Annotated in this window: 53 protein-coding genes, 1 tRNA gene and 1 riboswitch (2 of these 55 cut by a window edge); of the genes, 27 read left to right on the forward strand and 27 right to left on the reverse strand. The window is 72.0% G+C overall.

The genetic code is table 11. The features are described from left to right. From ACIQU4_RS15960 to ACIQU4_RS15990, 7 genes are all read left to right on the forward strand, one after another. Positions 1-959, forward strand: partial view of an MBL fold metallo-hydrolase gene (locus tag ACIQU4_RS15960; protein ID WP_403730253.1) — the 3' portion only. 181 nt of this gene lie to the left of the window's left edge; 959 of the gene's 1,140 nt are visible here — the last part of the coding sequence; the start codon falls outside the window, past its left edge; the stop codon is at positions 957-959. A gap of 102 nt (positions 960-1,061) precedes the next feature. Continuing rightward, positions 1,062-1,134, forward strand: a riboswitch (cobalamin riboswitch). Positions 1,135-1,270: 136 nt separating this feature from the next. Then, positions 1,271-2,512 (forward strand): prenyltransferase/squalene oxidase repeat-containing protein, encoded by a 1,242-nt coding sequence (locus ACIQU4_RS15965; protein ID WP_403730255.1) that lies wholly within the window; start codon positions 1,271-1,273, stop codon positions 2,510-2,512. Further along, on the forward strand, positions 2,512-3,198 hold the full coding sequence (locus ACIQU4_RS15970) for an SCO2322 family protein (RefSeq protein ID WP_403730257.1): 687 nt from the start codon (positions 2,512-2,514) through the stop codon (positions 3,196-3,198). Before ACIQU4_RS15965 ends, ACIQU4_RS15970 begins: the two co-directional genes overlap by 1 nt. A gap of 197 nt (positions 3,199-3,395) precedes the next feature. Next, positions 3,396-4,586 carry an energy-coupling factor transporter transmembrane protein EcfT gene (locus ACIQU4_RS15975; RefSeq protein ID WP_403730942.1) on the forward strand — a complete coding sequence of 397 codons (1,191 nt, stop codon included), beginning with the start codon at positions 3,396-3,398 and terminating at the stop codon, positions 4,584-4,586. Continuing rightward, complete coding sequence (locus ACIQU4_RS15980) at positions 4,583-6,505, forward strand: ABC transporter ATP-binding protein (protein ID WP_403730260.1); 1,923 nt, start codon at positions 4,583-4,585, stop codon at positions 6,503-6,505. The genes ACIQU4_RS15975 and ACIQU4_RS15980 overlap by 4 nt, the downstream gene beginning before the upstream one ends. Then, on the forward strand, positions 6,502-7,356 hold the full coding sequence (locus ACIQU4_RS15985) for an ECF transporter S component (protein ID WP_403730263.1): 855 nt from the start codon (positions 6,502-6,504) through the stop codon (positions 7,354-7,356). Before ACIQU4_RS15980 ends, ACIQU4_RS15985 begins: the two co-directional genes overlap by 4 nt. A gap of 344 nt (positions 7,357-7,700) precedes the next feature. Beyond that, entirely contained in the window at positions 7,701-8,141 is a 441-nt protein-coding gene (locus tag ACIQU4_RS15990) for a transglycosylase SLT domain-containing protein (RefSeq protein WP_403730266.1), read from the forward strand. 157 nt (positions 8,142-8,298) lie between these two features. On the opposite strand, the gene ACIQU4_RS15995 is transcribed toward ACIQU4_RS15990, so the two are convergent. Continuing rightward, a complete protein-coding gene (locus ACIQU4_RS15995; protein ID WP_403730269.1) occupies positions 8,299-9,468 on the reverse strand; it encodes a steroid 3-ketoacyl-CoA thiolase in 1,170 nt (389 codons plus the stop codon). Between the two features lie 241 nt (positions 9,469-9,709). Between ACIQU4_RS15995 and ACIQU4_RS16000 the strand changes: the two genes are divergently transcribed. After that, the gene (locus ACIQU4_RS16000) at positions 9,710-10,954 is read left to right on the forward strand and encodes a cytochrome P450 (RefSeq protein ID WP_403730272.1); all 1,245 of its coding nucleotides are present in this window, start codon (positions 9,710-9,712) and stop codon (positions 10,952-10,954) included. Between the two features lie 143 nt (positions 10,955-11,097). Further along, on the forward strand, positions 11,098-11,475 hold the full coding sequence (locus ACIQU4_RS16005; protein WP_387284831.1) for a DUF6193 family natural product biosynthesis protein: 378 nt from the start codon (positions 11,098-11,100) through the stop codon (positions 11,473-11,475). Positions 11,476-11,706: 231 nt separating this feature from the next. On the opposite strand, the gene ACIQU4_RS16010 is transcribed toward ACIQU4_RS16005, so the two are convergent. Then, complete coding sequence (locus ACIQU4_RS16010) at positions 11,707-13,725, reverse strand: bifunctional glycosyltransferase 87/phosphatase PAP2 family protein (protein ID WP_403730275.1); 2,019 nt, start codon at positions 13,723-13,725, stop codon at positions 11,707-11,709. 120 nt (positions 13,726-13,845) lie between these two features. On the opposite strand from ACIQU4_RS16010, the gene ACIQU4_RS16015 reads away from it, so the two are divergent. Continuing rightward, complete coding sequence (locus tag ACIQU4_RS16015; protein ID WP_403730278.1) at positions 13,846-14,172, forward strand: antibiotic biosynthesis monooxygenase family protein; 327 nt, start codon at positions 13,846-13,848, stop codon at positions 14,170-14,172. A gap of 102 nt (positions 14,173-14,274) precedes the next feature. On the opposite strand, the gene ACIQU4_RS16020 is transcribed toward ACIQU4_RS16015, so the two are convergent. Continuing rightward, positions 14,275-14,670, reverse strand: coding sequence for a nuclear transport factor 2 family protein (locus ACIQU4_RS16020; protein ID WP_387284835.1), 396 nt, complete (start codon positions 14,668-14,670; stop codon positions 14,275-14,277). Between the two features lie 106 nt (positions 14,671-14,776). On the opposite strand from ACIQU4_RS16020, the gene ACIQU4_RS16025 reads away from it, so the two are divergent. Continuing rightward, positions 14,777-15,301: a GNAT family N-acetyltransferase gene (locus ACIQU4_RS16025; RefSeq protein WP_403730281.1), complete on the forward strand. Its 525-nt coding sequence runs from the start codon at positions 14,777-14,779 to the stop codon at positions 15,299-15,301. 35 nt (positions 15,302-15,336) lie between these two features. Here the strand turns inward: ACIQU4_RS16025 and ACIQU4_RS16030 are convergent, their stop codons facing one another. The 5 genes from ACIQU4_RS16030 to ACIQU4_RS16050 form a co-directional block, all read right to left on the reverse strand. Continuing rightward, positions 15,337-16,710: a VanZ family protein gene (locus ACIQU4_RS16030; protein WP_403730284.1), complete on the reverse strand. Its 1,374-nt coding sequence runs from the start codon at positions 16,708-16,710 to the stop codon at positions 15,337-15,339. 107 nt (positions 16,711-16,817) lie between these two features. After that, entirely contained in the window at positions 16,818-17,129 is a 312-nt protein-coding gene (locus tag ACIQU4_RS16035) for a hypothetical protein (protein ID WP_403730287.1), read from the reverse strand. Beyond that, the gene (locus ACIQU4_RS16040; protein WP_403730290.1) at positions 17,126-17,545 is read right to left on the reverse strand and encodes a hypothetical protein; all 420 of its coding nucleotides are present in this window, start codon (positions 17,543-17,545) and stop codon (positions 17,126-17,128) included. Before ACIQU4_RS16040 ends, ACIQU4_RS16035 begins: the two co-directional genes overlap by 4 nt. A 44-nt stretch (positions 17,546-17,589) precedes the next feature. Beyond that, positions 17,590-18,585 (reverse strand): helix-turn-helix domain-containing protein, encoded by a 996-nt coding sequence (locus ACIQU4_RS16045; RefSeq protein ID WP_403730293.1) that lies wholly within the window; start codon positions 18,583-18,585, stop codon positions 17,590-17,592. Between the two features lie 86 nt (positions 18,586-18,671). Further along, entirely contained in the window at positions 18,672-20,738 is a 2,067-nt protein-coding gene (locus ACIQU4_RS16050; protein WP_403730296.1) for a DHA2 family efflux MFS transporter permease subunit, read from the reverse strand. A gap of 223 nt (positions 20,739-20,961) precedes the next feature. Here ACIQU4_RS16050 and ACIQU4_RS16055 point away from each other — a divergent pair, with 223 nt between their 5' ends. Next, positions 20,962-21,816, forward strand: a complete 855-nt coding sequence (locus ACIQU4_RS16055) for a peptidoglycan-binding protein (RefSeq protein ID WP_403730298.1) — start codon at positions 20,962-20,964, stop codon at positions 21,814-21,816. 142 nt (positions 21,817-21,958) lie between these two features. Continuing rightward, positions 21,959-22,654: an HAD-IA family hydrolase gene (locus ACIQU4_RS16060; RefSeq protein WP_403730301.1), complete on the forward strand. Its 696-nt coding sequence runs from the start codon at positions 21,959-21,961 to the stop codon at positions 22,652-22,654. A gap of 1,236 nt (positions 22,655-23,890) precedes the next feature. Here ACIQU4_RS16060 and ACIQU4_RS16065 read toward each other — a convergent pair. Both ACIQU4_RS16065 and ACIQU4_RS16070 read right to left on the reverse strand, forming a co-directional pair. Then, positions 23,891-24,412, reverse strand: coding sequence for a DinB family protein (locus tag ACIQU4_RS16065; RefSeq protein WP_403730945.1), 522 nt, complete (start codon positions 24,410-24,412; stop codon positions 23,891-23,893). A 149-nt stretch (positions 24,413-24,561) separates the two neighbouring features. Further along, positions 24,562-25,155: a TMEM165/GDT1 family protein gene (locus tag ACIQU4_RS16070; protein WP_133898149.1), complete on the reverse strand. Its 594-nt coding sequence runs from the start codon at positions 25,153-25,155 to the stop codon at positions 24,562-24,564. Positions 25,156-25,706: 551 nt separating this feature from the next. Between ACIQU4_RS16070 and ACIQU4_RS16075 the strand changes: the two genes are divergently transcribed. The 4 genes from ACIQU4_RS16075 to ACIQU4_RS16090 all read left to right on the forward strand — a co-directional run bounded on the left by ACIQU4_RS16075 (position 25,707) and on the right by ACIQU4_RS16090 (position 29,749). Then, the gene (locus ACIQU4_RS16075) at positions 25,707-26,369 is read left to right on the forward strand and encodes an HNH endonuclease family protein (protein WP_403730304.1); all 663 of its coding nucleotides are present in this window, start codon (positions 25,707-25,709) and stop codon (positions 26,367-26,369) included. Between the two features lie 103 nt (positions 26,370-26,472). Further along, complete coding sequence (locus ACIQU4_RS16080) at positions 26,473-28,176, forward strand: alkaline phosphatase D family protein (RefSeq protein ID WP_403730307.1); 1,704 nt, start codon at positions 26,473-26,475, stop codon at positions 28,174-28,176. Positions 28,177-28,438: 262 nt separating this feature from the next. Further along, entirely contained in the window at positions 28,439-29,074 is a 636-nt protein-coding gene (locus ACIQU4_RS16085) for a DedA family protein (RefSeq protein WP_403730310.1), read from the forward strand. A gap of 165 nt (positions 29,075-29,239) precedes the next feature. Beyond that, entirely contained in the window at positions 29,240-29,749 is a 510-nt protein-coding gene (locus ACIQU4_RS16090) for a hypothetical protein (protein WP_403730313.1), read from the forward strand. Positions 29,750-29,761: 12 nt separating this feature from the next. On the opposite strand, the gene ACIQU4_RS16095 is transcribed toward ACIQU4_RS16090, so the two are convergent. The 3 genes from ACIQU4_RS16095 to ACIQU4_RS16105 all read right to left on the reverse strand — a co-directional run bounded on the left by ACIQU4_RS16095 (position 29,762) and on the right by ACIQU4_RS16105 (position 30,880). Continuing rightward, on the reverse strand, positions 29,762-29,989 hold the full coding sequence (locus ACIQU4_RS16095) for a DUF2277 domain-containing protein (RefSeq protein WP_403730315.1): 228 nt from the start codon (positions 29,987-29,989) through the stop codon (positions 29,762-29,764). 15 nt (positions 29,990-30,004) lie between these two features. Beyond that, positions 30,005-30,637, reverse strand: a complete 633-nt coding sequence (locus tag ACIQU4_RS16100; RefSeq protein WP_403730318.1) for a hypothetical protein — start codon at positions 30,635-30,637, stop codon at positions 30,005-30,007. A gap of 168 nt (positions 30,638-30,805) precedes the next feature. Further along, positions 30,806-30,880 (reverse strand) — tRNA-Val (locus ACIQU4_RS16105). 105 nt (positions 30,881-30,985) lie between these two features. Here ACIQU4_RS16105 and ACIQU4_RS16110 point away from each other — a divergent pair. From ACIQU4_RS16110 to ACIQU4_RS16120, 3 genes are all read left to right on the forward strand, one after another. Continuing rightward, positions 30,986-32,230 carry a hypothetical protein gene (locus ACIQU4_RS16110; protein ID WP_403730320.1) on the forward strand — a complete coding sequence of 415 codons (1,245 nt, stop codon included), beginning with the start codon at positions 30,986-30,988 and terminating at the stop codon, positions 32,228-32,230. Positions 32,231-32,336: 106 nt separating this feature from the next. Further along, on the forward strand, positions 32,337-33,068 hold the full coding sequence (locus ACIQU4_RS16115; protein WP_403730322.1) for a DUF4383 domain-containing protein: 732 nt from the start codon (positions 32,337-32,339) through the stop codon (positions 33,066-33,068). 32 nt (positions 33,069-33,100) lie between these two features. Continuing rightward, positions 33,101-33,304, forward strand: coding sequence for a zinc ribbon domain-containing protein (locus ACIQU4_RS16120; protein ID WP_030160452.1), 204 nt, complete (start codon positions 33,101-33,103; stop codon positions 33,302-33,304). A gap of 16 nt (positions 33,305-33,320) precedes the next feature. On the opposite strand, the gene ACIQU4_RS16125 is transcribed toward ACIQU4_RS16120, so the two are convergent. From ACIQU4_RS16125 to ACIQU4_RS16140, 4 genes are read right to left on the reverse strand one after another with little or no spacing between them, the layout of a single operon-like run. After that, complete coding sequence (locus ACIQU4_RS16125; protein WP_403730325.1) at positions 33,321-33,980, reverse strand: O-methyltransferase; 660 nt, start codon at positions 33,978-33,980, stop codon at positions 33,321-33,323. After that, the gene (locus ACIQU4_RS16130; RefSeq protein WP_403730328.1) at positions 33,977-34,831 is read right to left on the reverse strand and encodes an HAD family hydrolase; all 855 of its coding nucleotides are present in this window, start codon (positions 34,829-34,831) and stop codon (positions 33,977-33,979) included. The genes ACIQU4_RS16125 and ACIQU4_RS16130 overlap by 4 nt, the downstream gene beginning before the upstream one ends. Further along, a complete protein-coding gene (locus ACIQU4_RS16135) occupies positions 34,828-37,377 on the reverse strand; it encodes a phosphoribosyltransferase (protein ID WP_403730947.1) in 2,550 nt (849 codons plus the stop codon). Before ACIQU4_RS16135 ends, ACIQU4_RS16130 begins: the two co-directional genes overlap by 4 nt. 41 nt (positions 37,378-37,418) lie before the next feature. Beyond that, a complete protein-coding gene (locus ACIQU4_RS16140; RefSeq protein WP_403730331.1) occupies positions 37,419-38,585 on the reverse strand; it encodes an HpcH/HpaI aldolase/citrate lyase family protein in 1,167 nt (388 codons plus the stop codon). A gap of 194 nt (positions 38,586-38,779) precedes the next feature. Here ACIQU4_RS16140 and ACIQU4_RS16145 point away from each other — a divergent pair, with 194 nt between their 5' ends. After that, positions 38,780-39,580: a TerD family protein gene (locus ACIQU4_RS16145; RefSeq protein WP_403730334.1), complete on the forward strand. Its 801-nt coding sequence runs from the start codon at positions 38,780-38,782 to the stop codon at positions 39,578-39,580. Between the two features lie 44 nt (positions 39,581-39,624). Here the strand turns inward: ACIQU4_RS16145 and ACIQU4_RS16150 are convergent, their stop codons facing one another. From ACIQU4_RS16150 to ACIQU4_RS16175, 6 genes are all read right to left on the reverse strand, one after another. Beyond that, positions 39,625-40,365 carry a Tellurium resistance gene (locus ACIQU4_RS16150; RefSeq protein WP_403730337.1) on the reverse strand — a complete coding sequence of 247 codons (741 nt, stop codon included), beginning with the start codon at positions 40,363-40,365 and terminating at the stop codon, positions 39,625-39,627. Between the two features lie 118 nt (positions 40,366-40,483). After that, on the reverse strand, positions 40,484-41,599 hold the full coding sequence (locus tag ACIQU4_RS16155) for a DUF475 domain-containing protein (RefSeq protein WP_403730340.1): 1,116 nt from the start codon (positions 41,597-41,599) through the stop codon (positions 40,484-40,486). 25 nt (positions 41,600-41,624) lie between these two features. Next, positions 41,625-42,200, reverse strand: coding sequence for a TerD family protein (locus ACIQU4_RS16160; RefSeq protein WP_053688414.1), 576 nt, complete (start codon positions 42,198-42,200; stop codon positions 41,625-41,627). Positions 42,201-42,358: 158 nt separating this feature from the next. Then, the gene (locus ACIQU4_RS16165; protein WP_403730343.1) at positions 42,359-42,934 is read right to left on the reverse strand and encodes a TerD family protein; all 576 of its coding nucleotides are present in this window, start codon (positions 42,932-42,934) and stop codon (positions 42,359-42,361) included. A gap of 197 nt (positions 42,935-43,131) precedes the next feature. Beyond that, a complete protein-coding gene (locus tag ACIQU4_RS16170) occupies positions 43,132-43,590 on the reverse strand; it encodes a peroxiredoxin (protein ID WP_385591766.1) in 459 nt (152 codons plus the stop codon). 151 nt (positions 43,591-43,741) lie between these two features. Beyond that, positions 43,742-44,167 (reverse strand): DUF3052 domain-containing protein, encoded by a 426-nt coding sequence (locus ACIQU4_RS16175; RefSeq protein ID WP_383342461.1) that lies wholly within the window; start codon positions 44,165-44,167, stop codon positions 43,742-43,744. Positions 44,168-44,614: 447 nt separating this feature from the next. Between ACIQU4_RS16175 and aceE the strand changes: the two genes are divergently transcribed. After that, positions 44,615-47,347 (forward strand): pyruvate dehydrogenase (acetyl-transferring), homodimeric type, encoded by a 2,733-nt coding sequence (aceE, locus tag ACIQU4_RS16180; protein ID WP_403730346.1) that lies wholly within the window; start codon positions 44,615-44,617, stop codon positions 47,345-47,347. An 81-nt stretch (positions 47,348-47,428) separates the two neighbouring features. Further along, positions 47,429-48,256, forward strand: coding sequence for a potassium channel family protein (locus tag ACIQU4_RS16185; RefSeq protein ID WP_403730349.1), 828 nt, complete (start codon positions 47,429-47,431; stop codon positions 48,254-48,256). Here the strand turns inward: ACIQU4_RS16185 and ACIQU4_RS16190 are convergent. Both ACIQU4_RS16190 and ACIQU4_RS16195 read right to left on the reverse strand, forming a co-directional pair. After that, complete coding sequence (locus tag ACIQU4_RS16190; protein WP_385591765.1) at positions 48,237-48,638, reverse strand: peptidase inhibitor family I36 protein; 402 nt, start codon at positions 48,636-48,638, stop codon at positions 48,237-48,239. The genes ACIQU4_RS16185 and ACIQU4_RS16190 overlap by 20 nt on opposite strands. Before the next feature lie 211 nt (positions 48,639-48,849). Then, positions 48,850-50,442, reverse strand: coding sequence for an MFS transporter (locus tag ACIQU4_RS16195; protein ID WP_403730352.1), 1,593 nt, complete (start codon positions 50,440-50,442; stop codon positions 48,850-48,852). Positions 50,443-50,583: 141 nt separating this feature from the next. Between ACIQU4_RS16195 and ACIQU4_RS16200 the strand changes: the two genes are divergently transcribed. From ACIQU4_RS16200 to ACIQU4_RS16210, 3 genes are all read left to right on the forward strand, one after another. Further along, positions 50,584-51,234 carry a TetR/AcrR family transcriptional regulator gene (locus ACIQU4_RS16200; protein WP_403730354.1) on the forward strand — a complete coding sequence of 217 codons (651 nt, stop codon included), beginning with the start codon at positions 50,584-50,586 and terminating at the stop codon, positions 51,232-51,234. A gap of 84 nt (positions 51,235-51,318) precedes the next feature. Next, positions 51,319-52,554: an alpha/beta hydrolase gene (locus ACIQU4_RS16205; protein WP_403730357.1), complete on the forward strand. Its 1,236-nt coding sequence runs from the start codon at positions 51,319-51,321 to the stop codon at positions 52,552-52,554. A gap of 75 nt (positions 52,555-52,629) precedes the next feature. Beyond that, positions 52,630-53,481, forward strand: a complete 852-nt coding sequence (locus ACIQU4_RS16210) for a DUF4429 domain-containing protein (RefSeq protein ID WP_403730361.1) — start codon at positions 52,630-52,632, stop codon at positions 53,479-53,481. Between the two features lie 111 nt (positions 53,482-53,592). Here ACIQU4_RS16210 and ACIQU4_RS16215 read toward each other — a convergent pair whose 3' ends face one another. Next, positions 53,593-54,612 (reverse strand): aldo/keto reductase, encoded by a 1,020-nt coding sequence (locus ACIQU4_RS16215; RefSeq protein WP_403730364.1) that lies wholly within the window; start codon positions 54,610-54,612, stop codon positions 53,593-53,595. Further along, a complete protein-coding gene (locus ACIQU4_RS16220; protein ID WP_037837048.1) occupies positions 54,609-55,004 on the reverse strand; it encodes a MerR family transcriptional regulator in 396 nt (131 codons plus the stop codon). Before ACIQU4_RS16220 ends, ACIQU4_RS16215 begins: the two co-directional genes overlap by 4 nt. A gap of 70 nt (positions 55,005-55,074) precedes the next feature. Between ACIQU4_RS16220 and ACIQU4_RS16225 the strand changes: the two genes are divergently transcribed. Beyond that, positions 55,075-55,404: the 5' portion of a serine hydrolase domain-containing protein gene (locus ACIQU4_RS16225; RefSeq protein WP_403730950.1), read on the forward strand. Its footprint extends 489 nt past the window's final position; the window shows 330 of its 819 coding nt (coding positions 1-330); the start codon lies at positions 55,075-55,077; the stop codon falls past the right edge of the window.

The raw sequence follows: 55,404 nt of genomic DNA on the forward strand, positions 1-55,404 counted from the left end.
TCGTCCACGTGCTCGACACCGACCGCGGCCCCGTCCTCGTCGACACCGGCTGGGACGACCCGGAGTCCTGGGACACCCTCGTCTCCGGGCTCGGCGCCCTCGGCATCGCCGTCGCCGACGTCCACGGCGTGGTCATCACCCACCACCACCCCGACCACCACGGCCTGTCCGGCCGGGTCCGCGAGGCCTCCGGGGCCTGGATCGCCATGCACGCCGCCGACACCGAGGTCGTCGTACGGACCCGCTCCGCCGAGCCCGGCGTGTGGTTCGACTACATGAGCGAGAAGCTGGCCGCCGCCGGAGCCCCCGAGGAGCACCTCGCCCCCCTGCGGGCCGCCCGCACGAGCGGCCGCCTGCGCACCCTGCCCGGGCTGCGGGCCGCCGTCCCCGACCGGGAGATCGTCCCCGGCGAGCTGCTCCCCCTCGCCGGGCGCCGCCTGCGCGCCATCTGGACCCCCGGACACACCCCCGGCCACGTCTGCCTGCACCTGGAGGAGCAGCACCCGGCGAACCTCCCCGGCAACGGCCGCCTCTTCTCCGGGGACCACCTGCTGCCCGGGATCTCCCCGCACATCGGCCTCTACGAGGCCCCGGAGGACACCCGGGTCACCGACCCCCTCGGCGACTACCTCGACTCCCTCGAACGCATCGGCCGCCTCGACCCGGCCGAGGTGCTCCCGGCGCACCAGCACGCCTTCACCGACGCCCCGGCCCGCGTACGCGAACTGCTGCGCCACCACGAGGAGCGGCTGACCGGCCTGTGGGAGCTGCTGGCCGAGCCGCTGACCCCGTGGGGGCTGGCGGAGCGCATGGAGTGGAACCGGCCCTGGGAGCAGATCCCGTACGGCTCCCGCAACATCGCCGTCTCGGAAGCCGAAGCCCATCTGCGGCGGCTGGTGAAGCAGGACCGGGCGGAGGCGGTCCCCGGCACCGACCCGGTCACGTACCGCGCGCTGTGACGGCGGCGGGCCCTCCGGTAAGGGGCGCCGCCCGCCGACGCCACCCTTCCGGGCTACTACGGGCCGGTACAGTGAACCCGTCGTCCACCCTTCCGTACGGGGGGAAGCCGGTGCGATTCCGGCGCTGACCCGCAACCGTGACCCGCCCCGGCCCCTGCCGGGCGGGGAGCCGGACTGCCCCGTACGCGAGGTGCGCGGCTCGCGCCGCCGGAGCCCCCGGCGGCCGGCACCGTCGAGGTATACGGAGCCGGAGCCCGGTGCCCCGTGCGGGCCTGCTCTCCTGCTCCCCAGCACGAGAGGCACCCGCCCCCATGAACGTCCGACGCAGCGCCGCCGCGCTCGCCGCCTCCGCCGTGCTCTGCGCGGGCGCCGCCCCCGCAGCCCTCGCCGCGCCCTCCCCCTCCACCCCGCCGGCCCCGGTGATCCCGTCCGGGCTGTTCGGCAAGAAGGACCCGACGTACGACGGCGTATGGCGGCAGTCCTTCGCGCTGCTGGCCCAGCAGACGGTGGGCGTGAAGCCCGCCGTGGAAGCCGTCGACTGGCTCGCCGGCCAGCAGTGCGCGAACGGCGGCTTCGCCTCCTTCCGCGCGGACGCGGCCGCGGCCTGCGACGACAAGACGATGTTCGACACGAACGCCACCGCGGTGGCCGTGCAGGCGCTGAAGGCGCTGGGCGGCCGGGACGCGGCGGTGAAGAAGGGCGTGGACTGGCTGAAGTCCGTCCAGAACGAGGACGGCGGCTGGGCCTTCGTCCCCGGCACCCCGAGCGAGGGCAACTCCACGTCCATCGTCATCAGCGCGCTGGCGGTGGCGGGCGAGAAGCCGGCCGAGGTGAAGTCGAAGGCGGGCAAGTCCGCGTACGAGGGCCTGCTCGCCTTCCAGCTGGGCTGCGCCGCGGAGCCGGCCGCCGACCGGGGCGCCTTCGGGTACCAGCCGGCGCCGGACGGCAAGCTCCCGGCCAACGCCGACGCCACGGCCGCCGCCGTCCTGGCCGGCCTGGGCCAGGGCTCGGTCGTGTCCCCCTCCGCCACGGACACCCCCGCGACCGCGCCGGCCTGCCCCGCGGGCGCCGCCGACCCGGCGGCCGCGGCGCAGGGCGCGGCCGGCTACCTGGCCGAGACCCTGAAGAAGGACGGCCACCTCACGGCCGTCACCCCGGGCGCGGACCAGCCGACCCCGGACACCGGCAACACCGCCGACGCGGTGATCGCCCTGGCCGCGGCCGGGCACAAGCAGTCGGCGGCGGCCGCGCTGGAGTGGCTGAAGACGAACTCGGCGGAGTGGGCCAAGGACAGCCCGGCGGCCCTCGGCACCCTGGTCCTGGCCGCGCACGCGACCGGCACGGACCCGAAGTCGTTCGGCGGCACGGACCTGGTGACGGCCCTGAACGCGACGGGTCCGGTCTCGCAGACGTCCGAGGCGGCGGAGTCCAAGACGAAGAAGTCCGACTCGAAGGACGACTCGAACATCTGGTGGATCGTCGGCGCGGGTCTGGCGGCCGGCATGGGCATCGGCGTCCTGCTGAGCGGCCGCCGGAAGAAGAACCAGCTCTGATGCGTCGCCGTCTGCGCCACCGCAGCCCGACCCCGCTGGTCCTCGCGTTCGGCATCCTCCTCACCCTCCTGGCGTCCTCCCCTGCCCTGGCGGCGGGCTACCGCTACTGGTCGTTCTGGGAGGGCGCGGGGGGCCAGTGGCAGTACGCCACGCAGGGCCCCTCGACGGCCCGCCCGGCGGACGGCTCGGCCCTGGGCTTCCGCTTCGCGGTGAGCCGGGACGCGGCGGCCGAGGCGGCGAAGCCGCGCGCGGCGGCCGATTTCGCGGCGGTCTGCGCGTCCACTCCGGCCGTGGAGGGCCGCAAGCGGATCGCGGTGGTCGTCGACTTCGGCGTCCAGGCGGACGCCCCGGCGGGCGACGCCCCGCCGCAGGACACCCCGCGCACGGCCTGCGCACAGGTCGCCCCGGACGCCACGGCGGCCGAGGCCCTGGCGGAGGCCGCCAAGCCCCTCCGCTACAACAGCGCGGCGCTGCTGTGCGCGGTGTCGGGCTACCCGAAGCAGGGCTGCGGCGAACCGATCGCGGACGCGGAAGAAAAGCCGGGTCCGAAGCCGAGTGCGAAGCCGGAGCCGTCGGCGCAGTCGGAGTCCGAGGGCGGCGGCCCGTCCACGGGCCTGCTGGCCGGCCTGGCGGCGGTGGCCGCCCTGGCGGCAGCCGCGGTCTGGCAATCCCGCCGCCGCCGATGACACCCCCCACCGCCCCCGACGACCCTGCCCGCCCCGACCCGGCCGGCTCCCCCCGCCCGGCGGAGCCGGCTGACGCGGCGGTGGCCGGTGTGGGCCGGGTCGTGGGCGTCACCGCGGCAGGCGGGGAGAGTGGCGGTCCGCGGACGACCGGGGGTGGCGCGGGTACGGCCAGGACCCGCCGGCCCGCGGACGAAGGCGTGACGCCGGGCGGGCCCGGGCGGGCCGGGGCGGGTGGTCCCGGGTCGGGGCCGACGTACAAGACGAGCAGGGTGCGCCGGCTGGCGGCTCCGCAGGCCCGTCGGGGCAACGCCCTGCACGCGGGGGCGTGGTGGCTCTGGGCGCTCGGGCTCGCCACCGCGGCCTCGCGCACCACCAATCCGCTGCTCCTCGGCCTGATCGTCGGCGTGGCCGGCTACGTCGTGGCCGCCCGCCGGACCTCCGCCCCCTGGGCCCGTTCGTACAGCGCGTTCCTCAAGCTCGGCCTCTTCGTCATCGGGCTGCGGCTCGTGTTCTCGGTGCTGCTCGGCTCCCCGATCCCCGGCGCGCACGTCCTGTTCACGCTCCCCGAGGTGCCGCTGCCCGCCTGGGCGGCCCAGGGGATCCGCCTCGGCGGCCGCGTCACCGCCGAGCAGCTCGTCTTCGCCTTCTACGACGGCGCCAAGCTGGCCGCCCTCCTCGTCTGCGTCGGCGCCGCCAACGCCCTCGCCAACCCGGCCCGGTTGCTGAAGTCCCTCCCGGCCGCCCTCTACGAGGCCGGCGTCGCCGTCGTCGTCGCCATGACCTTCGCGCCGAACATGGTCGCCGACGTAGCCCGCCTGCGGACCGCCCGCCGCCTGCGCGGCCGCCCCACCGGCGGCGTCAAGGCCATCCTCCAGATCGGCCTGCCCGTCCTGGAGGGCGCGCTGGAGCGCTCGGTCGCCGTCGCCGCCTCGATGGACGCGCGCGGCTACGGCCGTACCGCGCAGGTCCCGCCCGCCGTCCGGCACACCACCAACGTCCTCACCCTCGGCGGCCTGCTCGGCATGTGCGCCGGCACGTACGGACTGCTCGCCGCCGAGGGCGCCGCGTACGGGCTGCCGGTCCTCGTGATCGGCCTCGGCCTGGCGCTCGCGGGCCTGCGTCTGGGCGGGCGGCGCAGCATCCGCACCCGCTACCGGCCCGACCGCTGGGGGTGGCGCGCGTGGCTGGTCGCCGGGTCGGGCGCGGCCGTCGCCGCCGTCCTGATCCGGGCCGGGTCCGTCGACCCGGGCGCCCTGCAGCCCGGCGTCGTCCCCCTGGTCGCCCCGACGCTCCCGCTGTGGCCGGCTGCCGGGATCCTGATCGGCCTGCTCCCGGCGTTCGTGGCGCCCGTACCGTCCACCGCACTTCCGAGGGAGACACCCCAGTGATCCGCTTCGAGCAGGTGTCGGTCACGTACGACGGCGCCGCGCAGCCCACCCTCCGCGATGCCGATCTGGTGATCCCGGAGGGCGAGCTCACGCTCCTGGTCGGCCCGTCGGGCGTCGGCAAGTCCACCCTCCTCGGTGCCGTCTGCGGCCTGGTCCCGCATTTCACCGGGGGCACGCTGCGGGGCCGCGTCACCGTCGCCGGGCGCGACACCCGCACCCACAAGCCGCGCGAGCTCGCCGATGTCGTGGGCACGGTCGGCCAGGACCCGCTCGCCCATTTCGTGACGGACGTGGTCGAGGACGAGCTGGCGTACGGCATGGAGTCCCTGGGGCTGGCGCCGGCCGTCATGCGCCGCCGGGTCGAGGAGACCCTGGACCTGCTCGGCCTGAACGAACTGCGCGACCGCCCCATCTCCACCCTCTCCGGCGGCCAGCAGCAGCGGGTCGCGATCGGCTCGGTCCTGACCCCGCATCCGAAGGTCCTGGTCCTGGACGAGCCCACCTCGGCTCTGGACCCGGCCGCCGCCGAGGAGGTGCTCGCGGTCCTCCAGCGCCTGGTGCACGACCTGGGCACGACGGTCCTGCTGGCGGAACACCGTCTGGAGCGGGTGGTCCAGTACGCGGACCAGGTCCTCCTCCTCCCGTCCCCGGGCGCGGCCCCGGTTCTCGGCAGCCCGTCCTCGATCATGGCCGTCTCCCCGGTCCACCCGCCGGTGGTGGCCCTGGGCCGCCTGGCGGGCTGGTCCCCCCTCCCCCTCTCGGTCCGCGACGCCCGCCGCCGATCGGCTCCGCTCCTGTCCCGCCTGCCCCTCGCACCGTCCGGCGCCGCGTCCCAGCCGGCGTTCCAGGCGCGGGGGGCCGGCGGCAGCACCCCCGCCGCCCCCTCCCCCCGGCCCGCCCCGGCCCCGCCACACCATCCGGCCCCGCCGGCGCTTGAGGCGCGGGGTGGGGAAGAAGTCCCGCGCAGCGGCCGCCGCCCCGGCCCCGGCCGCCTGGCCCGTCTGCTCCGCCGGAGCGAGCCGACCCCCGGCACCGGCAGCAGCGGCAGCAGCGGCGGCGCCCCTGAGCCCGTGGCCCAGGTCACCGCCCTCTCGCTGCGCCGCGGCCGCGCCGAAGTCCTCCACGGCATCGACCTCTCCGTCGCGCCCGGCGAGACCATCGCCCTCATGGGCCGCAACGGCGCCGGCAAGTCCACCCTCCTCGCCACCCTCATCGGCACGCTCGCCCCCACCACCGGCACCGTGACCGTCCGCGGCCGCACCCCCCACCGCACCGCCCCGCAGGAGATGGTCCGCCGCGCCGGCCTCGTCCCGCAGGAGCCCCGTGACCTCCTCTACGCCGACACCGTGGCCGCCGAGTGCTCCGCCGCCGACTCCGACGCCGGCGCGGCCCCCGGCACCTGCCGGGATCTCGTCTCCGCCCTGCTCCCCGACGTCCCCGACGACACCCACCCCCGGGACCTCTCGGAGGGCCAGCGCCTGGCCCTGGCCCTGGCGCTCGTACTCACCGGCCGGCCCGCCCTGCTCCTGCTCGACGAGCCGACCCGCGGTCTGGACTACGCGGCCAAGGCCCGTCTGATCGAGATCCTGCGGGCGCTGGCCGCCGACGGGCACGCCATCGTCCTCGCCACCCACGACGTGGAACTCGCCGCCGAGCTGGCCCACCGGGTCGTGATCCTGGCCGGCGGCGAGATCGTCGCGGACGGCCCGACCGCCGAGGTCGTCGTATCGTCCCCGGCCTTCGCACCGCAGGTGGCCAAGATCCTGGCGCCGGCCCCCTGGCTCACGGTGACCCAGGTGGCAAAGGCCCTGGCCGAGCCCCAAGCCGAAGGCGAGCCCCGAGCCGGAGCCGACCCCCAAGCCGAAGGCGAGCCCCGAGCCGGAGCCGACCCGCAAGCCGAGGGCGAGGCCACGCGATGACCCCGACCCACCCCGCCCGCCCCTTCCGCATCGGCCCCCGCGCCGCCGCCGCGCTGCTCCTCGTCACCCTCATCGGCATCGCGGCCTTCGGATGGCCCCTCCTCGCCGACCGCCAGTCCGGGCTCGCCCACTCCCAGGACGCCCCCTGGCTCTTCGCGGGGCTGCTCCCCCTCCTCGTCGCCGTGGTCGTCGCGACCATCGCCGACCAGGGCATGGACGCCAAGGCGGTGGCGATGCTCGGCGTGCTCGCCGCGGTCGGGGCGGCCCTGCGGCCCCTGGGCGCGGGCACGGCCGGCCTGGAGCCGATGTTCTTCCTGATGGTGCTCAGCGGCCGCGTCCTCGGCCCCGGCTTCGGCTTCGTACTCGGCTCGGTCACGATGTTCGCCTCCGCCCTGCTCACGGGCGGGGTCGGGCCGTGGATGCCGTTCCAGATGCTGGCGATGGGCTGGTTCTCGCTGGGCGCCGGGCTGCTGCCCGGCGCGATGGAGGTCCCCCCTGCTCGAGCGAAGCCGAGAGCTTGGGGGAGGCTCCGGGGCCGGGCGGAGTTGCTGATGCTGGCGGCGTACGGGTTCGCCGGCTCGTTCGCGTACGGAACGATCATGAACCTGCAGGGCTGGGTGCTCCTGCAGGGCATGGGCCAGGGCATCTCGTTCCACCCGGGGGATCCGGTCCCCGCGAATCTGTCGCGCTTCGCCGCGTACTGCGTGGCGACCTCGCTGGGCTGGGACCTGGGCCGGGCCGTGCTGACCGTCGTACTGACCCTCGCGATCGGCGGCACGCTGCTGAAGGCGTTGCGGCGGGCGGTGCGGAAAGCGGCGTTCGAGGCGCCCGTTTCCTTCGGTTCGGGTTGAAAGTGGCCCGGCCCACACACCATCTCGTGTAGCGAACCACCACACAAAGTGAGATTCCGGGCGCCGCCCGGTGACCCGCCCCACAGGACCCACGTCACATACGACACGAACTAGTAGGCCCCACCACCCCCCGCCCACCCGAAAACCCCACCCCCACCAGCACGAACGCCTGCGGAACAGCCCCGGGGCGGACGGCCCCCCGCTGCGAGGACGGCTAGTACCAGGGGCCGTTGCCATGACCCCACCGGCCTGGCTAACTGGTGTTGTCGCCACGGCAGCGGGCCTTCGCCCCCCGCCCGACGAACCCCTCTCCACCGCGTGAGTGGCTCACGCATGCCTTCGGCATGCGGCGACCGTCTCTGTCCCCGTCGGAAGGTTCATCCGTGTCCCACATCATCCGCCGCATCGCCGCCTCCAAGAAGACCCTCGCCGGCTCCATCGTCGCCCTGGGCGTCGCCGGCTCCATGCTCGCCACGGTCCCCGCCCAGGCGGCCCCCACGAGCGCCAAGGCGATCGCCCAGCAGATGATCAAGGACCCGGCGCAGTTCGCGGCCTTCAACAACATCGTTTCCCGCGAGAGCGGCTGGAACCACACCGCCACGAACGCCTCCTCCGGCGCCTACGGCCTGGTCCAGGCCCTCCCCGCCTCGAAGATGGCCTCCGCCGGCGCCGACTGGAAGACCAACCCCGCCACCCAGATCAAGTGGGGCCTGGACTACATGAACTCCCGCTACGGCAGCCCCGTCGGCGCCTGGAACTTCTGGCAGACCCACCACTGGTACTAAGCCACCAGTGACCGCCTGACGGCGCGAGCAGACGGCACGAGCAGTGCGAAGGCCCCGGTGGCCGGACCTCCCCAGGTCCGGCCACCGGGGCCTTCTGTTTCCCATCCCACTGGGTCCGTGCGGCCGGCGGCGCCTGCCTGGCACCGCCCAGCGCCGCCTACAGCCGCTGGATGATCGTCCCGGTCGCCAGCGCGCCGCCCGCGCACATGGTGATCAGCGCGAATTCCTTGTCGCGCCGCTCCAGCTCGTGCAGCGCGGTGGTGATCAGCCGGGCGCCGGTCGCACCGACGGGGTGGCCGAGCGCGATGCCGCCGCCGTTGACGTTGACCTTCTCCAGGTCCTGTTCGAAGACCTGGGTCCAGCTGAGGACGACGGAGGCGAACGCCTCGTTGATCTCGACCAGGTCGATGTCCTTGAGGGACATCCCGGCCTTGCCGAGCACGGCCCGCGTCGCGTCGATCGGCCCGTCCAGGTGGTAGTGCGGGTCGGCGCCGACGAGCGTCTGGGCGACGATCCGGGCCCGCGGCCTGAGCTTGAGCGCGCGGGCCATCTTGCGTGAGGCCCACATCACGGCGGCGGCCCCGTCCGATATCTGCGAGGAGTTCCCGGCGGTGTGCACGGCGGTCGGCATGACCGGCTTGAGCCGGGCCAGCGCCTCCATGCTGGTGTCGCGCAGGCCCTCGTCGCGGTCGACCAGGCGCCACATGCCCTGCCCGGCGCCCTGTTCCTCCTCCGTCGTCGGGACCTGGACGGCGAAGGTCTCCCGCTTGAACCGCTCCTCGGCCCACGCGGCGGCGGCCCGCTCCTGGGAGAGCAGCCCGAGCCGGTCGACGTCCTCGCGGGTCAGGCCCCGGTGGCGGGCGATCCGCTCGGCGGCCTCGAACTGGTTGGGGAGGTCGACGTTCCACTCGTCCGGGAAGGGCTTGCCCGGGCCGTGCTTGGAGCCCGAGCCCAGCGGCACCCGGCTCATCGCCTCGACGCCGCAGGCGATGCCGATGTCCATGACCCCGCCGGAGATCATGTTGGCGACCATGTGGTTGGCCTGCTGGGAGCTGCCGCACTGGCAGTCCACGGTCGTCGCGGCGGTCTCGTACGGCAGGCCCATGGCGAGCCAGGCGTTGCGCGCCGGGTTCATGGACTGCTCGCCGGCGTGGGTGACGGTGCCGCCGACGATCTGCTCGACGCAGTCGGGCTGGATTCCGGTCCGGGCGAGGAGTTCGCGGTACGTCTCACCGAGCAGGTAGGCGGGATGGAGGTTGGCGAGCGCGCCCCCGCGCTTGCCGATGGGGGTGCGTACGGCTTCGACGATGACGGGTTCCGCGGCCATGAGCTCGTCCTCTCCTGCACTGTGCCGGCGCGGCGGGCCGTCCCGGCGCCCCGCCCGAACTAGTACGCGTTCTACTTCTCCCCGCAGTCTTATGACCTGTAACCCCGGCACGCAAGGGTCTTGCACGCGCCTTCCACGGATTCCACACGCAACAGTTGACGCGAGGACCCTTGTCACTTCTAGAACTCGTTACTACCTTCAAGCCAACTTCTGATGGGCCGTCAGACCTTGGAGTCGCCCGATGTCGTGTCCCGCGCTGCCCGAAGGCTTCGACGCCACCGATCCCGACCTGCTCCAGGACCGCGTCCCCTTCCCCGAGTTCGCCCGGCTGCGGCAGACCGCACCCGTGTGGTGGTGCCCCCAGCGGCGGGGCGTCACCGGCTTCGACGACGACGGCTACTGGGTCGTGACCCGGCACGCGGACGTCAAGTACGTCTCCACGCACCCCGAGTTGTTCTCCTCGACCACCAATACGGCGATCATCCGCTTCAACGAGCACATCCAGCGCGAGCAGATAGATGCCCAGCGCCTGATCATGCTGAACATGGACCCGCCGGAACACACCCGCGTACGCCAGATCGTGCAGCGCGGTTTCACCCCGCGCGCCATCCGCGGCCTGGAGCACGCCCTGCGCGACCGGGCCCGGAAGATCGTCGCGGAGGCGCTCGCCGCCTCGGCCGACGGCAGCTTCGACTTCGTCACGCAGGTCGCGTGCGAGCTTCCGCTCCAGGCCATCGCCGAACTGATCGGCGTACCGCAGGAGGACCGGCTGCGCATCTTCGACTGGTCGAACAAGATGATCGCCTACGACGACCCCGAGTACGCGATCACGGAGGAAGTCGGGTCCAACGCGGCGATGGAGCTCATCGGCTACGCCATGAACCTGTCCGCCGCCCGCAAGGAGTGCCCGGCCAAGGACATCGTCACGCAGCTGGTGGCCGCCGAGGGCCAGGGCAACCTGGGCTCCGACGAGTTCGGCTTCTTCGTGCTGCTGCTCGCGGTCGCGGGCAACGAGACCACGCGCAACGCCATCAGCCACGGCATGCACGCCTTCCTCACCAACCCCGAGCAGTGGGAGCTGTACAAGGCGACCCGGCCGGCGACGACCGCCGAGGAGATCGTCCGCTGGGCCACCCCGGTGGTGTCCTTCCAGCGCACCGCCACCCGGGACACCGAGCTGGGCGGGCAGAAGATCAAGGCGGGCGACCGGGTGGGGCTGTTCTACTCCTCCGCCAACCACGACCCCGAGGTGTTCACCGACCCCGACCGCTTCGACATCACGCGCGACCCTAACCCGCACCTGGGCTTCGGCGGCGGCGGCCCGCACTTCTGCCTCGGCAAGTCCCTGGCCATCATGGAGATCGACCTGATCTTCAACGCGCTGGCCGACTCACTGCCCGACCTGCGGCTGGCCGGGCAGGAGCCGCGGCGGCTGCGGGCGGCCTGGCTCAACGGCATCAAGGAGCTTCGGGTCAGCCACGGTTGACGGCCGGCCCGTGGTCCGCGACGGCAGGGGCCGCTCCTCCCACGCCCCGGCCCCTGCCGTCCGTCGGGTTCCGTCGGGTTCCGTCGGGGCCCTTTCGCGTCCGGGGCATTGTCCCGGGGGCGGCCTGCCGTCAGACTGCGCGGATGAACCTTCAGGCAAGCGGGCCTGCCGACTGCGTGGAAGCGCGCTGGCAGCGCCTGCCGACGACATGGCGGCTGATGCACGAACGAGGCGGTTCCCCGGTCCTGAGCCGGGGCGTGCTCGCGCTGATCGACGCCGCCTCCGCAGAACCGTCCCTGCGCCGGCTCTACCCGTTCACCAGCCACTTCACCCTGTGGTTCAGCGCCCGCACCAGCCACCCCTTCGAGGTGGCGGCGCCGGCGGTCGAGCCGCTGCGCGACGGCCGGTTCCGCGTCCTGAGCCCGACCCAGAAGCGCGTGATCGGCGAGGCCGACACCGCGCAGGCGGCGGTCGCCCTCGTCGTGGCGGGACTGGCCGGAGCCCCGGGCCCGGCCGCCTGATCCGTACGACGGGCACGCCCTGCTCCGTACGACCGGCACGGCCTGCTCCGTACGACCGGCACGGCCCGATCCGTACGACCGGCACGGCCCGATCCGTACGACCTGCAAGCCTGATCGCGCCCGGGTGGCGCGCCGGCCGCACCCGGCGGATCCTGACAGGACGCGGCGATCCACCGAAGGGGTGCCGGGACGGGTACGAGACCCTCCCGGCACCCCTTCGTCGCCCGTTCCCTACGCTCGCGTACGCGACGCGGCGCCCACCCGCTCCGGCTCGCGCGGCCGCGGCACGCTCAGCCCGGCCGGCATGACGGCCCCGCGCGGCCCCGACAGTACGTAGACCAGCCCGAACCCGGCGGTCACGACGGCCGCGCCGCCGACCGCGTCGAGCACCCAGTGGTTGGCGGTGGCGACGATCGCGCACACCGTGATCAGCGGGTGCAGCGCCCCGAGGAGCTTCTGCCAGCCCTTCGGCGCGAGCGTGATGATCACGATCCCGCACCACAGCGACCAGCCGAAGTGCAGCGAGGGCATCGCCGCGTACTGGTTGGAGATCGCGGTCATCGCCCCGTACTGCGGATCGGCCAGATCCTGCGGTCCGTGCACGGTGTCGATGAAGCCGAGGCCGGGCATGAGCCGCGGCGGCGCCAGCGGGTACAGCCAGAAGCCGATGAGCGCGAGGACGGTGGCCAGGCCCAGGGAGGCGCGGGCCCAGCGGTAGTCGCCCGGCCTGCGCCAGTACAGCACCGCGAGGATCGTCAGCGGCACCACGAAGTGGAACGACGTGTAGTAGAAGTTGAAGAACTTCTCCAGCCAGGGCGTGTGCACCACGGCGTGGTTGACGGCGCGCTCGATGTCGATGCCCAGCGCCCGCTCGACGGCGTGGATCTGGCTCCCGTGCCCCTCGGCGAGACTGCGGCTGCTGGGCGCGGCGGCCCGGATGTGCGAGTACAGGGAGTACCCCACCCGTATCAGCAGCAGCTCCAGCAACAGGTTGGGGCGCGAGAGCACGCGCCGCCAGAACGGCAGCAGCGGCACCCGCGACCACCGGGCGGCGGCCGGCCGGCCGTACGCCGTCGGGACGGGCTCGCGCCAGTACGGCGAGGAGCGCGGCAGGAACGGCACCGCGCAGGCAGCCGCCAGCGCGGCGAGCAGCAGCACGTTGTCCCGTACGGGGGCCAGCGCGGCCAGGTTGGGCAGCAGCATGTCGCTGGGCAGGGTCATGGCGAGCACCACGGCCACCGGCCACACGGGCCGGTCCGCCGCCCGCTTGCCGACCTTGCCGGCCACCGCGAGCAGCACCCACAGCAGCTGGTGGCGCCAGCCGGTCGGCGCGACGGCGACGGCCACGCAGCCGGTGACGGCGACGGCGAGCAGCAGCTGGCCGTCGCGGGCGTAGCGGGCGGCGCGGCGCAGGCCGACCCAGCCGATCCCGGCCGCGAGGGCCACGTACAGCAGGATCTCGGCGGGGCCGCTCAGGCCGAGCCGCAGCAGCGCGCCGTGCACGGACTGGTTGGCGAGGCCGTCGGGGGCGCCGCCGAGGCCGGTGCCGGCCAGGTGGTGGACCCAGTACGTCCACGAGTCGCGCGGCAGCGCCGCCCAGGACAGGGCGGTGGCCGCGGCGAAGGTCACGGCGGCGGCCTTGGCGGTGGGGCGGCGGCCGGTGAGCCACAGCAGCGGCGCGAAGAGCAGCAGGGCCGGCTGGAGCGCGGCGGCGAGGCCGACGAGGAAGCCGGCCGGGCGCTCGCCGGGCACCCGGAACACGGCCAGCAGCACCAGCAGCACGGGCAGGACGGCGGTCTGGCCCGGCGAGGCGGCCTCGCGGACCGGCAGCGACACCATCATCAGGCCGACCAGTACCGGCGCGGCGAGCAACGCGGTGCGCCGCGGCACGGGGTCGGGCAGGCCGCGCGCGGCGACCAGCCCGACGGCGCCGACGAGCAGCAGTGCCACGCAGGTCCAGGCCACCTCCAGGGAGGGCGCCGCGAGACCGAGGAAGGGCTTCAGGACCAGCCCGGCGAAGGGGGTCCCGGTGAACTGGCCGCCGTCGTACAGCGACCCGGGGAAGCTGCTGGGGAGCCGGAACTCGCTGAGCCACTCGCCCGGTGGCACGCGCAGCACGGCGGCGGCCTGTCTGACGGCGAGGACACCGGCCAGCGCCCACAGGAGGAACCGTGCCGCCCCCAGCCTGCCGCTACTGCCTATGACCCCGGCATGTCCGTTCGCACCGCTCTGCTCTGCCGCGTTAGCCACGCCTCGCCGGCCTCCCGCCCTGTTGACCGCAACCTTGACTTCGCCTGGCTGCCGCGTTTCGTGCACCGCTTCATTACCTGGGACGACGATATCCCCCACGGGATCCCTAGGATGGCGAGCATGAGCATCGTGAAGATCAACGCACTGACCGTGCCCGCCGAGCAGCGGGAAGTCCTGGAGCAGCGGTTCGCCTCGCGGGCGGGTGCCGTGGAGGGTTCGGACGGGTTCGAGTGGTTTGAGCTGTTGCGTCCCGTGGAGGGCACGGACCAGTACCTGGTGTACACGCGGTGGCGGTCGGAGGAGGACTTCCAGGCGTGGATGGAGGGGCCCATGAAGGCGGCACACCAGGGCGGGGGCTCGGGCTCGGGCGAGCGGCCCAAGCCGGCGGCCTCGGGGTCTGCGGTGTGGTCGTTCGAGGTCGTGCAGCAGGCGGCGCCGAAGCCGTAGGGCTGAGCGGGGCGGGACGAGGAGGCCGGGAAGGTCGGCGCGGCCGGGGCGGCCGGGGCGGCCGGGGCGGCCGGCGGATCCGACGGGTCCGGGACTGCCGGATCAGCCCCAGAAACGGTCCTCCTCGTCGATGTCCTGCGTGCACTGGTCGATGTCGCTGATCTTCCCGCCGACGATCGTGAAGAAGAGGCCTTCCTGGATCTCGATCCCGTGGTCGCCGCGGTCGCCGCGCGCCGTGTGGAAGGTCATGGCGTGGCCGCGCCCGTCGACCAGCACCGCGTGCAGATCGACCTGGAAGGTGCCGTTCGTCTCCGTGCCGAACCGCCGGTAGAGGTCGAGGACGGCCTCACGGCCCTTGTGGTGCCCCGAGAGGGGATTGCTGCCGGGCACGTGGTGGATGACGTCGGCCGTCATCAGCGTGCCCAGCGTCTCCATGTCGCCCTTGCCGAAGGCCTCGTAGCCGCGGCGGATCAGGGCAGCGTCAGGGTGCTCGGACATGGCGTTTCCCGCCCTCCGTCTGGGGGATATGCGTCTTTTCCTATCATCGGCCCGTGCCTGTGGATATTCCACGCGACGGGATGCGCGCGGACTTCACAATGGCGCCATGGACATCAACAGCACGAGCACCGGATCCACCAGCGCCGCGGCCGGTGACTGGACCGTCACCGCCGAGCATTTCGCCACGCCGGACGCCACCGCGCTGCGCCGCGCCTACTACGCGGAGGTCGCCGGTCGGTACTGGAAACGGCCGGCCACGGAGGCCGAGATCGACGAGGGCCTACGGGACGACCCGGCCGACGGGCTCGTCCCGCCGACGGGCCATTTCGTGGTCGGCCGGCTGGAGGGAACGCCCCGGGCCTGCGGCGGCATACGGCTGCTCGACCCCGTCACCGCCGAGCTCACGAGGGTCTACGTGGACCCGCGCGCCCGCGGCACCGGCGGCGGGGCGGCGCTGCTCACGGCCCTTGAGGCGGCGGCCCGCGCACTGGGCGCCGGGCGGATCCGCCTCGACACCCGCTCGGACCTGGTGGAGGCCCGCGCCCTGTACGCGCGACAGGGCTACACGGAGATACCGGCGTACAACGCGGGCCAGTACGCGGAACACTGGTTCGGGAAGCCCCTGGCCTGACCTGATGGCGCCCGGATGTCCGGCTCGGGACGGTGTCAGCCGGAGGCGGGTGCGAGGTCCTTGCCCCGGAAGGGCAAGCCGGTCACGGCATCGAGGGTGACGACCCGTATGCCCTCCTTCGGCCGGGCAGTCGCCCCGGGCGGCGGAGCCGACGGCCCTCCGGCCGGGGCTGCGTTCTTGAGCGAGGTGATCCAGCACACGCGCCAAGCTCCCTGCGCGTCCTGCTTGGCGATCAGCTCGCTGCTGGTCACCTCGGCGCCGGGGTGGGCCGCCTCGGCCTTGTTCTGCGCTTCTTCCTTGGTGACGACGGGCTTCGGCAGCTGTGGTGCTGCGATGTCGGTCGCGGAGAACGCCAGGATCCTCTGGTCGCCCCCCACGATCACATCGAGGCGCATGGGCATGAGGACGCCGTCGACGCGCGAGCGCCACGACACCAGCCTGGCCTGGCTGTCCGGCCCACCGGCCGCTGTGACCTGGGTCGTGTCGGCCGGCGGGGCCCAGGGGAAGTGGGTCTTGGCGAAGGCGGCGGCCGCCTCGCGGACGGCTGTGTCGGCGATCGGCGGGGTGTCCGGCCGGTCGGGCTCGACGGCTGCGAGTCTCCCGGACCGCACCTCGCGCGACGGCCAGTCGACGACGAGGCTCCCCGATCGGGTCGCGACCTCCAGCCGCCCGGGTTGTCCGTGGGATCCGGGCGAGTACTGAACGTTGTCGGTCGTGACGGAGTCGCCGAAGAACTCCCGGGCAGCGGCCGCGGCCGCCTTCGTCTGCGCGGGATCGGCCCGGTGCCCGTCGCTCACGTCGGAGACGGTGATCAGGAGTGTGGGCAGCGCGACGGCTGCGAGCACGCCGGCTCCGGCGGCGCCGATGAACGAGGTCAGCCCGATGTCCCCGCGCCGGCGAAGGGGCCGGGCCTCGGCTGCCGCGGGCCGGGAGGCCATCCGGCACCACGCGTACCCGGCGGCGCATCCCGCGAGCGCGCCGAGCGCGTTGGCGGCGAAGTCGCCCGTGTCGCAGGCGCGACCCATGCCCGGGGTCAACGCCTGCGTGACCTCGATGGCTCCGGACAGCACCGCGGAAGCGGCGAACACGGGCAGCGGGCGCCGCGTGAGCAGCGTCGGGAAGAAGGCCAGGGGAAGGAAAAGGGCCATGTTGAGGAGGCCCTGCGGCGCGATGAGGCTGCCCAGCACGTCGCGCTGCACCGTGCACACGCGGGAGGCGGGTGCCTGGGGGTGCAGCCGGTAGAGGGTCGCCGCCAGGACCAGTGCGCAGGCCGTCGCGGCGGCGACGGCCACCGAGGGGGACACGGCGTCCCTGCGCCCGAGCCACCACGCGGGACCCCCCGCGAGCAGTGCCAGGGCAGCGAACAGGAGCAGGAGTGACAGGTGGCCGCTAAGGGCTGCTTCGATCACGGAGGTGCAATCCTCGGGAGGAGGGAGGCGGGAGGAGGGGGCGCGGTGGCGCGGGCCGGCTCCACTCGCGTGGAGCCGGCCGCGGAAGGACGGTCAGTGACCGACGATCACCGGGAGCCGTCGCAGATGCTGACGGGGGCGTTGTAGAAGGTCCCCTGCCCCTGAACGGCCATCCAGCCGACGATGTCGCTGCAGTCGTCGAAGCCCAGCCAGGTGAAGCCCTCGTTGTGCTCGGTCCCCGCCGACTGGCTGAACCAGCCGTTGTCATAGCTGTAGCCGTGGTAGTTGAAGCCCAGCTTGGCGGTGATGGTCCCGCCGCCGGTCTTCTTGTACGTCTCGGACATCGTCCACCACGACCCCTCGTGCACGTTGTCGGGGCGGATCGTCGTCCACAGCTCGCCATTGCTGAGTCTGGTCATCGAGATGCCGTAATCCACGTTCCCTGCGGACGCGGCGGGGGCGAGGGCGAGGCCCAGCGCCACCAGAGATCCCGCCATGGCCATGACAGACGTACGCTTGCGCATGATGTGTCTCCTCGATTCGGTGCGTCGCCGGCACTCTGGGTGAACCAGCCCTTGTTGTAGCTGTAGCCGTGGTAGTTGAAGCCGTACTGGGCCGTGATGGTGCCTCCGCCGGCCTTGCCGTACGACTCCTCCATCCACCAGTAGCCCGAGCCGTCGTTCTGGGGCCCGATCATGGTGTTGAACTTCCCGAAGGTCAGCTCGGTGACGGACCAGTACTGCCCGGCGTTGCCTGATGCCATCGCGGCGGGTGCGCCGACGACGGTCGCCGCCAGGAATACGCTCGCTACGGCCAGGACGGGACGAATCCTCAATGCAGTTCCTCACGTAAAGGGCCACTGATCGAACGGATTCGAATTTAGGCAGGAGCTGATCGACACACTGCACGGTCGGCACAGAACTCCTTGATGCTCAGCGCGCGGAACTCGGTGGGGCTGAGCCCGTACGCCTCGCGGAAAGAGCGGCTGAAGACCACCGGGCCGCTGAAACCCCACCGGGCAGCGATGGCCTGCACCGGACGGGCCGCGAGAGCGGGGCACCCGAGGTCGGCGCGGCACTGCTCCAGGCGGCGTCGGCGGATCCGGGCCTGGACGCTCTCCTGCCGGTCGTGGAAGAGCTGGTGGAGACTGCGCACCGAAATGTGGTGGTGGGCTGCGATGGCGGCAGGGTTCAGCTCCGGGTCGCCGAGGTTGTGCTCGATGAACGCATGGATCCGCTGCAAGAGGGCCTGTGACCGGACTTCGGAGGGAAGGCGGTCCTCGGAATCCAGATGCTGGGCCAGGCAGGCCGCCGCGAGGTCGACGGCGACCGCGCCCAGGCGGCGTAAGCTCTCCGGCTCGGCTTCGGCGCCGTGATCCTCAAGGGCCGTCATGAACGACGCCAGGACCGCCGCCACTCCGCGGTCGCCCCGCATACGGCGGGCGAGCAACCGGTCAAGACGCTGGGTGCGCAGGGGCATCAGCCCCCGGGGAAGCATGAGGACCGTCGCCCGCACCTGGCCGCCCCCGTCGAGCATCGCATTGTCGGAGGGCCGCGAGGTGTCCCAGAGCATGAGGTCCCCGGGTCCGACGGTGCACTCGTTCCGGTGCTGCGACATCGACGTGGCGCCCTTGCGCAGCAATGCCAGCTGGTACTGCTCCGGGTCGCCGCGCCGGATCATCGCGGCTGTGCGCCGCGAGCGCAGCGGCGAGAGGTCGAACCTCGCCACACGGAGATCCCCCAAGTCCATGACGGCAGCCTCGCCCTGGAACTCGGCGGGCCGCTCGCTGCTCAGCGCGGCGGGCATCACCTCACGCGAGATGATGTCGGCGTACCAGTCGAACCGCTCCCCCGCGGGCACCTCGCCCGAAGACACCACTGACCACATCCCGCGCCCCCCAGCTCGAACATCTCGGCACAGCCAAGAATGCAGAGCCACGTGGCGCGGGCACCTGGATTTCTTCAGGGCGCGGCGTGGTCGCGGCGGGCCGCGGCCTCGAAGGGCTCCTCGGCGTCGGATCCGCAGAGCTCCGCGTTGATCTCCTTGACCAGCTTGACCAGGTCGGTCGGCCGGTCCGGGCCCCACCAGTCGCCGAGCAGCTCGGCGAGCGACTCCTCGCGGGCCTCGGCCAGCTTCCCGGCGGTCTCCCGGCCGCGCTCGGTCATGACCAGCGGCAGTCCGTCCCGTACGGCCAGTCCGCGCTCTTCGAGCTGGCGGGCGGCGTCCGTGATCACCTTCAGCGGCACGGTGGTCCGTTCCGCGAGCATCGCGGGCTCGGCGGAGCCGTACTTCTTGATCCGCAGCAGCAGCCAACTCGCTGCGGGCAGCAGATCGAAGCCGGCCTTCTCGGTGATCTTCTCGTAGACGTGGCGGCGGCCCTCGCGGGTGCCGAGGACGGTCAGTGCGCGGGCGACCTCGTCGTGGGAGGAGCGCTGGACGGGGTTGGAGGCGAGGGTCTCGGTGACGTCGGGCGCGGTGACCGAGCCGCGGAGCACGTCCTCCTTGAGGAACCAGGCGATGACGAAGGCGACGAGGACGACGGGCACGGCGTAGAGGAACACGTCGGTGATGGAGGAGGCGTACGCGTCGAGCACGCGCGGCTGCACTGCGGCGGGCAGCCGTCCGATGGCCCGCGGATCGGCCTCGACCAGCGCGGCCGTACCGGGTGGCACCGGAAGCCCGGTGAAGGCGGTGGCGAGCTTGCCGTCGAGCCGGTTGGTGAAGACCGTGCCGAAGATCGCGACGCCGAAGGAGGCGCCGATGGAGCGGAAGAAGGTGGCGCCGGAGGTAGCGACGCCGAGGTCGGCGTAACTGACCGCGTTCTGCACGACCAGTACCAGCACCTGCATGACCAGACCCAGTCCGGTGCCGAAGACGAAGAAGTAGACGCTCATCTCCCAGGTGCTGCTGGTGCGCTGCAGCTGGTGCAGCAGGAGCAGCCCGACCGCGGTCACGCCCGTGCCCGCGATCGGGAAGACCTTCCACCGTCCTGTGCGGCTGACGATCTGGCCGGAGGCGGTGGAGGAGATCAGCATGCCGAGCACCATCGGCAGCATGTGGACGCCGGACATGGTGGGCGAGACGCCCTGGACCACTTGGAGGAAGGTCGGCAGGTAGACCATCGCACCGAACATCGCGAACCCGATGACGAAGCTGATCACCGAGCAGAGGGTGAAGGTGCGGATCCTGAACAGTCCCAGCGGCAGGACGGGTTCGACGGCCCGCCGCTCGACGAAGAGGAAGACGGCGAGCAGTACGGCGCCCACGACGGCCAGGCCGACGATCCGGGCCGAGCCCCAGCCCCAGGTGCCGCCGAGGGAGGCGACGAGCACGAGGCAGGTGGCGACGCAGGCGATGAGGAACGTGCCGAGGTAGTCGATGGTGTGCTTCGACCGCCGCACGGGGATGTGCAGGACCGCGGCGATGACGACGAGCGCGACGAGACCGATGGGGAGGTTGATGTAGAAGACCCAGCGCCAGGACAGGTTGTCGACGAACAGACCGCCCAGCAGCGGTCCGAGGACACTGGTCGCGCCGAAGACGGCGCCGAAGAGGCCTTGGTACTTGCCGCGCTCACGGGGCGGGACGATGTCGCCGACGATCGCCATCGACAGCACGATCAGTCCGCCGCCGCCCAGGCCCTGCAGGGCGCGGAACCCGATGAGCTGCGGCATGTCCTGGGCGATCCCGCACAGCGCCGATCCGATGAGGAAGAGCACGATGGCGCCCTGGAACAGCTTCTTGCGTCCGTACTGGTCGCCGAGCTTGCCCCACAGCGGCGTGGCGGCGGTGGAGGCCAGCATGTACGCGGTGACGACCCAGGACAGGTGCGCCATACCGCCCAGCTCACTGACGATCGTCGGCAGCGCGGTGGAGACGATGGTCTGGTCGAGGGCGGCGATCAGCAGGCCGAGCAGCAGGGCGGAGATGGAGACGAGGACCTCGCGGGAGGCGTGCTCGGCGGTGGGGCCGGACCGGTGCGGGTCGGGAACGGGTTCCGCGGCGTCCCTGGTCACATCCTGAGCCATCCGCTCCTCCTCGGGCCGGATCAACATGTCCATCCTGAGCGGTGTGGCCGGATATGGCCTCTCGGGCGGGTTGGGAGGACCCCGGAGGGTCTGCATAATCGCAGGCAATGGCCAGGGAGGGATTCCAGTGAGCACTGAGCGCTGTCCAGAATGCGACGCCATGGGCGCCGACTGCGGGTGCGCGCCGGGGGCCGGTTTCGAGCCACTGCGTGTCCGTCCGTACGTGACGCTCCCCGAGCCGCGTCGGTCCGAGGAGCCGCCGCCCACGCAGCCGGTGCGGGGCGTGGTGGCCGGCCCCGCGGGCGGGTACGCCCGGGGGCCGGAGACGCTGCTGGGGGAGGACACCCCGGCGTACGGCATACCCGTGGCCTGGCCGGACTCTCCGCCGCAGGCGGGCTGGCCGGCCGAGACGGTCCGGCTCCGGGCGGCCGACCCGGCAGCCGGCGCCCGGTCCGGAGACGGGGGCGCGGCCGGCGGGAGGGGCGGGGGCCCCGGAAAGCGGTCCGGCGCCACCGGCCGACGGCGGCTCCCGACGATCCTGGCCGGCGCCGGCACGGTGGTCGCCGTGGGCACCGCGGCCCTGGCGCTGGGTATGCTCCCGCGCTCCGGCGACAGCGACACCGTCCTGCTGGACGCCAAGCCGTCGGCGCCCGCCGCGAGCGTGGCTCCGGCCGGCCCCACACAGCCGACGGCCGCGCACAGCCCCTCCCGCTCCGCCTCGGCCTCGGCTTCGCCGTCGCCGAGCGCCTCCAAGTCGGCATCACCCTCCGCCTCGCCCACCGCCTCCCGCAGCTCGGCGCCCCCGTCCCCGACCCCGTCGGCGAGCACGAGCCGCGCGCCGAGCCCACCTCCGCCGCCCCCGAAGGCGCCGACGCTGAGGTACGGGGATTCGGGCCCGGAGGTGGAGAAGATGCAGCGGCTCCTGGCAGGGCAGGGGCTGTACCGGGGAAAGATCAACGGCAGGTTCGACGACCGTACGGAGAACGCGGTCTCGGAATTCCAGTGGCGCAACAACATCGACGAAGACTGGGGCGTCTACGGTCCGGAAACCCGACGGGCCCTGGAGGGCACGGGCTGATCGCTCGCAGGGGTGTCCGGCGCGGAGTGGCGCGGACGCCTCTGGTTTTGTATCGTGCAGGAACAAAGTGGTTCCGCCCGCAACCCCTGACCGGCGGGCGGAACCGCTTGTTCTCTTTCCCGCCCCGTCTGGAGCACCGCCGATGCCGGCCAGCACCACCAGCACCACGACCACCGCACCCGCCGTCCTCACCGCCAAGGCCCTGCTCCTGGACATGGACGGCACCCTCGTCAACTCGGACGCGGTGGTCGAGCGCTGCTGGCGCGACTGGGCCTTGTCCCACGGGCTGGATCCGGAGGAAGCACTCAAGGTCGTCCACGGCCGGCAGGGTTACGCCACGATGGCCATCCTCCTTCCGGAGCGGCCGGTGGAGCTCAATTACGCCGAGAACACCGAGATGCTCGCCCGTGAGACCGCCGACACCGACGGCGTGGTCCCGATCGGCGGAGCCGCGGAGTTCATGGCGGCGATCGACGGGCTGCCGCACGCCCTGGTCACCTCGGCCGACGCGGCCCTGGCCACGGCCCGGATGACCGCCGCCGCCCTGCGCATACCCGAGGTACGGGTCACGGCCGAGTCCGTCAAGGCCAGCAAGCCGGACCCCGAGGGCTTCCTCATGGGCGCCGCCGAACTCGGCGTGGACCCCGCCGACTGCATCGTCTTCGAGGACTCGGCAGCAGGAATCGCCGCGGGCCTGGCGGCGGGCATGCGCGTGATCGGCATAGGCCCCCGAGCCGCGGCCCACGCCCCTACGGCCCACGTCCCCGACCTGACGTCGATCCGGGTGACCACGACCCGGGACGGCTCGATCCAGCTGACGCTGACGCCGGAGGCCTGAGCCGGATCGGGGGGACCGACAGGGTCCGCCGACTCGGCATCAGAGGGAGTCCGGGGGTTTCCCGACAGTCCACTGTCCTTCCGGTGCGGTCCGGGCCGTCAAGGGCGCTCCCTGCGGTCGCGTCGCTTCGCGATGTCGCTACGCTCCACCCTTGACTGCCCGGCCCGCCCCGGAATGCCATAAGACTGTCGGGAAGCCCCCGAAGGAACGGTCAGGGGGACAGCCAAGCCCATGACCACATCAGGGATGCTGACCCAGCCTCCCGGCTCAGCCAACTCCCCGAAGGGCACCGGCCCCCTTTTTCCGCACCCCGGCAGGCCACCCCACACCAGGCAGCGAACAGACGCCCATCCCGCACCCCCGGACCCGAAGACGCGTCAGATCGCTACGCGCTCCTCTTGGCATAGCGTCCGGCGACCGTCTGGGGCTGGACATAAGCCGCCCACGACCGGCACGGAAGACCCTTGGCCTGCGACAGCAGGTGGTTTGTCCCTTTTGGCGGCCGATCGGGACCCACAAGCGGCCTTGCCGGAGTCGAAGGTCGAGAAATCCGGCATCAGACTCCCCCACACCCCCTTTCCGCCCCCTCTCGCCCTCTTTTCGGGCCCTCTCGCCCTCGTTTCGGCCCAAAGAGCGTCCAGACAGCCCGCAGACACCCGAAAACCTCGCCACGGACGTCCTCTGGCGGCCCCCAACGACGTGCAGACGCCGGAAGACCGCCCACCTGCGCCGCGTGGGCGGCCTATGTCCAGCCCCGGACGGTCGTCGGACGCTGAGAAATGAGGAGCGCGTAGCGATCTGACGCGTCCTGGGGGCTGCATCGTCATCTCATCGCTGTCTGGTGCAGGTTGGCTCTCCCCGGGCCCCCGTCACCGGCTGGCCTTGGTGGTCCTGGTGGGCGGGGTGCGGATGGACAGGGAGGTCCTGGTCGGCATCTCCGACTCGGCCGCTCCTGGTCGGATAACCTCCCGGCCATTCCTTCGGGGGCTTCCCGGCAGTCTTATGGCATTCCGGGGCGGGGCGGTCAGTCAAGGGTGGCCGAAGGCCATCGCGAAGCGACGCGAACGAAGTGAGCGCCCTTGACGGACCGACCCGACACGGAAGGACAGTGGACTGACGGGACGCCCCCGGACCCTTCACCGACCCCGAACGACAGGGACCCGACCCCCGGCATCCCGGTCGACCTCTCCGACCCGAGCCGGCAGACCCCACCCCCGAAGCCCCCTCCCCCTCCCCCTACTGCCCCACCCGGCCGTCGATCCGCTCCCGCAGGAAATCGGCATGGCCGTTGTGGCGGGCGTACTCCTCGATCATGTGGACCAGGACCTCGCGGAGCTCCATCGGCTCTCCGTCGCTGTCGCCCGCGACCTCCAGCCCAAGGGCCTCAGCCACCACCCGTTCCGCGAAGGCGACCTCCGCCCGCCACGTGGTCCACGCGTCCGCGACCACCGCCGGGTCGGCCACCGCCCCCGTGAAGTCCGCCGCCGGATCCTCCACCGTCCGATAGTGACGTCGTACGCCCTCGCCCGCCATCACCTGGCGGAACCAGTACTGCTCCACCCCCGCCAAGTGCCGTACGAGCCCCAGCAGGGACAGGTTCGACGGCTCCACCGCTCGCCGCGCCATCGCCTCGGCGTCGAGCCCGGCGCACTTCAGCTCCAGCGTCAGCCGCTGATCGCGCAGGTAGCCGACGAGGACGGCGCGTTCGCCCTGGAACCCACCGTCCGTGCGGGTGTCCTCATCGGGGTGGACGAACATGTTGGACCAGCCGAAGCGCCGCTCGACCCCGGGCACGCCCGCGGAGTCACCGTTATCGATCACGCCCGCGAGCGTGCCCCCGTACGTACACCTCTCACAAGGGAATATCCCGGCCCACCGCCCCGGCAATACCTCGCCCCGGCAATGCCTCAGCCCGCGATCGCCTCGTACAGCGAGAACGCGGCCAGCGCAGCCATCACGCCCGCCGCGACCTTCGTGATCAGGCGCAGCGGCACGTACTTCATCAGCGTCTTCCCGCCCAGGATCCCGATGCCCGCGACCGCCCACAGGGCCAGGACGGCGCCGATGCCGACCGAAACGGGGTTGTCGTACCGCGCGGCGAGGTTCGCGGTCATGATCTGGGTCAGGTCGCCGAACTCGGCCACCAGGATCAGCATGAATCCGGCTCCGGAGACCTTCCAGAAGGACTGGTCGGCAGGTGCCTTGACCTCCTCGTCCCCATCGCTCTTCTTCAGGAGCAGCATGGCCGCGCCCGCGAGGAAGAGGACGCCGACGACGGCCTGGACCAGCCGGTGCGGGAGCAGGGTGAGCACGCTGCCCGCGGCGATGGCGAGTGCGACGTGCACGGCGAAGGCGGCGGCGACGCCGGCGAAGACGTACGAGGCGCGGTAGCGCGTGCCGAGCATCAGTCCGGCGAGGGCGGTCTTGTCGGGGAGCTCCGCAAGGAAGACGACTCCGAAGGCGATCGCCGTGACGGTGATGCTGAAGGTACTGCTGAACACGGGGCGGAACCTCAATCGGTCGGGCAGGACGCCATCGATACCGAGAGACCTGGGGTGTTTCAGGGGTCGCTTCGGCTCGGCGGCGCCCTGACTGCGTCCACGCACCCGCCATGGACGGGTGCATATGAACAAGAACAGGACACTGCGGCCGAAGGTCTCGCTGGCCGGCCGCTGCGTGCGCCTGCCTCCGGGCGCCGGCTGGGGTGACCCAGCAGTATGTCGACGGTCCGGCGAAGAGCTACTCCCCTTCTGCACTCCACAGAATACGCGACGGCCGCCGCGGCCCGGAATAGGCCTTTGGTCCCGTGGTCCAGCAGTAACCACACCCACTCCCTCTCCCTCCCCTCCCTCCCCTCCCCCCTCCCTCCCCTCCCCTCACATCCCGGAAGCACAACTTCCGCTTAAAGTAGGCCAGTTGTCCGCCCACACCTGACGTGCTCATGTCGCAAGCCTGTAACCTTGCGCCCGCCGCCACGCAACCTGGCGCCGCCACCATGGCCGCGCCCCTTCGGGGCTGACCGGCCACACCCCCCACATTCAGGGAGCCCCTCATGGCCCTCAAGACCCTCATACCCGGTGTCTACGCGCGTCGAATTGGCGTGCTCGCGTCAGCAGCGACCCTCGCCGCCCTCACCTCCCTCGTGAACGCGCCCGTCGCCCAGGCCGCCCCGCCCACCCCCATCAGCGCCGCGGCCGCCCGCTCCTACCTCGCCACGGTCACGCCGAAGACGGAGGGATCCCTCAGCGGATACAGCCGCAGCCTCTTCCCGCACTGGAGCACCGTCTCCGGCAACTGCAACACCCGCGAGACCGTCCTGAAGCGCGACGGCGTCGGCGTCGTCACCGACTCCTCCTGCGCCGCAGTGAGCGGCAGCTGGTACTCCGAGTACGACGGCGCCACCTGGACCAACGCCGCCGACCTCGACATCGACCACGTCGTCCCGCTCGCCGAGGCCTGGCGGTCCGGGGCCGGCGCGTGGACCACGTCCAAGCGCCAGCAGTTCGCCAACGACCTCACCCGCCCGCAGCTCATCGCGGTCACGGACAACGTCAACCAGGCCAAGGGCGACCTCGACCCGGGCAAGTGGCTGCCGTCGCGGACCGCTTACCGCTGCACGTACGCCCGGATGTGGGTCGAAGTGAAGCAGTACTGGGGTCTGAGCATGGACTCCGGCGAGAAGTCGGCCCTGGTGGGCATCCTCAACGGCTGCTGACACCCGCCGTACCATTTGCCCGCCTCTCCCCCGCCAGGGGGAGGCCACGCCCCCCTCCCCCGTCGTACCGTGATCGAAGGGGCTACGGAGGAGGGGGAGTTGCATGGCCGGATTGCGTCTGGGGCCGCTGCTTCGCTACGTCGACTGGGACACGGGCGGTTCGGCCACGATATGGGTCGAGGCCGACCGCCCGTGTACGGCCGAAGTGCGGTGCGCCGACGGGGCCGGCGGCAGCGTGCGCACCTTCCAGATCGCCGGGCACCACTACGCGCTGGTGCCGGTGACCGGCCTGGCCCCGGGGAGCACGACGGCGTACGAGGTACTGCTCGACGGCATGCGTGTCTGGCCGCTGCCGGGCACCGCCTTCCCGCCGAGCACGATCACCACGCCCGCCGTGGCCGCAGCCGGTCGGCCGGCCCCGGGGCTGCGGCTGACGTTCGGGTCGTGCCGGCAGGCCGCGCCGCCGGCCGGCCGGCACGGGCCGCACGGTGCGGACGCCCTCGACACGCTCGCGGCGCGGCTGGCCGCCGATCCGGATGAGGTGCGGCCGGATGTGCTCCTCCTGCTGGGCGACCAGGTGTACGCGGACCAGCTGTCGCAGGAGACCAGACAGTGGCTCGCGGCCCGGCGGGATCTGCGGGAGCCTCCCGGCGCCCAGGTGGCGGACTACGAGGAGTACACGCGGCTGTATTACGAGTCCTGGCTCGACCCGGAGATCCGCTGGCTGCTGTCCACCGTCCCCAGCCTGCAGATATTCGACGACCACGACGTCGTGGACGACTGGAACACGAGCGCGGCGTGGCTGGCGGAGATGCGGGCGACGCCGTGGTGGCAGGAGCGCGTGCTCAGCGGGCTGATGTCGTACTGGGTGTACCAGCACCTGGGCAACCTCTCGCCGGCCGAGCTCGCAGCCGACACGCTGTACGGGGCCGTACGCGAGACCCCGGACGGTACGGATGCGCTGCGGGCCTTCGCCGCCGCGGCCGACGCCGATCCGGGCTCGGTGCGCTGGAGCTACCGGCGCGACTTCGGCCGGTCTCGGCTGCTGATGGTGGACACGCGGGCGGCGCGGGTGCTCGCCGAGGACGGGCGGGCGATGCTCGACCCCGCCGAGCAGCAGTGGCTCCGCGACAACGCCCTCGCCGGGCACGGCGGTTACGACCACCTCCTCATCGGGTCGTCGCTGCCGTGGCTGATGCCGCCGCTGATCCATGACGCGGAGGCGTGGAACGCCGCGCTGTGCCGCGGCGAGCGGGGGGCGCGGTGGGCGCGGATCGGGGAGGATCTGCGGCGCCGCAGCGATCTGGAGCACTGGGCGGCGTTCCCTGCTTCGTTCGCGGCGTTGAGCGATCTGATCGAGGAGGTGGGGACGGGGCCGCGGGCACCGGCGACGGTGTGCGTGCTGTCCGGGGACGTGCATCACGCGTACGTGGCCGAGCCTCGAATACCCAGTACGGCGCGGGTGTTCCAGTTGACGTGCTCGCCGGTGCACAACTCGATCCACACGGCGGTGAAGTGGGGCTTCCGGCTGGGCTGGTCGCGGACGGGGCGGTGGCTGGGGCGCGGCTTCTCCCGGCACGGGCGGACGGGTCGGCCGCCGCTGAGCTGGCGGCGTACGGGCGGGCCCTGGTTCGGGAACCAGCTGATGACGCTGGCGCTGGCGGGTCGTTCGGCCCGGCTTCGGCTGGACCAGGCGCACAAGGGACGGAAGGGACAGGCGAACAGGACGGACAAGACCGGCAGAACAGGCCAGAGGGTCGCCCGGCTGGTGACGGTCCTGGACCGGGAGCTGACGTCGGCGGACTGAGCACGGCGGGCTGAACGCGGCGGTTTGAGCGCGGCGGACCAAACAAGCAAGCTGCCCACCGCCCTCGGAACGGGAGGGGGCCGGGCGGTACGGAGGAAGCCGACATCCCAAGCTGACAGACTGTGTACCCGGGCAACCCCCGGGCATACGGCGCACCAACGCCAGGCGTACGCTGTATGGCTGTCAAGCCGCCCCTGCCGCTCCCCCGCGACGTCGCGGCGCTTCATGCCGCAGCACGTCAACCGGACTGGGGAGTTCCACCTTGCTTGAGACTCTGGGGTCGCTGACCGCGAGCCCATGGATCTACGCCGTGGTGGCGGTGTCCGTCGTGCTCGACGTCTTCCTGCCGGTGCTGCCGAGCGGGGTTCTGGTGATCACGGCCGCGGCGACCGCAGCGGCCGCCGGTGCGGCCGGTCCGGTGCCGGTGGCGGTTCAGGCGCAGGTGCCGGACATCCTCGCGCTGCTGGTGATCGCCACGACCTCGTCGGTACTGGGTGACATGGCCGCGTTCCGGCTGGCCCGGCGCGGCGGGGCCCGGCTGGACCGCGCGATCGCCCGGTCCCGTCGGCTGACCCTCGCCCAGGAACGCCTGGGTACGGCCCTGGTCCGCGGCGGCGGCGCCCTGGTGGTGATCGCCCGCTTCGCCCCGGCCGGCCGTTCGGTGGTCTCCCTGGGCGCGGGCAAGACCCACCGCAAGGCCATGGAGTTCCTGCCCTGGTCGGTGCTGGCCGGCATGGCCTGGGCCGGGTACAGCGTGGCCCTGGGGTACTTCGGCACCCAGTGGCTCGGCGCGACCTGGCTCGGCACGGCCGTCTCCGTGATCGCCCTCTTCGCCGCGGGCGCCCTGGCGGCCTTCGTCATCCGGCGCCCCGCCCCGACGGCGGCCCCGGCGGCATAGCGACCGCCTGGATCCCTCGGGCGGAGCAGCGGCTCACCCGTTCACCCGGCCCCGATCGCCGCCCCGGGCCAGGGCTCCTAGCGTCCACAGCACGGCGCACAACCGAATCCGCGTCACATCCGTGCCCTGGCCGCGCCGTTTCGAGGAGCCCGAGGAGTTCACTCCATGCCCGCCACGCCGCTCGCCCAGCCGTCGAACCGCCGCCTCCTGGCAAGGGTCGCGGCCGCGACCCTCGTCCTCGCCTCGGCCGCTCCCGTCACCGTCGCCCACGCCGCCTCCCCGTCCGCCGGCGTGTCCCCCACCGCCGTCGCGCCCGGAGGCCGGGTCAGTCTGAACGTCACCGGCTGCGGGACCAAGACCGGCACGGCCTCGTCCAGCGCCTTCGGCGACGTACGCCTGACCCCCGGCAACCTGGAAGCCACCAACCTCTTCGGCAGCGCCACCGTCTTCAGCAACGCGAACTCCGGGGCGCACACCGTCACCTTCGAATGCGGCGACTCCGGCGGCCAGCGAGTCACCGTCTCCCTCCAGGTCACCCCCGGCGCGGCCCGCGGCGGGCTGGGCGGCAGCATCGGCGCGATGAGCCCCGGCCAGATCGCCCTGGGCGGCACACTGGCCGCAGGCGCACTGGGCACGGGCATCTGGATCCTCCGCCGCCGCTCCCGCCTGACCTGAGGAACAGGACACCTAGGCGGTGACGGAGACCGCGCCTCTGACCTGCAGACCGTCCAGCAGGTCCCAGGTCGCTTCGGCGATCGCCTCGACGGCGGCCTCGAAGACCTCCTGATTGTGCGCGGCGGGCGCCCGGAACCCGGACACCTTCCGTACGTACTGCAGCGCGGCGGCGCGGATCTCCTCCTCCGTGGCCTTCTCGGGGATGGCGGGCGGGCGCAGGGTCTTAATGGAACGGCACATACACCCACTATCCCGCTACTGAGGCAGCTCGGCGCCGGACAGTTTCATGATCAAACCCGCCTGCAACCGCGCCCGCAGCACCGGATCCGCGACCTCCTCCAGCAGCTCGGCGGCCCGCTGCATGGCGGCGGCGGCCCGCCGGTCCTCCCGCAGGGAGGCGGTCTGGTCGGCCATGTGCCGCAGGGCGATGTCGGCCCGCCGGTGGAAGAGCTGCCCGACGAGTGTGATGACGAGTCCCACCGAGCTGGTGACCACCCCGAGGTACAGCTCCCCGCTGGTCTCGGCCTTCCACACCGCGAGCGCCACCCCGAGCAACAGGATGGCGGCCCCCGCCCCGGCGAACCGCTGGCTGGTGACGAAGCTGCTGCGCGCCTGAGTCAGCCCGTACGCGTAGTACTCGACCAGCACGGACGTGAACTCGGCGTCCCCGTGCCCGTCCCGCCGGGCCGCCGGCAGCCCCCCGACATCGGCGTACTTCGGATCCCCCGCAACGCCCTCGGGCTCCGCCACCTGCGCCAGCAACCGCGCCCGCTCGGCATCCCGCCGCCGCTCGAACCCCTCCCTGGCCACCCGGTCCAGCACGACGTACGCCACACCGCCGGCCACGACCGCCAGCAGCCCGAGGCCCCCCACCACCCACTCACCCATCCCCCGACGATCCCACGCCCCCTCAACACCCGGTCAAGCCTCCCGCGACAACGAACCACGCGGCCCCGACGACCAGTTGCACCCGATCCAGCACAACGCATCGGAAGCGCAAGGCCCGGGCACCCATGCCAAAGGCCCCCAACCGTGATCGGTTGGGGGCCTTCGTGCTGGTGGGCGTGGACGGTTTCGAACCGCCGACATCTGCTTTGTAAGAGCAGCGCTCTACCCCTGAGCTACACACCCGTGGATGAGTGGACAGCCTACATGGGAGGCGCACCCCCCACGCAAACCCGCATCCGTGGGAGAGAATGGACCGGGGCATGGCGGAGGCGGTACGGGAGAGGGATTGTGACGACGGCATCCCGCCGGTGGTTCGGCGGGCGGGACGAGAGTCGGCGGGCGGATGCGCAGGCGGCGAAGGATGCCGCCGCGGCCGCGTTCTACGAGCTGGACACCGCGCAGCGGGATCTGCGGATCTCCATGGAGACCATCGCGGCCGCCGACGGGTCGCCCGCGGCGCGGCAGGCCGGGGAGGGGTTCGTCGCGCTCGGGGAGCGGATCGACCAGGTCAGCCATGTGTACATCGAGGCCGTCGACGCGCACGACCTTGATCGGGTGGACCTGGAGGGGTCCGTCGCCGCGCGGGCGCGGGAGCAGCTGACGCGGGCCCGCGACGAGCTGGTCCGGGTCAAGGGCGAGCTGGACCGTTTCGCTCAGGGGCTGCAGCCGCTGCTGGACAAGGCCGAGACGCAGCTGGCCCGGGTGGCGCCCGCGCGGGAGCGGGCCCGGGCCGCGCTGCTCGCGGCGAGCACGGCGCTGGACGACGTACGGGGCAAGGGGATGCGGGCCGACGAGTTCGCGGCGCGGCTGGCCGCGCTCGGGCCCGAGCTGACCTTGCTGAACCAGGGCGCCGCGCAGCACGGGGTGCAGGAGACCGTCCAGCGTGCGGACCGGATCCTGCGGGACGCGGAGGCGATACGGGCCGAGGTGGTGCGGCTCCCGGAGCGGGCCGCGGAGATCGACCGGCGGCTGGTGAGCCTGCGGACCCGGGCGCAGGCGCTGCGCAATCGGGCGGACCGGGTGGATCCGGTCCTCAGTGAGCTGCGCCGGCGGTTCAGTGCCGCGTGCTGGCAGGACCTGCAGCACGTGCCGGATCAGGCCGTACGGGACGTGGCGCGGGCCGAGGAGCAGCTGAAGGAAGCCGCGCGGGCGCGCGAGGAGCAGCGCTGGGCGGACGTGGCGGCGTTGATCGAGTCGGTCCGGGGTGCGCTGGATGCCACCGACGAGGCGGTGTCGGCGGCGCAGGACCGGCTGTCGCGGCTGGAGGCGGTGGCGCGGGACCCCCAGGCGGAGGTGCAGCGGACCCGGTTCGCGATCCGGGACGCGCAGCGGCTGGCGATGGAGGGCCGCAGTGTGCCCGATCCGCGGCACGCGCGGCCGCTGGACGAGTCGGTGGCGCGGATGGAGCGGGCGCTCGCCGGGCTGGAGGAGCGGCACCCCGACTACTGGCACTTCCTTCAGGAGATGGAGCAGGTGCGGGGAGACGTCGGACGGGTCGTCTCCGATATCCGCGGCGGGCGCGGGAGCGGCTGAGGTCGAGCGGCTGAGGTCGAGCGGCTGAGGTCGAGCGGCTGAGGTCCGCGCTTGTCGCGGAGGGGGCATCGGCGGATGCTTGAGGTGGCTGGAATAGGAGGGCGTGATGGCTGCCCACACTTCGCACACCTCTCGTGCGCCCGACGCACCCCGCGCAACCGCACCCCGCGCGACCGCACCCCCCGCGACCGCGCCGCACGCGGCCTACGGGTGCCACGAGGCCCACGAGAACTACGCGCCGTACGTGGCCCACGGGCCGATCGAGCTCCCCGCACCGCACGTCCCCTACCTGGTGCGGCGCATCGCGCGTCCCGTCAACACCCAGCTCGACGAGCACCTGCCCACCGACCACAAGCTCAGCCAGGTGTACCGGGTGGGCGCGGGCCTGATGGGGTTGCTGCTGGTCGCCTTCGGGATCCTCGGGCTGATCGACCGGATCGGGTTCTTCGACACCGGCGGCGCCACGGTGCTCGCGCTGAACACCAACGGCGCGCTGAGCGTCCTGTCGATCTGCATCGGGCTGCTGCTCTTCGCCGGGATGGTGATCGGCGGGAACTTCGCCTCCACCCTCAACATCGTGCTGGGGCTGGCCTTCATCGCCAGCGGGTTCGTGAATCTGGCCCTGCTGGACACCGGGGTGAACTTCCTGGCCTTCAAGATCCAGAACGTGCTGTTCAGCTTCGTCGTCGGCGTGATGCTGATGTGGTTCGGGATGTACGGGCGGGTGGGCAGCGCCCTGCCGCACGACAACCCGTACTGGCGGGCCCGCAACCCCGAGCAGGCCGCTCGGGAGGACCGGGCCGCAGCTGCCGCCGCCCGGCTCAGTCACGGCTTCTAGGCCGCCCCGCCCGGCGTAGGTAGCCTGGGGCCATGCCTCGTTATGAATTCCGCTGCCGGACCTGCGAAGACACCTTCGAGGTCAGCCGGCCCATGGCCGAGTCGTCCGCTCCCGCAGACTGCCCGGCCGGCCACGCCGACACCGTGAAGCTGCTCTCCGCCGTCGCCGTGGGCGGGACCAGCAGCGCCCCCGCCCCGTCCGGCGGGGGCTGCTGCGGTGGTGGGGGCTGCTGCTAGCGCCTGGCGCTGGCGCCTAGCGCTTGCGCGACAGGGTGAGGCCGTCCGAGATCGCCAGCAGGACCGATTCCATGCGGGTGTCCGCCGCGACGTGCTCGTTGTACGCGCGGACTCCCGCCGCCGAGCCCGTCGCGGACTCGTCCAGGACCCTGCCGTGGAACAGCGTGTTGTCCGTGACGATCAGCCCGCCCGGGCGCAGCCGCGGAACGAGCTCCTCCCAGTACGCGATCTGGCTTTCCTTGTCCGCGTCCACGTAGGCCATGTCGATGTGCGGCTCCTGCGGCATGGCGCGCAGCGTGTCCAGCGCCGGGGCGATCCGCAGGTCGATCCGGTCGGCGACGCCCGCCGCCTTCCAGGCCTCGCGCCCGTACGCCGTCCACTCCTCCGAGACGTCGCACGCGACGAGCACGCCGTCCGCCGGCAGGGCCTGGGCCATCGACAGGGTCGAGAAGCCGGTGAAGGTGCCGACCTCGACGATGTGGCGGGCGCCGGTCAGCCGGACCAGGAAGGCCAGCAGCGGCCCCTGCTCCTCCGCGGACTGCATGCCGGCGACGTCCGGGAACTTCTCGTACGTCGTCGCCACCAGCCCCCGCTGGACCGTGTCCAGCGGAGGGTTGTGGTCGAGAACGTAGCGGTACAACTCGTCGGTGATCTTGGTGCTGTTGCCCTTGGTCATGCGCCCAGTGTGCCGACATCACCGGCCGGCCGGACACCCTCCCGGGCCACCGCCTCCGCGAAGGCCCGCACGATCTCCTCCCCCGCCAGCACACCCGCCGCTGCCAGGGCCGTGACCGTCGGCGCCGTCCAGCCCGCGTCGGCCAGCTCCCCGTGCCCCGGCCGCCAGGCCGCGTCCGCCGCCAGCAGCAGGTCCGCGTCCAGCAGCGAGTCGCCCGCGGCGAGGGTCGTGGTCGTACCCGTACGGCGGGCCACCTCGCGCATCGCCGCGCTCTTCGTCAGCGGACGCGGCACGGCGTAGATCTTGCGGCCCTGGAGGGAGACCGTCCAGCCGCGCCCGTCGGCCCACTCGGCCAGCGCCTTGACCCACTCCTGCGGCACCAGGTCGCGTTCGACGACCAGGTACGTGAACAGGTCCTCCGCGATCCTCGCCTTGCGCAGCCACGCCGGGTCCGCCGTCGCCAGCAGGTGCGCGTGCACCTCCTCCAGCGGAGCGCACTCCTGCGCCAGCCGCGCCGCCACCTCGCGCCGCCAGTCCCGGTCCGGGACCCCGTCCACCAGCAGCTGCCCGCCGTTGGCGCAGATCGCGTACCGCGCCGGGCGCCCGGGGAAGCGGATGCGCTGGTACTGCTTGCGCGTACGGGTCGTCGTCGGCACGAAGACCACCGCGGGATCGGCCGTCAGCTCGGCCAGCAGCTCCGCCGCCGTCTCCGTCATGTACGACAGCGGCTTGCTCTCGTGCACCTCGACGCACAGCAGCCGCGGGGCCACCGGGTCGGGCATGGTCAGGCCGAGCGCGGCCGCCGAGTAGATGAGCGTGCGGTCGAGATCACTGGCTACCAGGACAGTCACTTGGAGGTCACGGCCTTTCCGTCGGCGCCGGTCGCGCCACGCGTGAAGCGGGGGTGGATGAGTCCTACGCAGGTGTAGGGCAGCCCGTCGACCTCTTCCACCGGCACGCCCCGCTGCTCGGCGAGCAGCCGTACGTGGTCCAGGTCCGCCCCGGCGCCGCGCTGCGCCAGGATCTTCCACGGCACGCGCCGCAGCAGCACCCGCGTCGTCTCGCCGACGCCGGGCTTGACCAGGTTCACGTCGTGGATGCCGTACTCCTCGCTGATCCGCTCGACCGCCGCCCAGCCCTCCCAGGTGGGCGTGCGGTCGGCGGCGAGGAGCTCCTTGACCTCGGCGTCGACGGCCTCGGCCACCTCGTCGAAGCGGGCGGCGACGGTGTCGACGAAGCCGGTGGAGACATCGGCTCCGGCGAGCTCGCGGTAGAACTTCGCGCCGTGGAAGTCGGCGGGCCCGACCAGGTCGGACCTGAGGACCGTACGCGATATCAGTCCGGAAACGGTGGAATTGAGGCAGGCGGAGGGGATCAGGAAGTCCTCGCGGGTGCCGTACGTGGACACGCAGGAACCGGGGTCGGCGAGGACCACGATCTCCGGGTCGAAGCCCGGGCCCCCTGCTTCCCGATGGGCCTCCAGCGCCGCCGCGAGTTCCCGCGTGATCGCCCCCTTGCCCGTCCAGCCGTCCACGAAGACGATGTCGGCGGGGTCGTGGTGGGCGGCCAGCCAGCGCAGGGCGTTGGGGTCGATGCCGCGGCCGCGCACGATGGAGACGGCGTAGTGCGGCACGTCCAGGCCGTGCCGGGCCCGGGCCCAGCGGCGCATCAGGACACCGACGGGGGTGCCGGCGCGGGCCAGCGAGACGAGGACCGGGGAGGGGGACCGCTCGGCGAGGACGGTCTCGGTGACCGTGCCGACGGCCCGGGCGATGCGGGCGGCGGACGCGCTCAGCGCGCTCCGGTAGAGCTCCTGGTACTGGGGGGACGGCTGGTACTCGACGGGCAGCGACTCGGCGTAGTGCGCGCCGCCCGCCTGGATGGCTTCCTCGCGCTCCTCGGTCGGGGCCTCCAGCGCCGCGCCGGAGAGGTCCTGGAGCAGCCAGCCGCAGTCCTCCGGGGCGTACGAGGAGAAGGCGGGTCCGCGCAGCGGCCCGGGCAGGATCGGCTCGGGCATGATGATCGGCTCCCGCCGGTCGGAGGAAACGCCGGAGGAGATGTCCGGGGTGTACGAGGTGACCGGGGTGTACGAGGTGACCGGGGTGTCCGGGGTGTCCGGGGTGTACGAGGGGACCAGCGCGAGCAGGACCCGGCCGGCGTGCGGGGCCAGGCGCGCGAGGAGCCCGTCGGGGGCGTGCAGCGCACCGGTGTCCCCGTGGGTGTCGGCGACGGCGACGACGGTGTCGAAGCCGGCGCCCGCGACGTTGTAGGCGTAGCGGTCGCCGGGCCCGTCGGCGGGGCGGTCGTGCGCGGGGAAGACGAGCCGGGAGCGGATGGCGTAGCCGGGGTCGTCGACGGCGAGCACGGGCGAGCGGGTGGTGGTCGAGAACCGGACCTCGGCCCCGGCCCCGGACTCCTCCAGGGCCCGCGCGAGGCGCAGCGGCGCGTACATGAGTTCCTCGTTGCCGAGTACGAGGACCCGCCCGGGTTCGGCTCCGAGCGCGTCGGCGAGCTGTCGGGCCAGCGCGGGCAGGGCCGCTTCGAGCCGGGCGCGATGCTCGGGGGTGAACCCGTGCCGGCCGCCGTCCGGGACCCCGGCGGGCCAGTCGAGCACGACCCGCCCGACGGGGGCGCAAGCCCCGGCCGGAGCCGCGCCCGGAGCCGCAGCGCCCGCGCCCTGGCGCTCGTACTGCTCGACCAGTGCCTGTCCCTTGGCCAGGACCCCCTCGGGGAGGTTCACCGTCCCGGAGGCGAGCGCGATCAGGTCGACGCGCGCGCCGATCTCGGCGGCGAAGGCGGTGAGCCGCGCGCGGTCGGCCGGGGAGCGCATGTCGACGAGGGCGACGACCACGTAGTGCGCGCGGGGGTGGCGGGCGTGCAGGTCGCGGATGGTGTTCAGGACCGTGTTGCCGGTGGAGAACTCGTCGTCGACGAGGACCAGCGGTCCGTTGCCGGCCAGCAGCTTCGGGTCCTCAGGCAGCAGCAGGTGCGAGGTGGCGTGCGAGTGGGCCTCCTCGAACCCGCCTGCGGGCTCGACCCCCGGCACGGGGCGGCGGGTGGAGTGCAGGTAGGGGGCCGCTCCGAGGCCGTCGGCCACGCAGTGCCCGAGCCCGGTCGCCGTCTCGGCGTACCCGAGGACAACCGCGGCGGCGGCCTCGTCGCCCAGCAGGGCCCGGACCCGTTCGCCGAGCCCGTGTCCGGCGGCGTACACGGCACGCGGGGACTGCGGGACGTGCTTGCCCAGCACCTGCGAGACGAGCAGGTGGGCCCGCTTCGGGTTGCGCCGCAGAGCCAGCCCGAGCAGTTCGTCCAGCCGTGGCGACCCCGGGTCGCCGGCCTCCTCCAGGCGTACGCCCAGCCGCTCGGCCACCCAGGTTCCCGACCACACCGCTTCGATCGTCTTGCCCTTCTCCGTAGTCGTCGCCGTCACGGGTCCGCTCACAGCTGGAGCCCGGCCGTGAGGAGGTCGACGAAGCCGACCTCCTCCTTCGCCACACCGAAGACCTCGGCGCGCAGCATGGTGCGCTCGGCCCAGGCTCGGTGGGGCTTCACTTCGTTCATCTTGTTCGTGTAGGCGGAGCGCATGACTCCGCCGCCGCCGCGCTCGGGGCGCAGGATGTCCTGGGCGTCGCTGAACTCCTCGTGGGAGACCACCGACAGCGCGTGGACGGGCGTGACGTGGGCGGGGTGGATGCAGGTCTTGCCGAGGAGTCCGTTGGCCCGGTCGAGTTCGATCTCGCGCAAGAGCCCGTCGAGGTCGTGCTCGATGAGGGTGGTGCGCAGTTCCTCGGCGCCTTCCTGGAGGAAGGGGCTGCGGCGCAGCTGGGGCTTGAAGAGGCGCTGCTGGTTGCGGAAGTACTCCCAGACGGGTCCGGTCACGGTGAAGCCGGTGCCGTCGGCGCGGCTGAGCACGTTCACCACGTCGGCGATGACTCCGGCGACGATCTGCACGTCGTAGGCGGTCATGTCCGGGGTGCGGCGCAGTCCGTAGACCGAGCAGAAGTCGGTGACGCCGAGGCGCAGGGCCAGGACGCGGTCGCGGTACCGGTTGACGGTGCGGGAGATGCCGGCGAGGGCTTCGACGCGGGTTTCGAGGTGGAGGAGATCGGGGGTCTCCAGGACGGGCATGGCGTACAGCGGCTGCTGTCCGCCGGCCGCCTCGGCCTGGGCGACGGCGTCGAGGAAGGCGGTTCCGCGGCTCTCGGTGAATTTGGGGAGTACGAATCCGGCCAGTCTGCGGGCGGAGCCGCCGAGGCGGTGCACGAGGTCGGGTATCTGCTCGGGGGTGCGGACCCGGATGAAGAGGAGCGGGAGCTCCCCGCCGTCGGCGTCGAGGGCGGCGAACTGGCGGACCAGGTTGTCCTCGGCGTCGGCGACCTCGGCGTCGCTGATCGAATCCTCCAGGCAGAGGACCATGGAGACGACCCCGCGGGCGGCCTGCTTGCGGACGTCCCCGGCGAGGTTCGGGCGGGTGGCGGGGCTGTAGAGGGTGGCTCCGAGGGCGGCGGCGAGGATGCGGGCGGGGGAGGCGGCGGTGAACTCGGCGGGCTCCTGATGGAAGAGGTCCTTACGGACGGTGGGCGATATGTGCCCGAAGTGACGCATGTGCTTCCCCCGTACTGCCTCGGCGGCCCCAGTGGCGTGGCCGGTAATAGTACGTACGAACGTGAGTCAAGAGTTCCTCAAGCACATGAAGTTCAGGTAACCCTCTTGCACAATGCCCAGGCCTTTCGTTCCCGACAAGGCCCTGCGGGGGGCCGCGTTGTTCCGCGCCGCCCCGGGAGGGCAGGATGACGGGCATGACGCACGCGATGCAGAAGGGCTCGAACATCCCGGTGACCGCCGTGGCGGTCCGGGCGGTGCTGCGCTGGACCGGCGGCCCCGAGGTGCCGGACGTCGACGCCTCGGCACTGCTCGTGGGCCCGGACGGGCGCGTGCGCTCGGACGAGGACTTCGTGTTCTACAACCAGCCCCGGCACCCCTCGGGGGCCATCTGGCGGCTCGGCAAGAAGCAGCTCGGCGACGGGATCACCGACGCCGTGCAGGCGGACCTGCGCGCGGTGCCGCTGGTGGTGGACCGGATCCTGGTCGTGGCCTCCGCCGAGGACGTGCCGTTCCAGCAGGTCCACGACCTGCGGATCCTGCTGTACGACGCCACGGCGACCGGCGGCGCCGAGCCGCTGGCCTTCTTCGACGTGCGCCCCGAGACCGGCGCCGAGACGGCCCTGATCTGCGGGGAGCTGTACCGCCGGGGCGACGGGTGGAAGTTCCGCGCGCTGGGCGAGGGTTACTCGAACGGCCTCGTCGGGCTGGCGACCGACCACGGGATCTCCGTGGACGAGAACGCCGCCGAGGGCGGGTCCGGAGCCGCCCCCGCCGCCGGGCCGACCGGCGAGCAGACGGCCCAGATGCGCCCGCCGGGCCCACAGCAGGCGCAGCAGGCACCGCAGACACCGCAGGCGCCGGTGACGCAGGCCCCGCCGCCCGCGCAGCCGGCGTACGGGTACCCGCAGCCGGTGTCCCCGGCTCCGGTGCCGGTCCCGGGCGGCGACCCGACGTTCCGGCTGCCGGTGCAGGGCCCGCAGTTCCTCCGCCGCTGAAGCGCCGTGCCTGACCGGGAACGCGGGGACCCGCCCGGTCCCGGTCAGGCCTTGGTGCTCTTGTAGCCCCGCCCCCACTGCAGGCCCCACCCGTACAGCCGGTCCAGCTCGGCCTGGAACCCGTACACGAACTTCACCTCGCGCCGCACGATCAGCTCGCCCTTGACGTGCTCCAGGGAGAGCACCGCGCAGGAGCGGGCCTGCGGCTGCCGCTCCTCCAGCGGGATCTCGATCCGCGGCCCGGTGATCGGGTAGAGGGTGATCATGGCGTGCGTCCGGTCGAAGGCCGGGGTCTGGTCGTAGATGTAGACGAACACCAGCAGCCGCTTGATCTCGTCGGCGTGGTCGAGGTTGACGAAGACCGTCTCCCCCGACGGCGCCCCGAACCGGTCGTCGCCGCTGAGCTTCACGTACGGCGGGCTGTTGATGTCCCCGTGGAGGTTGCCGAGCGGTTGGACGACGCCCCGGGTCCCGTCGGCCAGCTCGTAGAGGCAGCCGAGGTCGAGGTCGACGTTGACCATGCCCTGGGTGTGCGCCTGCACCATCTCGGGCTTGAACAGCTTGAACGGGTGGCGCAGGAGCCGGCCGCCCTCACCCCCGCCGCGTCCGCCGATGTCCGAGCTGCGCATGCGCCAGGACAGGTTGACCCGCAGGTTCCCGTGGACCGCCCCCTGTTTGGTGAGCGACACCGTCGGATGCCGCTTGGTCAGCTCGATCGCGGCCGAGGCGCTGCCCGAGTCGAACTGCAGGGCGCGGCTGCCCCTGATCCCGTCGAAGAATCCCATTTCCCCTGTCCCCCCTCATTCTGTGTAGGCGGGGCGGCCTACGCGGACGGGGCGGCCCGGCAGTCCGCAGACCAGCCCGGCCGCCCCGCAGTTGGAGCGTTCCGCATTACCGCCGTGATCATGCCTCGGCGGTGGAACCCTCCAGTTCCAGGCGCTTGTTGCGGCGCACCGAGGACCAGAAGGACCAGGCGATGAGCAGCACGCCGACGAGGCCCGTGATGACCTCGTGGATCTCGTACTGGATGGTGACGAGCAGGATCACGGCGAGCGCGCCGATGGCGTAGTGCGCGCCGTGCTCCAGGTAGACGTAGTCGTCGAGGGTGCCCTGGCGGACCAGGTAGACCGTGAGCGACCGGACGTACATGGCGCCGATGCCGAGGCCGAGGGCCATCAGCACGATGTCGTTGGTGATGGCGAAGGCGCCGATGACCCCGTCGAAGGAGAAGGAGGCGTCGAGGACTTCGAGGTAGAGGAACATGAAGAAGGCGGCCTTGCCGGCCATGACGACGGCCGAGACGGGCTTGCCGCTCTTCTTCGCCGCTTCCTCGGCCTCGTGCTCGGCCTCTTCCTCTTCTTCGAGGCGGTTCTCGAAGTAGCCGGAGAGACCGCCGACGATCATGTACGTGATCAGGCCGGCGATGCCGGAGACCAGGACGGTCTGCGCCTTGTCCACGTGGGCGCCGCCGTGCTGGTGGGCGTTGGCGGCGAAGGTCATGGACGTGATCAGCAGGACGATCAGCGCGATGCACGCCGACAGCATGTCGATCTTGCCGAGCTTGGCGAGCGGCCGCTCCAGCCATGCGAGCCACTTGATGTCCCGGTCCTCGAAGATGAAGTCGAGGAAGATCATCAGAAGGAACATGCCGCCGAAGGCCGCGATCGCCGGGTGGGCGTCCGTGACCAGCTGCTGGTACATGTCCTTGTCGTTCAGCGCCAGATCGACGGCCTCGATGGGCCCGATACCGGCGGTGACCGCGACGATCACGACGGGGAAGACCAGGCGCATGCCGAACACGGCGATGAGCACACCGACGGTGAGGAAGATCTTCTGCCAGAAGGCATTCATCTTCTTCAGGATTCCGGCGTTGACCACCGCGTTGTCGAAGGACAGCGAGATCTCAAGGATGGACAGGATCGCGACGATCCCGAGTCCGGTCATTCCCCCGTAGAACCCCGCTGCGACCAGACCGAGCGCAGTGACTGCGAACGACCAGCCGAAGGTTTTGAGAACCACTGGCACCCCATCGTCTTGTACGGCTTTACGAAACGTTGACCCCGAAGTCTAGAGCGATGCCCCGGAGCCCCGACGCGTACCCCTGCCCCACCGCTCGGAACTTCCATTCGCCGCCGTACCGGTAGACCTCGCCGAAGATCATCGCGGTCTCGCTGGAGGCGTCCTCGGTGAGGTCGTAGCGGGCCAGTTCCTGGCCGTCCGATTCGTTGACCACGCGAATGAAGGCGTTGCTGACCTGGCCGAAGCTCTGCCGGCGGGCCTCCGCCTCGTGGATCGAGACCGGGAAGACGATCTTGTCGACCTCGACCGGCACCTTGGTCAGGTCGATGATGATCGATTCGTCGTCGCCCTCACCCTCGCCCGTGAGGTTGTCCCCCGTGTGTTCGACGGAGCCCTCGGGGCTCTTCAGGTTGTTGTAGAAGACGAAGTACGCGTCCCCCAGGACCCGGCCGTCGCGGCACAGCAGCGCGCTGGCGTCGAGGTCGAAATCGGCCCCCGTGGTCGAGCGCGCGTCCCATCCGAGACCGACCAGGACCCGGGTGAGGTTCGGTGCGGCCTTGGAAAGGGAGACGTTGCCCCCCTTGGCGAGTGTGACGCCCATGTTGTGGTCCTCCCCGGACGACGTGGTGATCGCGGCGCGCCCCGCATGGCGGGCCGCCGGTGAAGCTCGGCGGTGCATCTCGGCCGTGCACCGCCGCAAAGCGCGTCCGGCGCCGTACACAACAGTGCACGGCGCCGGACGGGTGACTGCTGGCAGGCTCAGACGTTGACGCCGAAGTCCTGCGCGATGCCGCGCAGGCCGGAGGCGTAGCCCTGGCCGATGGCGCGGAACTTCCACTCCGCTCCGTTGCGGTACAGCTCGCCGAAGACCATGGCGGTCTCGGTCGAGGCGTCCTCGGAGAGGTCGTAGCGGGCGAGCTCGCTGTTGTCGGCCTGGTTCACGACGCGGATGTACGCGTTGCGGACCTGGCCGAAGCTCTGCTGGCGGCTCTCGGCCTCGTAGATCGAGACCGGGAAGACGATCTTGGCGACATCGGACGGGACCCCCGCCAGGTTCACCTTGATCGCCTCGTCGTCGCCCTCGCCCTCACCGGTGGTGTTGTCACCGGTGTGCTCGACCGAGCCGTCCGGGCTCTTCAGGTTGTTGAAGAACACGAAGTTCGAGTCGTTGGCGACCTTGCCCTGGTCGTTGGTCAGGATCGCGCTGGCGTCGAGGTCGAAGTCGACACCGGTGGTGGTGCGAGCGTCCCAGCCCAGACCGACGATGACCGCCGTCAGATTCGGCGCGGCCTTGGTCAGCGAGACGTTTCCGCCCTTGCTGAGGCTGACTCCCACGGGTCCTCCATTGGGTTCATGTGTGGGGCGGTGCCCCGTCGTGCGGTTTCTACCGGGATCAACGCTTCGATCCTAGTGACGGGTTCCCGCCTGTCGGCGTCTTTCCCGAGGAACAGTTCCCGGAACCGGCCCGAAGTGCGGCGATTGTGCGACGGCCCGACGGGTCCGGGGAATCTCGGAGGCTGCTCCGAGGGTTCTCAGAGGCTGTCGAGGGCCTTGATGTACTCGTTCAGGTCACGCGCGTCGGGCAGGCCGTTGACGACGGTCCAGCGCACGACGCCGTCCTTGTCGATGATGAAGGTGCCGCGGACCGCGCAGCCCTTCTGCTCGTCGAAGACCCCGTACGCGCGGGAGGTCTCGCCGTGCGGCCAGAAGTCCGAGAGCAGCGGGTAGTCCAGGTTCTCCTGCTCGCCGAAGACGCGCAGGGTCGGCACGGAGTCGTTGGAGACCGCGAGGAGCTGGACGTCGTCGTTCTGGAACCGCGGCAGCTGGTCGCGCAGCTCGCACAGCTCGCCGGTGCAGACACCGGTGAAGGCGAACGGGTAGAAGAGCAGCACCACGGCCTTCTCGCCGCGGAAGTCGGAGAGCCGCACGGTGGCGCCGTGGTTGTCCTTGAGCTCGAAGTCCGGGGCCTTGCTGCCGACCTCGATCGCCATCTCTCGCATCCCTTCGTTCCTGCATCCCTGTGTTGGGCTGTCCGGGTGAGACCCAGCGTAGGCCGGTCCCGGGCTCCGAACGCGCACACCCCGCCGACCGCGGGAAATCCGGGTCGACGGGGTGTGCGTCCGCTTGGCTGCGAGTTACGGCTCAGCGCTTGGCCTTGGCGGCCTTCGGCGTCACCAGCTTGGTGGAGGTCCACTCCTTGCCGACGGGCAGGCCCTTGGCAAGCGAGAGGCCGGCCGTTTCGGCCGCCTCGCTGATGTCGCTGGCCTCGACGTAGCCGTCGCGGCCCGTCTTGGGGGTCAGCAGCAGGATCAGTGCGCCGTCCTCGACCAGCTCGGTCGCATCGACCAGGGCGTCCGTCAGATCGCCGTCCTCGTCGCGGAACCACAACAGCACCGCGTCGGCGACGTCGTCGTAGTCCTCGTCGGCGAGATCGCTGACGAGCTTCTCGACGGCGTCACGGAATTCCTGATCGACGTCGTCGTCGTAGCCGATCTCCTGGACCACCTGTTCGGACTGGAAACCCAGCCGGGCGGCCAGGCTCTCCGCGTGGTCCGCGGTCGCGCTCACGGGGTGCCTCCTGCTCATGTTCGGTGAATGTCTTCGGCGGCGCGCGTACGCGCAGCATTGGGCGTAGTCCACACGGGCGCGGCGGATCGCGCAAGTACCCGGCCGCCGAGACCGTCGAAACGGTGACGATTACGGCCGTCTCGCCGCAACTTTCAGCCCTCCCGTGTGCACGTCTGGTGATTCATCCCACACCATTCCAGGTCATTCGGCATCATCGGCGACGCTGAGCGGCTTTCCTACCTGTTTGAGGGACGAACGGTCTTACGAACCCGCTGATCGTCTTGGGCGTAGGGTTGCGAAGTGGCCGGACCCGACGCCGACGGCGCCCCGAATCGCCGCGGACTCCAGTGATTACCCAGTGGTACAGGTGACGATTCCGACCGAGCGTAAGACGATGGGAGGCGGCGAAACCCCATGGCACGACTCCCCTGACAGCGAAGGAACAGCGTGGCTTCCGCATCCGATCGCAATCCGATCATCATTGGCGGCCTGCCGAGCCAGGTCCCGGACTTCGATCCGGAGGAGACGCAGGAGTGGCTCGACTCCCTGGACGCAGCCGTCGACGAGCGGGGCCGTGAGCGCGCCCGCTATCTGATGCTGCGGCTGATCGAGCGGGCCCGCGAGAAGCGCGTGGCCGTGCCCGAGATGCGCAGCACGGACTACGTCAACACGATCGCGACCAAGGACGAGCCGTTCTTCCCCGGCAACGAGGAGATCGAGCGCAAGGTCCTGAACGCCACCCGGTGGAACGCGGCCGTCATGGTCTCGCGCGCCCAGCGTCCCGGGATCGGCGTCGGCGGCCACATCGCCACGTTCGCCTCCTCCGCCTCCCTCTACGACGTGGGCTTCAACCACTTCTTCCGGGGCAAGGACGAGGGCGATGGCGGCGACCAGATCTTCTTCCAGGGCCACGCCTCCCCCGGCATCTACGCTCGCGCCTACCTCCTGGACCGGCTCTCCGAGCAGCAGCTCGACGCGTTCCGGCAGGAGAAGTCGAAGGCCCCGTACGGCCTGTCCAGCTACCCGCACCCGCGGCTGATGCCGGACTTCTGGGAGTTCCCGACCGTCTCGATGGGCCTCGGCCCGCTCGGCGCGATCTACCAGGCCCGGATGAACCGGTACATGGAGGCGCGCGGGATCGCCGACACCTCGAAGTCACACGTTTGGGCGTATCTCGGCGACGGCGAGATGGACGAGCCGGAATCGCTCGGCCAGCTGTCGATCGCCGCCCGCGAGGGCCTGGACAACCTGACCTTCGTCGTGAACTGCAACCTGCAGCGGCTCGACGGCCCGGTGCGCGGCAACGGCAAGATCATCCAGGAGCTGGAGTCGCAGTTCCGCGGCGCCGGCTGGAACGTCATCAAGCTGATCTGGGACCGCTCCTGGGACCCGCTGCTGGCGCAGGACCGCGACGGCATCCTGGTCAACAAGATGAACTCGACGCCGGACGGCCAGTTCCAGACGTACGCGACCGAGACCGGCGCCTACATCCGCGACCACTTCTTCGGCGACGACCAGCGGCTGCGGGCGATGGTCGAGAACATGAGCGACCAGCAGCTGCTGCACCTGGGCCGCGGCGGCCACGACCACAAGAAGATCTACGCGGCGTACGCGGCGGCCAAGGCCCACAAGGGCCAGCCGACGGTGATCCTGGCGCAGACGGTCAAGGGCTGGACGCTCGGCCCGAACTTCGAGGGCCGCAACGCCACGCACCAGATGAAGAAGCTGACGGTCGACGACCTCAAGCGCTTCCGCGACCGCCTGCACATCCCGATCACGGACGCGCAGCTGGAGGGCGGCGCCCCGCCGTACTACCACCCGGGCCCCGGTTCGCCGGAGATCCAGTACATGCACGACCGGCGCAGCTCGCTGGGCGGCTACGTGCCGACCCGCGTGGTGCGCGCGAAGCCGCTGCAGCTGCCGGACGACAAGACGTACGCGGCGGCCAAGAAGGGCTCGGGCCAGCAGTCGATCGCCACGACGATGGCGTTCGTGCGCATCCTGAAGGACCTGATGCGGGACAAGGAGATCGGCCGGCGGTTCGTGCTGATCGCCCCGGACGAGTACCGCACGTTCGGCATGGACGCGTTCTTCCCGAGCGCCAAGATCTACAACCCGCTGGGCCAGCAGTACGAGGCGGTCGACCGCGACCTGCTGCTCGCGTACAAGGAGTCCCCGACGGGCCAGATGCTGCACGACGGCATCTCGGAGGCGGGCTGCACGGCCTCGCTGATCGCCGCGGGTTCGGCTTACGCGACGCACGGCGAGCCGCTGATCCCGGTCTACGTCTTCTACTCGATGTTCGGTTTCCAGCGCACGGGTGACCAGTTCTGGCAGATGGCCGACCAGCTGGCGCGCGGTTTCGTCCTGGGTGCGACCGCCGGCCGGACCACCCTGACGGGTGAGGGCCTCCAGCACGCCGACGGTCACTCCCAGCTGCTGGCGTCGACCAACCCGGGCTGTGTGGCGTACGACCCGGCGTACGGGTACGAGATCGCGCACATCGTCCAGGACGGCCTGCGCCGCATGTACGGGCCCGAGGCCGAGGACGTCTTCTACTACCTGACCGTCTACAACGAGCCGATCCAGCACCCGGCCGAGCCGGCCGGCGTGGACGTGGACGGCATCCTCAAGGGCATCCACCGGGTGTCCGCGGGCTCGGCGGGCTCCATCGGGGCGCAGATCATGGCCTCGGGCGTGGCGGTGCCGTGGGCGCTGGAGGCCCAGCGGATCCTGGCCGCGGAGTGGAACGTCCGGGCGGACGTCTGGTCGGCGACCTCCTGGAACGAGCTGCGCCGCGACGCCGTCGCGGTGGAGGAGCACAACCTGCTCCACCCGGAGGAGGAGCAGCGCGTTCCGTACGTGACGCGGAAGCTGTCGGGTGCCGAGGGGCCGTTCGTGGCGGTCTCGGACTGGATGCGGTCCGTCCCGGACCAGATCTCGCGGTGGGTGCCCGGCGCGTACACCTCGCTGGGTGCGGACGGCTTCGGCTTCGCGGACACGCGCGGCGCGGCCCGGCGCTTCTTCCACATCGACGCGCAGTCGGTGGTGCTGGCGGTGCTGACCGAGCTGGCCAAGGAGGGCAAGATCGACCGTTCCGCGCTGAAGCAGGCGGTGGACCGGTACCGGCTGCTGGACGTCTCGGCGGCCGACCCGGGCGCGGCGGGCGGCGACGCGTAGCCTCCGCGGACAGGCGTCAGGGCGGGTCCCCGGCAGTGCCGGGGGCCCGCTTCGCTTTACCAGTTCCTTACGATGCTCCGTATGAAGGAACCCTCCCGCCAGCTGCGGTGGGAGCGGCGGAGCCAGACCCCGCTGCTCGTGCTCGCCGCGGCCTTCACCGTCGCCTACGCCGTGCCGATCGTCGTGCCCGACGCGGATGCGGACGTGCACCGGGCGTGCACGGTCACCGAGTGGGTGGTGTGGGGGGCCTTCGCCGCCGATTACCTGATGCGGCTGGGCCTGTCGACGGCCAAGAAGGCGTTCGTCCGGACCCACTGGATGGACCTGGGCGCGGTGCTGCTGCCGATGCTCCAGCCGCTGCGGCTGCTGCGGCTGGTGTCCACGCTGCTGCTGGTGGGCCGGCGGGCCCGGATGGCCCCGCAGATCCGGCTGACCACGTACGTGGCGGGGGCGGTGGTCGGTCTGCTGATGTTCGGCTCGCTCGCCGTGCTGAGCGTGGAGCGTGACGCCCCGAACGGGAACATCAAGAACCTGGGCGACGCCGTGTGGTGGAGCTTCACCACGATGACGACCGTCGGGTACGGGGACCACTCGCCCACCACCGGGCTCGGCCGGGTGCTCGCGGTGGGGCTGATGCTGTCGGGGATCGCGCTGCTGGGTGTGGTGACCGCCAACATCGCGGCCTGGTTCATCTCCCGGTTCGAACGCGACGACCGGGTGGAGCGGGCGCAGACCGCCGCGATCGCCGAACTGGCCGCGGAGGTACGGGCGCTGCGCGCCGAGATCGGGCGCCTCGGCGGGGCAGCCGCCCCGGGTGCGGGGGCCGCTCCGGGTACGGGGGCCGACGTGCCGGCCCAGGTGCCCGAAGCGGCCCCGGCGGCGGATGCCGCTACCGCTCCCACACCTTGAAGGCCCTGACCAGGTAGAGGGATTCGGGCAGCCGGACGCCGTCGCCGGGATACGTCTGGAACTCGCCGGTCTCCGCGCACTCGGCCGACTGGTAGGTGGTCACCGGCCGCCCGGTGCGGTTGACCAGTGACTGGGCGCTGGTCCCGGCGGGCAGCGCCGTACAGCTGTTGATGTCCAGGGTGCTCAGCTCGTAGGCGTTGCGGGTGCCCTTGAACTCCGGCTTCGCCCACAGGCACAGCTGCCCGGTGGCGCAGGCAGGGGCCTTGCCCGGCGGCGGGCCCGCGGCGTGTGCGGCGCTCGCCGTACTCGGGACGAGCGCGGCGAGGGCCAGGACGGTCGCGGCCAGGACGGTGGTGGACCGTGCGGGTGAACTCGTACGCATGACGGGTCAACTCCTTGTGGACGACGGCACCCCGGACCGGTTCCGGAGCGCCTCGGGCACCACGCTGACCTGCGAGGACGGTCGGGCGGAAGGGGCCGGGGGCCGGTCCACCCGGATAGGCGACAGCCCCGCCGGAACCGTCCGGCGGGGCTGTCGTACGTCCGCGGTTGACGCCCGCGCGAGGGCGTCGGAGCCATGGGACCGGCCCGGCTCAGATGTGCGCCGCGCCCGCCCCCGCGGCGGCGTTCTCGCCGCGCTTGGTGAAGCAGGCGACGACCGCGGCGAGCACCGCGACGCAGCCGGCGACGGTGAAGGCGGTGCTCATGCCGTCGACGAACGTGTCGTGCGCGACCTTGGTGATCGTCGCGACGGCCTCGGCCGGGGTCCCCGGCTGGACCGGGGCGATACCGACCTGGACCCCCTTCTCGGCGAGGTCCAGCTGCTCCGGGGTGAGCGCGGGCAGGTTCGCCCGCGCCCAGTTGTCCCCGAACGAGTTGCCGACGGTGCTGGCCATGACCGCGCCGAGGACGGCGGTGCCGAGGCTGCCGCCGACCTGCATGGCGGCCTGCTGGAGCCCGCCCGCCACGCCGGAGAGCTCCAGCGGGGCGTTGCCGACGATGACCTCGGTGGCGCCGACCATGACGGGCGCGAGGCCGACACCGAGGAGGGCGAACCAGAGCGACATCTGCAGGGTGCCGGTGCCCGGGGTCAGCGCCGACATCCCGAAGCAGGCGACGGCGGTCGCGACCATGCCCGTGACCAGCGGGATCCGCGGGCCGACGGCGGTGATCGCGGCGCCGGCCAGCGGCGAGCCGATGATCATCATGCCGGTCAGCGGCAACAGGTGCAGGCCGCTGTCGACGGGGCTCATGCCGTGCACGTTCTGCAGGTAGAAGGTGACGAAGAACAGGCCGCCCATGAAGGCGAAGGCCATCAGCACCATGAGCACGGTGCCCGCGGACAGCGGCAGCGAGCGGAACATGCCGAGCGGGATCAGCGGCTCGGAGACCTTCGACTCCCAGACGGCGAAGAGCACGAAGCAGACCACGGAGCCGATGAGGAAGAGCATGGTCCGGGTGTCGCCCCAGCCCCACTCCGAGGCCTTGATCAGTGCCCAGATCAGCGAGAACATCGCGGCCGACAGCAGCAGGATGCCGACGGCGTCGAAGGACTTCGGGGCGTTCTCGGCCCGGTGGTCGAGCAGGATGAACAGGCCGAAGGCCAGGGCGATGATGCCGACGGGCACGTTGATGAAGAAGACGGACTGCCAGCTGACGTTCTCCACCAGCAGGCCGCCGACGATGGGCCCGGCGGCCGTCGAGGCGCCGATGACCATGCCCCAGATGCCGATCGCCATGTTGAGCTTCTCGGCGGGGAAGGTGGCGCGCAGCAGGCCCAGCGCCGCGGGCATCAGCAGTGCGCCGAACAGGCCCTGCGCCACGCGGAAGGCGATGACGTACTGGACGCCGGACGAGAGGCCGATCGCGGCGGAGGCCGCGGCGAATCCGGCGATGCCTATGAGGAAGGTCTGACGGTGGCCGAAGCGGTCGCCGAGCTTTCCGGCGGTGATCAGCGAGACCGCGAGGGCGAGCAGGTAGCCGTTGGTGATCCACTGGACGTCGGCGAGCGAGGCGCCGAGGTCCTTCTGGATCGCGGGGTTGGCGACGGCGACGATCGTGCCGTCCAGGGTGACCATCATGACGCCGATCGCCACGGCGAAGAGGGTCAGCCAGGGGTGGCCGCGCAAACCGGTGCGGGCCGGAGCCGGACCCGATTCCTTGGCGAGGGTGATCTGACTAGTCATGCGAACAGGCTAGTGACAGCGACTGACACTTCACAAACGGCTTAACGAGACAGTGGCTGTCAGGTCGGTCACAGGTACCCTGACCGCTCACTCAGCGTCAGATTCGGCAGGCGGAGCCTGCGGAAAGGACACCTCTCGGTGATGACCGACGAGCGGCCGGCAACGGTACCGGCGCCCGGGCTGCGCGAACGCAAGAAGCGGCGCACCCGGGACGCGCTGCTGCGCGCCGCCCTCCTCCTCTTCGTCGCGCAGGGGTACGAGCACACCACCGTCGACGAGATCACCGACGCCGTGGACGTCTCCCAGCGCACCTTCTTCCGGTACTTCGCCAACAAGGAGGAGGTCGCCTTCGCCGTCCAGGACCTGGTCGAGTCGCACTTCGTCGCCGCGCTGCGCGCCCGGCCGCCCGCCGAGGGCCCGCTCGAAGCCCTGCGCGGCGCGCTGCTCCGCGCCTGGGACACCCTCGACGAGGCCCTCTCCGAGGTGGTGCCGGTCGACCTGTACATGCGTACGTACCAGCTCATCGAGTCGACCCCGGCGCTGCTCGCCGTGCACCTGCGCCGCTCCACCGAGCTGGAGGAGCGGATCGCCCGGCTGATCGCCGAGCGCGAGGGCCTGGACGTGGACGCGGACCCGCGGCCCCGGGTGGTGGTCGCCGCCTTCTCCGGGGTGATGAGGGTCACCGGGCGGCTGTGGGGGCAGGGCGAGGACGCCAGCGTGGCCTCGATCCGGCGGATGACCGAGGCCTGCCTTGACCAGATCGGCCCGGCGCTGGCCGCGGACTGGCGCTGAACACCCGTACGGGCTCGCACGGTCGGCCGTGAACCCGGTCACCCTGGGCGCCGTGGCCGGATCCGGTCTCCTACGCTGGTCCCAGTGAACCTGCCCGGCCTCGCCCACTCCACCGCCATCGGCGCCGACCCGCGCCCCGCCGCCCTGCGCACCCTGCTCGCGCTCGCGGTGGTCTTCATCATGCTGGCGACCACCGGCTGGACCGCGGTGCACCGCCCCGACGCGGGCACCACTCTGCGGACCACCGCCCTCGCCTCCTGGGCCTCGGCCCGGATCGACGGCCGCCCGGTGCCGGCCGCCGACGCCCCCGTACGGACGGTGGCCCGGTTCTTCGCCGGCCTCGACGGATCCCAGCGGGCCCGGCTGGCCGAGGGGTACCCCCTGGTCGTCGGCAACCTCGACGGGGTGCCCGCCGCGCTGCGCTACCGGGCCAACCTGCGCGGCCTGGAGCTGGCCGAGCGGGCGGAGGAGGCCCGCAGCCGGGACGTCAGTCTGACCCCGGCCGACCGCACCACGGCCGGCCGGCGCGCCCACCGCTTCGAGTCCCTGGCCGAGCCGGGCCGGCAGATCCTCGCCTTCGACCCGACCGGCGGCGGCCGGGTCGCCGAGGTGTTCGGCGACCTCGACCGGGCGGACCGGATCTCGGTGGTCGTCCCCGGCGTCGACACCGACGTGCTCACTTTCGAGCGCACCCAGCGCCGCCTCATCGCGCCCGCCGGCATGGCCCGGTCGCTGTACGAGGCCCAGCGCGCGCAGGCTCCCGGCAGCCGGACCGCGGTCATCGCCTGGGCCGGCTACACCGCGCCGACCGGTGTCGGCATGGACGCGGCCACCGGCCGGATGGCGGTGGACGGAGCCGTACGGCTGGAGTCCCTGGCGGCGGCGCTGCCCGGGGACGCGAGCGTGGCGCTGTTCTGCCACAGCTACGGCTCGGTGGTGTGCGGGGTCGCCGCGCACGCGCTGCCGGAGTCGGTGACGGACGTGGTGGTGGCGGGCAGCCCGGGGATGCGCGCTGAGTCGGTGTCCGACCTGCACACCTCCGCCCGGGTGTGGGCCACGCGGGACGCCGGGGACTGGATCGCGGACGTACCGCACCTGGAGGTCGGCGGGGTCGGCCACGGGGCGGACCCGGTGTCGCCGGAGTTCGGATCGCGGGTGCTGTCCTCGGCCGGGGCGAAGCTCCACACCGGCTATTTCGAGCCAGGCACCGGATCCCTGGACAACTTCGCCAAAATCGGAACCGGCGCGTTCGATTCCGTCACGTGCGCGACCGGCGACGATGCGTGCCGGCGTGGAATTTCCGGGACAGACGGGGACTGACACGCGTAGAGCCCTGGAAAACGGGCTTCGTACCGAGGGGGACGCACGGGGGTGCGTCCCTTTACCATGTGCCGCATGGGTGACGTACTGGCCGGAAATCATGCCGTCTGGGAGTTCGACTCGGACTCGGTGCTCATCCGCTTCGCACGGGGGATAAGAACGCCGAGGACGCCGAGACTCCTGCACGCCCTCGGGGAGCGGCGCATCCCCTTCGAGGCGTTGGCGGGGGTGAGCGTGAGCGCGGCCGGATCCGGGGGGAGACGGGACGCGGTGGTTCTGCGTGCCGTGCCGCGGACGGGCGCGGATCCGCTGATGGAGGCCGCCGCCGGGCAGCTGCGGGAGGTCTGCGATCCGTACCGGCTGGTGCTGCCGGGCGACCGGGCCGGGCAGGCCGCCGAGTTCGCGGACGCCGTACGGGACCGGCTGGGCCCGGAGGCCGCCGAGCCGGCGGAGCGCTTCCTGGTCCAGGTGCCGCAGCCTCCGCTGCAGCTGAAGGCGTACGACGCGCGGCTCGGCTTCGACGGCTCGGCGGTCACCTTCCACTGGTCACGCACGGGGGCCACGAGCACCAAGTGGAAGGCGGGCGACCAGCGTTACCCGCTGACCGCGCTGGCCGGCGTCGAGTGGAGCTCCCCGGAGGGCCCGGGCGGCCACCTGCGGCTGCTGCTGCGGGACGCGGTGGCCGACCCGCGGCCCGACCACGACCTGGCGGCCGCGGTGTTCGCCGTCGGGTACGGGTCGGTGCACGAGTCGCTGCCGTTCGCGGCGGCCGTCCTCGCCGCCCTGCGCGGCCGTGCCCCGGTGGCCTCGGTCCCGGCGGCCCGTACGGACGAACGCCTGCACCACCTGGGCGAGTTGTACAGCGCTGGTCTGCTGACGGACGCCGAGTACGCGGCGCTGCGCGACCGCTTCGCCGCCGAAGCCTGAAGCACGCCAGGCGGACGCGCGACCGGCTGACGCGCGACCGGCTGACGCCCGCCCTCCGCGGCCGCCGCCGGGAGGCCCCCCGGCGGCGGCCGCGGCCGGACACGAGAGCGCCTAGCCCTCGCGGCCCGCGGAGGTCCAGGTCATGTCCGGGTAGCGGTCGCCCGCGACATGGGCGGCGATCGGCTCCAGCAGCGCCAGCTCCGCCGGCGTCAGCGCGATCCGGGTCGCGGCGGTGTTCTCGGCGAGGCGGCCGGTCTTGCGGGTGCCCGGGATCGGGACCACGGTCAGCCCGTGCACCTGCGCCCGCTGGTGCACCCAGGCCAGCGCGATCTGCGCCGGGGTCGCCCCGTGCGCCTGCGCGATCTCCCGCACCGGCGCCAGCAGCTCCGCGTTGGCCTTGGCGTTGTCACCCGTGAACCGGGGCTGGAAGCGGCGGAAGTCCGCCGCCGAAAGGTCCGCCGCCGCGTCCGCGAACGAGCCGGTCAGGAAGCCGCGCCCGAGCGGGGAGTACGGCACGAAGGCCACGCCCAGCTCCGCCGCCGCGCCCACCGCGGTGCGCTCCACGTCCCGGCTGAACAGCGACCACTCCGACTGGAGCGCCGCGATCGGGTGCACCGCGTACGCCTCGCGCAGCTCGGGGCCGGTGACCTCGCTGAGCCCCAGGTGGCGCACCTTGCCCTCCTGCACCAGCTCGGCCATCGTGCCCACCGACTCGGCGAACGGCACGGCCGGGTCGCGCCGGTGCATGTAGTAGAGGTCGATCACATCGGTCCCGAGCCGGCGCAGGCTGTCCTCCACGGCTTGGCGGATGTACGCGCGGTCGTTGCGGATGCCCCGGTGCTGCGGGTCGTCGGTGCGCTCGATGCCGAACTTGGTGGCGAGGGTGATCTCGTCCCGGTGCTCGGCCACGAACGGCGCGATGAACTTCTCGTTGGCGCCGCGCCCGTAGCTGTCCGCGGTGTCGAAGAGGGTGACCCCGGTGGCCAGGGCGGCTTCCAGGGTGTCACGGGCCCGTGCCTCGTCGGTCTCCCCGTAGAACTCGCTCATGCCCATGCAGCCGAGGCCCTGGACGCCCACCAGCGGGCCTCCCTTGCCGAGTTCGACCTGCTCGATGGTGGTGTTCTGCGTCATTGTCGTGTCGCCTTCCCCGCGGTCGTACCCGTTGCATACATGTCGATCTTGAAGTCCAGTACGGCGAGCGCGTCGTTCAGCTCCGCTATCCGCGCACGCACCTCGCGCCGCGTCTGCTCCAGCAGTTCGCGCCGCTGGTCGACGGTGTGCTCGCCCTCGCGCACGAGTTCGGCGTAGCGGACCATGTCGGCCACCGACATCCCGGTGGCGCGCAGCTTGCCCACGAAGGCCAGCCAGTGGAGGTCCTTGTCGCTGAACCGGCGCTGTCCCGAGTGGGAGCGGTCCACGTGCGGCATCAGGCCGATCCGTTCGTACCAGCGCAGCGTGTGCTGGGTCAGACCGGTCCGGGCCTCGACCTCGCTGATCGTGTACCGCGTCTCCGTCAGGCTCATGACGACCACGCTAAAACCTTGGAGTGCACTCCAAGCAAGTAGGCTCGGCCGCATGGAGAGCGTGGAGACCCTGCAGAGTCTGCGGACCATCGAAAACTGGCCGGTACCGACCGCCGCGGCGGCCGTGGTGCGCGCCGACGGGAGCCTGGCCGGCTCCCACGGGCCCCTGGACCACCGCTTCGCGCTGGCCTCGGTGACCAAGCCCATCGCCGCGTACGCCGCGCTCGTCGCGTACGAGGAGGGGGCGATCGAGCTGGACGAGCCGGCCGGGCCCGAGGGTTCGACGGTCCGTCACCTGCTCGCGCACACCAGCGGGCTGGCGTTCGACGAGCACCGCGCGATGGCCGCGCCCGGTACGCGCCGGCTGTACTCGAACGCCGGTTTCGAGGTGCTCGGCGAC

The organism is Streptomyces sp. NPDC090741, assembly GCF_044769045.1.
Classification (GTDB): domain Bacteria; phylum Actinomycetota; class Actinomycetes; order Streptomycetales; family Streptomycetaceae; genus Streptomyces.

Bases quoted from the DNA above. Each gene is read 5' to 3' on its own strand.
- ACIQU4_RS16095 (WP_403730315.1), bottom strand. From the start codon at position 29,989: ATGTGCCGTTCCATTAAGACCCTGCGCCCGCCCGCCATCCCCGAGAAG.
- ACIQU4_RS16080 (WP_403730307.1), top strand. From the start codon at position 26,473: ATGGCCGGATTGCGTCTGGGGCCGCTGCTTCGCTACGTCGACTGGGAC.
- ACIQU4_RS16005 (WP_387284831.1), top strand. From the start codon at position 11,098: ATGAACCTTCAGGCAAGCGGGCCTGCCGACTGCGTGGAAGCGCGCTGG.
- ACIQU4_RS16150 (WP_403730337.1), bottom strand. From the start codon at position 40,365: ATGGGATTCTTCGACGGGATCAGGGGCAGCCGCGCCCTGCAGTTCGAC.
- ACIQU4_RS16020 (WP_387284835.1), bottom strand. From the start codon at position 14,670: ATGTCCGAGCACCCTGACGCTGCCCTGATCCGCCGCGGCTACGAGGCC.
- ACIQU4_RS16160 (WP_053688414.1), bottom strand. From the start codon at position 42,200: ATGGGCGTCACACTCGCCAAGGGGGGCAACGTCTCCCTTTCCAAGGCC.
- ACIQU4_RS16090 (WP_403730313.1), top strand. From the start codon at position 29,240: ATGCCCGCCACGCCGCTCGCCCAGCCGTCGAACCGCCGCCTCCTGGCA.
- ACIQU4_RS16140 (WP_403730331.1), bottom strand. From the start codon at position 38,585: ATGCGTCACTTCGGGCACATATCGCCCACCGTCCGTAAGGACCTCTTC.
- ACIQU4_RS15965 (WP_403730255.1), top strand. From the start codon at position 1,271: ATGAACGTCCGACGCAGCGCCGCCGCGCTCGCCGCCTCCGCCGTGCTC.
- ACIQU4_RS16220 (WP_037837048.1), bottom strand. From the start codon at position 55,004: ATGAGCCTGACGGAGACGCGGTACACGATCAGCGAGGTCGAGGCCCGG.
- ACIQU4_RS16035 (WP_403730287.1), bottom strand. From the start codon at position 17,129: ATGACCAGACTCAGCAATGGCGAGCTGTGGACGACGATCCGCCCCGAC.
- ACIQU4_RS16050 (WP_403730296.1), bottom strand. From the start codon at position 20,738: ATGGCTCAGGATGTGACCAGGGACGCCGCGGAACCCGTTCCCGACCCG.
- ACIQU4_RS16190 (WP_385591765.1), bottom strand. From the start codon at position 48,638: ATGCGTACGAGTTCACCCGCACGGTCCACCACCGTCCTGGCCGCGACC.
- ACIQU4_RS16210 (WP_403730361.1), top strand. From the start codon at position 52,630: ATGGGTGACGTACTGGCCGGAAATCATGCCGTCTGGGAGTTCGACTCG.
- ACIQU4_RS16185 (WP_403730349.1), top strand. From the start codon at position 47,429: ATGAAGGAACCCTCCCGCCAGCTGCGGTGGGAGCGGCGGAGCCAGACC.
- ACIQU4_RS15990 (WP_403730266.1), top strand. From the start codon at position 7,701: ATGCGGCGACCGTCTCTGTCCCCGTCGGAAGGTTCATCCGTGTCCCAC.
- ACIQU4_RS16215 (WP_403730364.1), bottom strand. From the start codon at position 54,612: ATGACGCAGAACACCACCATCGAGCAGGTCGAACTCGGCAAGGGAGGC.
- ACIQU4_RS16170 (WP_385591766.1), bottom strand. From the start codon at position 43,590: ATGGCGATCGAGGTCGGCAGCAAGGCCCCGGACTTCGAGCTCAAGGAC.
- ACIQU4_RS16060 (WP_403730301.1), top strand. From the start codon at position 21,959: ATGCCGGCCAGCACCACCAGCACCACGACCACCGCACCCGCCGTCCTC.
- ACIQU4_RS16200 (WP_403730354.1), top strand. From the start codon at position 50,584: ATGACCGACGAGCGGCCGGCAACGGTACCGGCGCCCGGGCTGCGCGAA.
- ACIQU4_RS16195 (WP_403730352.1), bottom strand. From the start codon at position 50,442: ATGACTAGTCAGATCACCCTCGCCAAGGAATCGGGTCCGGCTCCGGCC.
- ACIQU4_RS16145 (WP_403730334.1), top strand. From the start codon at position 38,780: ATGACGCACGCGATGCAGAAGGGCTCGAACATCCCGGTGACCGCCGTG.
- ACIQU4_RS15985 (WP_403730263.1), top strand. From the start codon at position 6,502: ATGACCCCGACCCACCCCGCCCGCCCCTTCCGCATCGGCCCCCGCGCC.
- ACIQU4_RS16025 (WP_403730281.1), top strand. From the start codon at position 14,777: ATGGACATCAACAGCACGAGCACCGGATCCACCAGCGCCGCGGCCGGT.
- ACIQU4_RS16125 (WP_403730325.1), bottom strand. From the start codon at position 33,980: ATGACCAAGGGCAACAGCACCAAGATCACCGACGAGTTGTACCGCTAC.
- ACIQU4_RS16115 (WP_403730322.1), top strand. From the start codon at position 32,337: ATGGCTGCCCACACTTCGCACACCTCTCGTGCGCCCGACGCACCCCGC.
- ACIQU4_RS16120 (WP_030160452.1), top strand. From the start codon at position 33,101: ATGCCTCGTTATGAATTCCGCTGCCGGACCTGCGAAGACACCTTCGAG.
- ACIQU4_RS16000 (WP_403730272.1), top strand. From the start codon at position 9,710: ATGTCGTGTCCCGCGCTGCCCGAAGGCTTCGACGCCACCGATCCCGAC.
- ACIQU4_RS16015 (WP_403730278.1), top strand. From the start codon at position 13,846: ATGAGCATCGTGAAGATCAACGCACTGACCGTGCCCGCCGAGCAGCGG.
- ACIQU4_RS16075 (WP_403730304.1), top strand. From the start codon at position 25,707: ATGGCCCTCAAGACCCTCATACCCGGTGTCTACGCGCGTCGAATTGGC.
- ACIQU4_RS15995 (WP_403730269.1), bottom strand. From the start codon at position 9,468: ATGGCCGCGGAACCCGTCATCGTCGAAGCCGTACGCACCCCCATCGGC.
- ACIQU4_RS16065 (WP_403730945.1), bottom strand. From the start codon at position 24,412: ATGTTCGTCCACCCCGATGAGGACACCCGCACGGACGGTGGGTTCCAG.
- ACIQU4_RS16100 (WP_403730318.1), bottom strand. From the start codon at position 30,637: ATGGGTGAGTGGGTGGTGGGGGGCCTCGGGCTGCTGGCGGTCGTGGCC.
- ACIQU4_RS15970 (WP_403730257.1), top strand. From the start codon at position 2,512: ATGCGTCGCCGTCTGCGCCACCGCAGCCCGACCCCGCTGGTCCTCGCG.